The following is a 57539-nucleotide window of genomic DNA, read 5'->3' on the forward strand; positions in this document are numbered from 1 at the left end:
GCTGCTGGCGCGTTCGCCCGGCATTATCGGCGCGATTACCGGCCGTGCGATCTATGAAGGCACCCTGGATGTCGCCGAAGCGCAAGCCTTCTGCGACTCCTACAAGGCCTAAAACGTAGGATGGGTTAGTCGCATAGCGGCGATACCCATCACCAACCACCAGATTGATGGGTATCGCTGCGCTCGACGGAACACCGCGCGACCCATTCGACGAGAGCACTGCTATGGCACTGGCTAAACGCATTATCCCCTGCCTCGACGTGGACAACGGCCGCGTGGTCAAGGGCGTGCAGTTCGAGAACATCCGCGACGCCGGTGATCCGGTGGAAATCGCCCGCCGTTACGACGAGCAGGGCGCAGATGAGATTACCTTTCTCGATATCACCGCCAGCGTCGATGGCCGCGACACCACGCTGCACACTGTCGAGCGCATGGCCAGTCAGGTATTTATTCCGCTGACCGTTGGTGGCGGCGTGCGTACTGTGCAGGACATCCGCAACCTGCTGAATGCCGGCGCAGACAAAGTCTCGATCAACACTGCCGCAGTGTTTACCCCGGAGTTTGTCGGCGAGGCTGCTTCGCGCTTCGGCTCGCAGTGCATCGTCGTCGCCATCGATGCGAAGAAAGTCTCGAAACCGGGTGAAACCCCGCGTTGGGAAATCTTCACCCACGGCGGTCGCAAGCCCACCGGCCTGGATGCGGTGCTCTGGGCGAAAAAGATGGAAGACCTCGGTGCCGGCGAAATCCTGCTGACCAGCATGGATCAGGACGGCGTGAAGAGCGGCTACGACCTTGGCGTAACCCGTGCGATCAGCGAAATGGTCGGTATCCCGGTGATTGCCTCCGGTGGCGTCGGTAATCTGCAGCACTTGGCCGACGGCATTATCGAAGGCAAGGCTGCCGCCGTACTGGCGGCGAGTATCTTCCACTTCGGTGAGTACACCGTGCCGGAAGCCAAGGCCTATATGGCCGCTCGCGGCATCGTAGTGCGCTAAACCCCGCTGGTCGGCAGCCCTGCCGGCCACTGCTGCGGGCGAGTCGACAGCAAAATGTCGACTGGCCCGCTAAAATCAGAATGTTTGCGTTCGGGTCGATGCTTTGGGCATCCCTGTGAACGCTCCTCTTTCTAATAAATGGTTTTTCCATACACGGAGTTCTTATGTCCGCTATCCGGCTATTCACCGCGGTTTGGCTGTTGTGTGCCGTCAGTCTGGCCCGTGCGGAGCCTCTGGTTCTGCTTACTGAAAACCTGCCGCCGTTCAGCATGGCAGCCAATGGTGGCAACTTTGCCAAAGATGCTGATGTACAGGGCATCAGCAGCGACACGGTGCGGGCGCTGTGCAGCAAGGCGCAGCTTGAGTGCCAGATGATCCTGCGCTTCCCGTGGGATCGTCAGTACAAGCAGGCATTAGAGAACAAAGGGTATGGGGTGTTTTCCACGATTCGTACGCCGGATCGTGAATCGTTGTTCAAGTGGGTTGGGCCGATTGCCGTGAGCGACTGGGTGTTGCTGGCCAAGGCTGATAGCAGCATTACGTTGAACAGCCTGGATCAGGCCGGTGCCTACAAAATCGGCGGTTATCGCAATGATGCGATTTCACAGTTTCTGATCGACCGTGGCGTGACGGTACAAACCAGCCTGCAGGACAAGGAAAACCTCAACAAGCTGGAGAAGGGCGTGATCGACCTGTGGGCCACCGATGAAGTCGGCGGGCGCTACATGGCTAAGCAGTCGCCACTGGGTGCGCTCAAGGTGGTACATCGCTTTAACAGTGCTGACCTCTACTTGGCGCTGAATAAAGAGACACCCGATGATGTGGTGCAGAAGTTGCAAAAAGCGTTGGACGATATGCGCGCTCAAGGTGGATTGACCGCTATCAAAGACGGTTATCTTTAACCCGCTGCTGTCGATCCCCTCGGCAAACCTGGGCTGGGCTTAGCCGGACGTGCTGGGTATGCTTGCATGCTCAGCCCAACTATCGATGTGAGACATCATGTTTAAACACTTACTAGCCGCCCTTGCCGGCACAGTTATGGTGCTTGCGGGCAGTGCTCGGGCCGAAATTGACCCGAACTACCGCATGGTTCTACTGACCGAGAATTTCCCGCCTTACAACATGGCGATCAACGGCAAGAACTTCGCTCAGGAAGACAATATTGACGGCATTGCCGTGGACATCATCCGTGAGATGTTCAAACGTGCCGGCATCCAATACAACATGACTCTGCGTTTCCCTTGGGATCGCATCTACAAGCTGGCGCTGGAAAAGCCTGGCTATGGCGTGTTTGTTGCGGCGCGTTTGCCGGAGCGTGAGGCGCTGTTCAAGTGGGTTGGCCCGATTGGTCCGGATGACTGGGTGCTGCTCGGCAAGGCCGATAGCAGTATTACGCTGAACAGCCTGGACGACGCCAAACAGTACAAGGTTGGCGCTTACAAGGGCGACGCGATTGCCGAGCACTTGGTGGAAAAAGGTCTGGAGCCGATTACCGCTCTGCGCGACACGGAAAACGCCAAGAAACTGATGGCCGGTCAGATTGATCTGTGGGCTACCGGCGACCCCGCCGGTCGCTACCTGGCCAAGCAGGAAGGCATCTCCGGGCTGAAAACCATTCTGCGTTTCGATAGTGCAGAGTTGTATCTGGCGCTGAATAAAGAAGTGCCGGATGAAGTTGTGCAGAAGCTGCAAGCCGAGCTGGACAAGATGCGCAGCGAAGGTTTTGTCGACGATATTCTGAACAACTACCTGTAATACGCAAAACCAGTGGGCCGGTCACAAACCGGCCCGCGGCCATGGATGGTTGACGCCACGTACCATACGTCGCCGGGCACCCGCCCGAGCAAGGATGCCGCTAGCCATAATCACAATTCATGCGAGCGGAATGACCTATGTTGAAAACCCTGAAAGCCAGCCTGTTGTTCGGGCTTGTTCTGAGTGCCTGTGCTGCCCGTGCAGAGCTTCCAGCCGATTACAAAGTGGTGTTGCTGACCGAGAACTTCCCGCCGTTCAACATGGCGGTGGATGACAAGAACTTTGCCCGTGATGACGGTATCGACGGCATCAGTGCCGAGATTGTCCGTGCGATGTTCAAGCGTGCCGGCATCAACTACACGCTGACCCTGCGCTTCCCTTGGGACCGCTTGTACCGCCTGACCCTGGACAAACCCAACTACGGCCTGTTCTCCACCACGTTCACTGCTGAACGTCAGCCTCTGTTCAAGTGGGTGGGGCCATTGGCTAAAACCGGTTGGGTACTGCTGGCGGCTCCAGGTAATAACGTCAGTGTCGCTAGCCTCAAAGATGCAGCGCAGTATCAAATTGGTGCCTACAAAAATGACGCGGTTAGCCAGCATCTGGAAAGCCAGGGGCTGAGTCCGGTCAATGCGCTGCGTGATCAGGAGAACATCAAGAAGCTGCTCAGCGGCAAGATCGACCTGTGGGCTACCACTGATCCCGTGGGACGCTACCTGGCCAAGCAGGAAGGTGTCAGCGGCCTGAATACCGCGCTGCGCTTTAACGAGGCTGAGCTGTACCTGGCGCTTAACAAGGACACCCCGGATGAGGTGGTGCAGCGTCTGCAGAAAGCATTGGATGAACTGCGCGCCGAAGGCTTTATTGATGAGATGACCAATAACTACCTGTAGTCTCAGGCGTTATTAAAAAGCCCGACCTTGATTACTCAAGGTCGGGCTTTTTTAGTGCTGTGCCTCTACAGCTGAAGCCTAGTCGCCGCGGGTGACGCTCAGGCCCTTGAGCAGGTTGAGGGCTTGGCTGAGCTGGTAGTCGTCATCCTGTGGGCGTGCCGGTGCGCTGGTCTTGCCTTTGCTTGGCTTATCGGCGCCGCCGTTGCCATTGCCCAGGTGACCTTGCAGGTCGGCTTCCTTGATGGTTTCGTCGCCCTGTTCGCGGGTCAGCTTGGCGCGCGCCACTTCGATGTCCGGCACGATGCCTTGAGCCTGAATCGAGCGGCCGTTAGGCGTGAAGTACAACGCCGTGGTGAGCTTAAGGGCGCGATCATTGTTCAGTGGCAGCACGGTCTGTACCGAGCCCTTGCCGAAGCTATCAGTACCCATCAGCACGCCACGCTTGTGATCCTGCAGGGCGCCAGCGACGATTTCGGAGGCCGAGGCGCTGCCGCCGTTGATCAGCACGACCAGGGGCACGCCTTCGCTGGCGTCGGCCGGGTCGGCATTGAAGCGCAGTTCGGAGTTGGCGATGCGTCCTTCGGTGTAGACGATCAGGCCTTTCTTGAGGAAGTGATCGGTGACTTCCACGGCTGCCTGCAGCACGCCGCCAGGGTTGTTACGCAAGTCGAGCACCAGACCGCGCAGCTTCTTGCCGTTTTCCTTGCGCAGTTTGGCCAGGGCCTTGCCGACTTCTTCGCCGCTGTTGACCTGGAACTGGGTGATGCGTATGTAGCCGTAGCCATCGTCAAGCAGCTGGCTCTTCACGCTCCTGACCTTGATCACGGCGCGTGTCAGTTCAACATCGAAGGGCTTGCCGCCTTCACGCACCAAGGTCAGTTCGATGTCACTGCCAGCTTTGCCGCGCATCTTCTCCACGGCTTCCATCAGCGATAGGCCCTTGGTTGGCTGGCCGTCGATCTTCACGATCAGGTCGCCTGGCTGGATGCCGGCCGCAGAGGCAGGGGTGTCATCAATCGGCGAGACCACCTTGAGGAAGCCATCCTCGGTGCCGAGCTCAATGCCCAGTCCGCCGAATTCGCCGCTGGTGCTCTCCTGCAAGTCGCGGAAGGCTTCCGGCTCCAGGTAGGCCGAGTGCGGGTCAAGGTTGCTGAGCATGCCCTTGATCGCGTTTTCCAGCAGGGTCTTGTCGCTGACCGGCTCGACATAGGCGGACTTGATGCGATCCATCACCTCGGCAAAGGTGCGCAGGTCGTCCAGCGGCAGTGGCGCGCTGTCGTTGGCGGTGGCCGGTGCTTCGGCTGGCGCGGCAAAGGCGGCAGTGCTACCTAGCAGGGTAACGGCCAGCGCGAGGGCGGTGAGGCGGAACAGATGCGGCATGTCGAACTTACTCCTGTCCTGAATCGGTAATCGCAACACTTATCCTTGTGCGCGGCACCATTGAGCGGGGTCGATCGGGCGGCCCTGCTGGCGAATTGCGAAATACAGTGCTGAGGTTTCCTGGCCACCGCTGTTGCCAACGGTGGCGATGGCTTCGCCAGCTTTGACCACATCCCCGGCGTCTTTGAGCAGGCTCTGGTTATGCCCGTAGAGGCTCAGGTAGCCGTTGCCATGGTCGAGAATGACCAGAAGCCCGGCTCCACGCAACCAGTCGGCAAACACCACGCGCCCGCCATGCACGGCATGCACCTGGCTGCCAGCGGAAGCGCCGATCAGCACACCGTCCCATTTGGTGCGAGCATCGCCGCCGCGGGGGGTGCCGTAGCGGGCCACTAGGCGACCATTGACCGGCCAGGGCAGTTTGCCGCGCGCTTTGGCAAATGGGCCGCCGAAGCTGGCGCCAGAACTTACCAGTGGACCTGTCGGTACGGAATTAGTGCTGTTGCGCGATTGTTCACGTTCGGCGAGCAGGGCTTGTTGGCGCGCGGCTTCAGCTTCACGGGCCTGGCGGGCAAGGGTTTCTTCGATGGTTTTCAGCACGCGGGCCAGGTTGGCTTGTTCCTGCTGGCGGGCCTTGAGCTTCTGGTCGCGCGCCGAGAATTCCTTGTTCAGCTTGGTCAGGGCCAACTGACGCTCCTTTCGTACGCTGGCGAGCTGTTCGCGGCGACCATCCAGGGCACTTTTCTGCTCCAGTAACTGGTTCTGCTGGTTGGCGATGTCCATTTCGACATTGGCCAGCTGGCGCAGGGTTTCATTGAAGGTCGCAAGTTGTTCCATGCGCGCTTCGCTGAGGTAGTCGTAGTAGGTCAGGGTGCGTGAGAACTTTTCTGGGTTCTGCTGGTTGAGGAGCAGCTTGACGTACTCCTGGCGCCCGCTCTGGTAAGCGGCGCGGGCCTGGATGCCGATCAGGCGTTGCTGTTCAAGGCGCGCGCCCTCAAGTTTTTTTTTCTCGGTACCGAGGCGCTGGATTTCCTCTTCGCTTTTTTTCAGGTCCTGCTGCAGGCCTTTGACCTGCTTCTCCAGCTGGCCCATCTCGCTTTCGGTTTTCTTCAGGTCTTTCTGCACGCCGGATTTTTCCTGCTGCAGCTTTTCCAGCAGTTGCTTCAGCTCGGCGACATCGGCGCGCGCGGCATCCAGTTGCTTCTGCGCATCGCTCTTCTCGTCGGCGATCGCAGGCGTCAGCAGGAGGGTCAGGAAAATAAGGGCGAGGGCACGAAACATGGGGCGGGCAGCACCTGAATTAAGAACGCGCCTAGTATGCCTAAAAAATGGCCGGGAGCCATGGTTAACGTCACGTTGCGACGGCCCGCAGGCCAGGCATTGCACCTGGCTGCGGGCAGTTGCTTAGTTCAGCTCAACGATGCTGGTGCCGGTCATTTCCGTGGGTACTGGCAAACCCATCAGAGTCAGCAGGGTCGGGGCTACGTCGGCCAGTACACCGCCTGAACGGATTGTCGCCGGGCGTTTGCCAACGTAGATAAAGGGCACGGGCTCGCAGGTATGTGCGGTGTGCGCCTGGCCGGTGCTTTCATCCGCCATCTGCTCGACGTTGCCGTGATCGGCGGTGATCAGCGCTTCGCCGCCGACTTTATCCAGCGCGGCGACGATGCGGCCGACGCAGCCGTCCAGGCATTCCACGGCGGCCACGGCAGCGGAAAACACGCCGGTGTGGCCGACCATGTCGCCGTTGGCGTAGTTGACGACGATCACGTCATAACGCTGGTTTTCGATGGCATCGACGATCTTGTCGGTGACTTCCGGTGCGCTCATCTGCGGCTGCAGGTCATAGGTGGCGACGTTCGGTGACGGGATCAGGATGCGCTCTTCACCGGCGAAGGGTTCTTCACGGCCGCCGGAGAAGAAGAAGGTGACGTGGGCATATTTTTCGGTTTCGGCGATGCGCAGTTGGGTCTTGCCGTTATTCGCCAGGTATTCGCCGAGCACGTTGGTCAGGGCTTCCGGCTTGTAGGCGCTGGGCGTCGGGATGCTTGCGGCGTACTGGGTGAGCATGACGAAGCCGGCCAGTTGCGGCACGCGCGTGCGCTCGAACTCTTTGAAGCCCGGCTCGACAAAGGCGCGGGTCAGTTCGCGTGCGCGGTCGGCGCGGAAGTTCATAAAGACTACGGCGTCGCCGTCTTCCATCCGCACGGGCTCGCCAATGGTGGTGGCTTTGACGAATTCATCGCTTTCGCCACGCTCGTAGGCAGCATTCAGGCCTTCCACGGCAGTAGCTGCGTTGAACTGGCCGTTACCGTCGACCAGCAACCCGTAGGCCTGCTCGACGCGGTCCCAGCGGTTGTCGCGATCCATCGCGAAATAACGGCCGCTGAGGCTGGCGATGCGGCCCTTGCCGAGTTTGGCGAAGGTGGCGTCAAGCAGTTCAATGGACGACTGTGCGCTTTTCGGTGGGGTGTCACGGCCGTCGAGGAAGGCGTGCAGGTAGATTTTTTCGGCACCGCGCTGAGCGGCGAGTTCGGCCATGGCCACCAGATGGTCCTGGTGGCTGTGCACGCCACCATCGGAGAGCAGCCCGAGGATATGCACGGCTTTGCCAGCGCTGACGGCTTTATCGACGGCAGTGGTGATGGTTGGGTTGGTGAAGAACTCGCCATCGCGAATGGCTTTGGTTACTCGGGTGAAGTCTTGATACACCACGCGGCCGGCACCGAGGTTCATGTGGCCGACCTCGGAATTGCCCATTTGCCCGTCTGGCAGGCCGACATCCATGCCTGAACCCGAGATCAGGCCGTGGGGCTGGGTGGCGCGCAGGTGGTCGTAGACCGGCGTGTTGGCGGCCATGATGGCGTTGGATTCGGGGCTGTCACTGTGGCCGAAGCCATCGAGGATGATCAGTACCAGGGGTTTGGGCGTGGCGCTCATAAAGCTGGTTCGCTCTGGGTCGATGGGCGGGAAACAAGGCTGGGCATTTTACGGCCAAGTGTGGAAAACGTCACCGCTGGGCGGGGTTTGGCCGACCTGTGCGGCTGTGTATACTGGCCGACATTTTACCGCCCCGGAACCGCACAATGCTTGCCAACTTGATTGAATTTGCCACTACCCACTATGTCCTGAGCGGTTTGTTCGCAACTCTGCTCGCGCTGCTGATCTTTACCGAAGCGCGTAAGGGCGGACAGAGCCTGAGCAGCCGCGAGCTGACTGCGCTGGTTAACAGCGAGCAAGGCGTGGTGTTGGATATTCGCGGGCAGAAGGACTTCTCCGCAGGGCATATCGTCGGCGCGCTGAATATCCCCTTTGAGAAACTCGCCAGCCGCATGGTTGAGCTGGAGAAGCATAAGGCCAAGACCCTTATCGTGGTCGACGCCATGGGCCAGCACAGCGGCGCCGTCTGCCGTGACCTGAAAAAGGCTGGCTTCACTGCGGCCAAGCTGTCTGGCGGTGTCGCCAGCTGGCGCGGTGACAATCTACCGCTGGTGAAATGAGATGCAGCCTGTCGTCATCTATTCCAGCGACTGGTGCCCGTACTGCATCCGCGCCAAGCAACTGCTGACTCATAAAGGCGTGGCCTTTAACGAGATCAAGGTTGATGGTAAGCCGGATGTGCGGGCAGAAATGACCCGCAAGGCGCGGCAGACTTCGGTGCCGCAGATCTGGATCGGCGACACCCATGTGGGTGGTTGCGATGACCTTTATGCTTTGGAGCGCGCCGGCAAGCTCGACGCGCTGCTCAAGGCTTAATTTCCTGTTTACCCGTACCTAACGACAAGAAGGCTTTGCCATGACAGAACAAGCTAGCAACGGCGCCGCTCAGGGCGAACAAAACCCGCAATTCTCCCTGCAGCGTATCTATGTACGTGACCTGTCCTTCGAAGCGCCGAAGAGCCCAGAAATCTTCCGTCAGGAGTGGGCCCCTAGCGTCGCCATGGACCTCAACACCCGTCAGAAAGCGCTGGATGGCGACTTTCACGAAGTGGTGCTGACCCTCTCGGTGACCGTGAAGACGGGCGAAGAAACCGCCTTTATCGCTGAAGTGCAGCAGGCCGGTATCTTCCTGATCAAAGGTCTGGACGCGGCTTCCATGAGCCACACCCTGGGCGCGTTCTGCCCGAATATCCTCTTCCCCTATGCCCGCGAAACCCTGGACAGCCTGGTTGTGCGTGGCTCGTTCCCGGCGCTGATGCTGGCCCCGGTGAACTTCGACGCCCTCTACGCTCAGGAGCTGCAGCGTATGCAGCAGGCTGGCGAAGCGGCAACCGCGCACTAAGGTTTGCGGCTGGAACAAAAAACGCCCTACGGGGCGTTTTTTATTGGCTCTGTTCAGCAGTCAGTGGCGCTACTGGGCGTTGGCAAACCCCTGTTGGCGCCAGGCTTCATAGACCGCCACGGCGACGGTGTTGGACAGGTTCAGGCTGCGGCAGCCTTCGCGCATCGGCAGGCGTAGGCGCTGTTCGGGCGGTAGGCTGTCGCGAATTTCCTGCGGCAGGCCGCGGCTTTCTGGCCCGAACAGAAAGGCATCGCCCGGTTGATAGCTGACTTGGTGGAACGCCTGCGAGCCCTTGGTGGTAAAGGCAAACACGCGCGGTTGGCCGATGCTCGCCAGGCAGCTGTCGAGGTCGGTGTGGCGCTGCAGGGTGGCGTATTCGTGGTAATCCAGCCCGGCGCGGCGCAGGCGTTTGTCATCCAGTTCGAAGCCCAGCGGCTCGATCAGGTGCAGGTGGCAGCCGCTGTTGGCACAGAGCCTGATAATGTTGCCGGTATTGGGCGGTATTTCCGGTTGAAAAAGGATGACGTGAAACATGCGCGGCTCCGAGCTTGAAGACGAGCAGCATTCTACAGACCCGCGCCCCCGTCCGTGGGTGCGGGTGATCGCTTCATTGGCGGTGTTTGGTTTTCTGATTGGTTTGATGATTGGCCGGCTGCTGCAGCCTGACCCGCTGTGGCTTGACCGCGTGGAGGTGACTGAACAAGGCCTTGAATTGTGGTTCAACGTCGAGCCGGTGCCGCGCGCGGAACATGCCGGTGGCGTGTTTATCCTGCGCCTGCAGAGTTTTGGTCGTCAGCAACACGGTCAGTTGCAAGTACAAGGAAAATTGGCCAATTGGCGTTTGCAGCGTGAGAGAAGGGATTTGCTACTGAGAGTGGTGGCGGCCCGTCCGTTGCGCGGCGAGTGGCGCGCTGATGAGGTGGACGGGCGTTGGCGGCTGATGGTCAGCCTGGTGGAGCAATAAAAGAGGGGAATCCCCGGCCTGCCTGTACCAAGGTCCCCAAAACTGGGATTGCTTGAGTCTATGCAGGCTGTGTGCCAGTTTTATTACGTTGGCTGCAGGGCCTGTAAATGCTGGGCTTCGGACATTTTAATGGGGGCAGGTGAGCGTGATTGGGTGGCATTCGGTGAACCGTCGCTGTGCACGTGTTCGATGCCGGTGCATTGCTCTGGCGCACTTTCGTCTATAGGTCTTTGGGTGGGCCGGCGGGACTAAGCCAATGCGCTTTGTGTTATACAGTTTGCCTGTCGGGGTGGCCTTTTGATGTCATTCATCTGCCGCGGCGTTGATCGGTACGCAGAGAGCCATGGAACATTGATCAGGCTCAGGGTCGGGTCTGAACATCTAGTCTACAGTGCGTGACAGGCTTGATTGCCTGCACTGCAACGGGTGAGGGATTGTGCAGTTGGCGTGGTTTACGAAAAAAAAGATAAAAGCCGCCAATGGTTTGCTGGGTATCGAAACCAGCCCTGAAGGTATTGCGCTGGCCCGTGTGCTGCGTGAACCTGGCCAGCCAGCGCGTCTGTTGGAATGTCAGTTCCATGAGGCTGCGAGTGCCGAGCAGCCGGCGCTGCTCAAACGCCTGGTGCATGAGCTGGGCTTTGCCGGCATGTCGGTCAACCTGCTATTGCACCCTGCTACTTACCAGATGCTGTTGCTCGACAGCCCTGATGTGCCAGCTGCCGAGCTGCGCGACGCTATGCGCTGGCGGATCAAGGAGCTGATCGCCGAGCCACTCGACAGCGTTGTCGTTGATGCTTTCAACTTGCCTGAAGATGCCTACCGTGGACGGTCGCGCATGGCCTACTGCGCTGTCCTGAACAAGGCGCGGATGCATGCCTGGAGCGACATGTGTGACGAGGCCGGATTGTGCCTGGCCAGTATCGATGTCACCGAAATGGCGTTCCGCAACCTTGGCCTGTTGGCTGGCAGCGAGGGCATGAGCCTGGCACTGCTGCGTTTGCGCTCCAGCGAAGGGCTGATCGCCGTACAGCATGGCGCTGACCTGTATATGGCGCGGCGCATCGAGCAGGGTTTGGAGCATGCGGATCAAGACTTCTCTGCCATGACCCTGGAGATCCAACGCTCCCTCGATTACTACGAAAGTCAGCTCGGCAAGGGCTACATCAACCGGCTGCTGCTGTTACCGATGAAGCGCAATGGCGCTGCAGCCCTGCAGGCACTGTCCAGCGGCCTTGCGGTCAAGCTGCAGGCGCTGGATCTGCGTGAGCTGTTTCCGGGTCAGGCCAGCGCCGAGCTGTCCGAGCAGGAGCAGGCCTACTGCATGGGCGCCGTAGGTGCAGCCCTGCGGCAGGAGGCTGGCTGATGCAGAACCTCAATCTGTTTCAGATCGAGCGCACGCAACAGCGTGGGCCGCACCGGTCGCAGATGCTGCTGGGGCTGGGCATTTTGTTGCTGCTGTGTCTGGTGCATGCCGGCTGGCAGGCTTGGCAGCTGCATCAGGGCGCGCAACTTTTGTTGGATAAACAGACGCAAGCGCAACAGGAAGAAGCCCAGCTGGAAGCGCTGCGCGGCAATTTCGTCGAGCCGCAGCTGGATGAGCGGTTACCTGAAGAGCTGACGGCTCGCGAACGCGATAACCGAGAATTGCAGCGCCTGATCGCCTACCTGCAGCTGCTCGGCAGTCAGCGTAGTGCGGGCTTTGTTGCCCCGCTGACGGCCCTGACGGAGCAACATCCGCAGACTGGCCTGTGGCTGAGTGGCATCAGTCTGAGCGAGGGTGGTCGGCAGATACGCCTGCAGGGGAGCAGTCAGGATCAGGAGCTGCTGCCGCAGTACTTGCAGCGTCTAGGGCAGAGCACGGTTTTCAGTGGTCGTGAGTTCGCCCGCTTCGACGTGCAGCGTGACGACGATGATCAGCTACTGCACTTCGACCTCTCTTCCCAGCTGAAGGATCAGGAGGCTGGTAATGAATAACTGGCTGCAGCGCTGGCACGGCATGGCCACGCGTGAGCGCTGGCTGGCCTATGGCGTCGGCCTGGGACTGCTCGGCATGCTGTATGTACTGTTGATTAGTGACCCGCTGAGCCTGCGTTTGAAGCAGCAACAGAGCAACGTGCAGCAGGCCGAGGAGCGCCGAGTTGTGGCTGTAAGCGCGCAGCAGGAATTGCAACGGCGCATCGCGGCGGATCCCAACCTGCAATACCGCAGTGCCTTGCTGGCGGCAGCCGCCAGCCGTGAGGCGTTGATTCAGCAGATTGATCAGCACACCGCCGAGCTGGTCACCCCACAGAAAATGCAGACGGTGCTGCAGGAGTTGCTGCGCAAGCAACCGCAGCTGCGTGTACTGGGCATGAGCAGTTTCACTGAGCCGGTGCAGCTGGCGCCCACCGAACCCGCTGCTGCGCCAGCGCCGGTGGACACAGCGCCGCACGCGGCAGCGGTGACGCTCTATCGGCATGGGCTGGAGCTGCAGCTGGAAGGTGGTTATTTCGACCTGCTCAACTACCTGCAGGCGGTACAGGCCAGCGGCTGGCAGCTGAACTGGGAGACTCTGGATTATCAGGTTGGTGAGGCGGGGCCGAGCAAGGCCAGTATCCGCCTGAAACTCTATACCTTGAGTCGACATGCGGGGTGGGTCGGTGTCTAGATTTCTGTTTCTTTGCCTGCTGATTAGTGGTGCCGCGCTGGCTAACCCTGGCGTCGATCCAACACAGCCGCCGCGCGACCTGTTGCCTGCCGCCGCAGCCAGTGGCGACAGCCCGCTGATATTGCAAGCCATCGTGCGTGGCGCCCAGGGCAGCCGCGCAGTGATTGGTGGACAGAACCTGCGAGTCGGCGAGCGCTATGCCGATGCTCGGGTGCTGGCCATCCATGCACAGTCCGTATTGATTGAACGCCAGGGCCAGCAACAGTTGCTGCGTCTGGCTGAACCCGTTATGCAACCGAGCCGATGATGCCCATGATCAGATTTTTGCCCAGTGTCGGCCTCTTGAGCCTGAGTTTTCTGCTTGTGGCCTGCCAGACCTTCAAGGATGGCGACGCGCAACTCTACGAGCAAAGCAGCAAGTTGCTGGACGACAGCCTCAAGCAGGCCCAGGCCGCGCCCAAAGTGATGCCGCCACTGGCCGTGCAGGCGGCGCTGATCCCGCCGTTGGGCAGTGGTTTCAGCAGCGGCCCGCGCTTTGATGTGGCGGCCAAGGACATGCCGGCGCGCGAGTTCTTCCTAAGTCTGATGGACGGCGCCGGGCAGAACCTGGTGGTGCACCCAGATGTGAGCGGCACCATCACCTTCAGCCTGCGCCGGGTCACCCTTGATGAAGTGCTGGCAGCCGTGCGCGACAGTTATGGCTATGACTTCCGCCGCACCAGCTATGGCTACCAGATTCTGCCTAATCAGGTGATTACCCGCAGTTACGACATCAACTACCTCAACCTGCAGCGCATCGGTCAGACCGATACACGGGTCAGCTCCGGGCAGGTGGAAAGCACCAATAACAACAACTCGGGCAGCGGCGCCAGCAACAGCGCCAACACCAGCGGCAACAGCAACACTGTGACCACCCTGAATGCCAGCCAGGTCAGTACCTCCAGCAATGTCGACTTCTGGAATGAAGTGCGCCAAGTGGTGGAAATGATCGTGGCCGGCGACAGCAACAGCAGCGTGATGATCAACCCGCAGGCCAGCCTGCTGGTGGTGCGCGCGCACAGCGCCGCCCAGGAGAACGTCGCGCGCTTTCTTGAACAGGCTCAGCTCAACCTGCAGCGTCAGGTGATTCTGGAAACCAAGATCCTCGAAGTGCAGCTCTCCGATGGCTTCCAGGCCGGGATCAGCTGGGATCAGCTTGGCGGCGATGTCAGCAGTAGCCTGGGCGGCGCCGCGCTGAGTGGCCCGACCGGGATCGATGGGGTATTTGGCATTGCCCTGACTCTGGGCGACTTCACCGGCTTGATCGAGCTGCTGGAAACTCAGGGTGAGGTGCGCGTGTTGTCTAGCCCGCGTATCTCTACGCTGAACAATCAGAAAGCGGTGATCAAGGTCGGGACGGACGAGTTCTTTGTCACCAACGTCTCATCCACCGGCTCCACGGCCACCGTGGGCGGGGTTACCGAGCCGACTCAGGACATCACCCTGACGCCGTTCTTCTCCGGCATCTCCCTCGACGTCACGCCGCAGATCGATCAGAACGACACCGTTACCCTGCATGTGCGGCCGACCGTCAGCCGTGTGCGTGACCAGAACAAGACCATCACCCTGGGCGAAGACAATGTCTTCAACCTGCCGCTGGCGTTGTCCACCACGCGCCAATCGGACTCCATCGTGCGCGCGCGCAGTGGCCAGGTGGTAGTGATTGGCGGCTTGCTGCAGAACAACAATGAGAACACCGATGCCAGCATTCCCTGGGCCAGCACCCTGCCGATTGTCGGCAACCTGTTCAAGCAACAGCGCAAGGCGCTGCAGCAGAGCGAGCTGGTGATTCTCATGCGGCCGCAGGTGGTCAGTGATGAGGTCTGGCTGAACGAGTTGCGCAAGAGTGCGCAAACCTTCAAGGAGCTGAGATAGGCCGATGTATGAAGCCTTCTTTGGTCTGCACGAAAAACCCTTCGCGCTGAGCCCGAATACCGGTTTTCTGGTGCAGCTGGCGCCCTATCAGGCGTGCCTCAACTTGCTGCGCGTGGCACTCGGTGAAGGCGAAGGCTTTATCAAGGTCACCGGCGAGGTGGGCACCGGTAAGACCCTGTTGTGTCGCACCTTGCTCAATGAGCTGGACGCTGAGCGCTTTCAGCTGGCCTACCTGCCTAATCCGGGTATGAGCCCGACGGGCTTGCGCCAGGCCTTGGCGCGTGAACTGGGCATTGAAGGTGTTGAAGAGCTGGATACCCAGGCGGTGCTCGAGGCATTGCATCGGCGGCTGATTGAGCTGGCCGCCGCAGGCAAAAGCACGGTGTTGCTGATTGATGAGGCCCAGGCACTGCCCACCGCCACCCTCGAAGCGTTGCGTCTGCTGACCAACCTCGAAACCGAGCGGGCCAAGCTGCTGCAGGTGGTGCTGTTTGGCCAGCCGGAGCTTGATGTAACCCTGGGCCGCCCGGAGTTCCGTCAGCTGCGTCAGCGCATTACCTTTTCCTATCAACTGCGTGCGCTGGATGTAAAAGACACCAGCCGATACCTCAATGAGCGCCTGGCGGTGGCTGGCTACCGTGGCGAGCCGCTGTTTGAAATATCGGCGGTGCGCCGTTTGGTGCAGGGTAGTGGTGGCATTCCTCGGCTGTTGAATATCCTCGCGCACAAGGCGTTGATGGCGGCGTTTGGTGAGGGCGTGCGCCAGGTGCGTGTCAGTCATGTCAAGCGCGCACAGCTGGACACTGAAGGGGCGCAACCCTTCCTGCAGCGTCGTTCGCCCTGGGTGGGCTGGGGTATGGCGGCAGGTGTGCTGTCGGTGGTTCTACTTGGCGTCTGGCCCTGGCTGGAGCAATGGCGGGAGTGGCTGCCATGAGCCTGGTCAATGACATGCTGCGCGATCTGGAAACCCGCCGCGCCGCGCCGAACGAGCGTTTGCAGCTGGATGGTCTGTACGCGGTGGATGAGCGCGCTGCTGCCTTGCGTGATCGTTATGCGCGTCTGCGCCATATCGCGATGCTGCTGGTTGCGGTGATTCTGCTCGGCGCACTGATCGCGATGGCGTATCCCCGAGTATTTAAAGGCACGCCTGAGCAGACGGTTGCCACGCTGGCCGTCGAGATGCCCGTGGCATTGCCCGCGGTACACATTCTCGATGTGCTGCCGCAGCACGATGCCCGCGGCTTGGTACTGCAGCTATTGCTGGATCGCAGCGTGGCTTACCAGCGTAACGAGGAAAGTGGGGCTGTCACGCTGCGCTTGAAGGACACCCAGCTGCCTGGCGACATACAGCAGGGGCGTGTGCAGCGTGATGGCCGCAGCCTGTCCTGGCGGGTGGAAAACAAAGAGGCGGATGTTCAGGTACTGCTGGTTGGCCTTGGCGACAGCCTGGATGTACGTGACCGCCTGGAAGTTGCCGGTGATCGCTGGATGCTCTGGGTCGAGGTGCCGCTGAATGCGCCTGTCGCTGTGGACGATACCCCCCTGGCGCTGGAAAGCCTACCTCCTGCTGAAGCCGCGCCCGCACAGGTCGAAGCGCCCATGCCGGCCTGGGTCAGCGCACCGCTGCCGGCTTCTGTGCCTGCCGCTGCGTCGCCGGCCACTCAGCCCGTTGCCCCTGCTATAACGCCGCAGGTGAAGATTGCCGCGCATCAGCCTGATGACCTGACCCTGGCGCGGCAGGCCCTGCAGGATGGCGACAACGCCCGCGCCATCAGCCTGCTGGAAGCCCTGCAGAAAACCCGCAGCCATGATCCGCAAGTGCTGCGCTGGCTGGCCCGTGCTTATCTGGCTGCTGGCGATCAGCAGCGTCTGCTCGACTGGCTCCCTGGGCAGCTTGCGCACGTGCCGGATGACAGCGAACTGCGCCTGTTGCTGGCGCGTGCGCAGCTACAGGCCGGCGATACCCGTGGCGCCGTGACGACCCTGGAACAGAGTCCACCACGCCTGGAGCAGGAACCCAATTACTTTGCTCTGCTGGCGGCCAGCTATCAGCAGACCGGGCAATGGCAGCACAGCGCCGAGTTGTATCGACGCATGCTGGCCCAGCGCCCCAACCAGGCGACCTGGCAGTTGGGCTTGGCGATTGCCCTGGAGCAGCTTGAACAACCGGCCGAAGCTGGCCGCCACTATCGTCTGGCCCTCTTGGGCTCGGACCTGGACGACAGCACTCGACGCTTCGTCAGTGAACGCGCCAAGGCGCTTGGAGGCCTTTGATGAGTCAGGATGATGTTCGCCAGCGCAAGGTGCGCCTCGGTGATCTGCTGATCCAGGCCGGCCTGATCAGCGATGCGCAGTTGCAACTGGCCTTGCAGGACCAGAAGCGTACCGGTTCCAAACTGGGGCGCACGGTGGTCGATATGGGCTTCGTCGATGAGGTGCGTCTGCTCAGCGCCTTGTCCGAGCAGATGAAGATTCCGTTTATCGACCTCAAGCATTTCAAGTTCGATCAGGAGTTGGTGCAAAAACTGCCGGAGGCCATGGCCCGGCGGTTCCGCGCGCTGGTGCTGTCACGCGAAGGCGATGGCCTGCTGGTGGGCATGTCCGACCCCCTCGATCTGTTTGCTCTGGACGAGATGGACCGCATCCTCAAGGTTCGCGTGCGTCCGGCGGTGGTCCGTGAGGCCGAGCTGCTGGCGACGCTGGATACGGTGTACCGGCGCACCAGTGAAATTGCCTCGATTGCCGGTGAGCTGGAAGGTGAACTCAAGGACAGCGACTTCGACCTGTCCAAGCTCGGTGCTGACAGCAACACCGAAGCCCCGGTTGTGCGTCTGCTGCAAACCCTGTTTGAAGATGCCGTGCAGATGAAGGCGTCCGACATCCACATCGAACCCGACGAAGGCGTGGTACGCATTCGTCAGCGCATCGACGGCGTGCTCAGCGAGCAGGTAATGAAAGAGGCGCGCGTGGCTTCTGCCCTGGTGATGCGCCTGAAGATCATGTCCGGGCTGGATATTTCCGAAAAGCGCCTGCCCCAGGATGGCCGTTTCAATATCAGGGTCAAGGGCCACAACATCGATGTGCGGGTCTCGACCATGCCCGTGCAGTACGGCGAGTCGGTGGTGATGCGTCTGCTTGATCAAACCGGCGGGGTGTCCACCCTGGAAGCCAGCGGCATGCCGCCCGACATGCTGGTGCGCTTTCGCCGCCTGCTGCAACGTCCGTTTGGCCTGGTGCTGGTGACCGGGCCGACGGGTTCGGGTAAGACCACCACGCTGTATGCCGGGCTGTCGGAGCTGAACAGCCCAGAGAAAAAGATCATCACCGTGGAAGACCCGGTGGAATACCGCCTGCCACGCATCAACCAGGTGCAGGTCAACGCCAAGATCGACCTGAGCTTTGCCCGCGTGCTGCGCGCCGCGTTGCGTCAGGATCCAGACATCGTGCTGATAGGTGAGATGCGTGACCAGGAAACCGCCGAAATCGGCCTGCGAGCGGCACTCACCGGTCACCTGGTGCTGTCGACCCTGCACACCAACGACGCCCTAACCTCGGCCATGCGCCTGATCGACATGGGGGCTGAACCCTTTCTCGTCGCCACTTCGCTGAATGCCGTATTGGCCCAGCGCCTGGTACGCCGGGTATGCGAAAACTGCATGCAGGATCACACCCCGGATGCCCGCCAACTGGTCTGGCTGGAAAGCCTCTACAAGGCTCCGCTGCTCGGGCGCAGCTTCAAGCGTGGCGCCGGGTGTCACCAGTGCCATAACACCGGTTATGCCGGCCGGGTGGGTGTCTACGAGCTGCTGGAAATGGACGACGGCATGGTCGCCGCCCTGCGCCGCAATGACCCGCAAGGCTTTGCCGAGGCCGCGCAGGCCAGCGCCAATTACCGCCCACTGGCCGCTTGCGCGCTGGATTACGCCTTGGCCGGGGTCACCAGCGTGGATGAAGTGCTGAAAGTCTGCGCCACCCTGACCGATGAAGGGGTGGCCTGATGGCGAGCATATGGCGCCAGGAGGCAGGGCGGTGAGCCTGTATCGCTTTACCGGTCGTGATGCCCAGGGCGGCAAAATCATCGGCAGCCGCGAGGCCGGTTCTGCTGACAGCCTGGCCAGTGAATTGTTGGCCGAACGCATTACCCCGCTGACCATCGAGGAGCAGGCGCAGAGCAACGACAGTGACGTGTTCGCTCAGCTCAAGGAGCGCCTGCGGCGCAAGCATGTTGACCTGGAAGAGCTGATTATCTTCTGCCGGCAGATGTACAGCCTGAGCAAAGCCGGTGTGCCGATCATCCGTGCGATTGGTGGTCTGGCCGAATCCAGCCGCAACCTTTACCTGCGCGAAGTGCTGCAGGCGGTACGCAGTGATCTGGAGGGCGGGCAGGGCATGGCCGTGGCGCTTAACGCCCATCCCAAGGTGTTCAACACCCTGTTTGTCAGCATGATCAGCGTCGGGGAAAACACCGGTCAGCTCGATCAGGCCTTTCGCCAGTTGTCGGTGTATCTGGAACTGGAGCGCGAAACCCGCAAGCGCATCAAGCAGGCCACCCGTTACCCGCTGTTCGTGCTTTCGGCCATGGCGGTGGCGCTGGTGGTGATCAACCTGTTCGTAATTCCCGCCTTCTCCAAGGTCTTTGCCCAGTTCAAGGCTGAGCTGCCCTGGGCCACGCAGATCCTGATCGGCACGTCGCAGTTCTTTCAGGATTTCTGGTGGCTGCTGGCGCTGCTGTTCGGTGGCAGTCTGTATGGTTTTTTCAAATGGATCGAGACTGATGCCGGTGCCCTGAAGTGGGACCAGATCAAACTACGCCTGCCGATTGTCGGCGGCATCTTCGAGCGGATTGCCCTGGCGCGTTTCACCCGCACCTTCGCGATGATGTACCGCGCGGGTGTGCCCTTGCTGCAGACCCTGTCGATCAACAGTGCCAGCGTGGGCAACCGCTATATCGGCCAGGCGATTCTGGCCATGCGTGAAGGCATTGAACGCGGTGAAGCCCTGACCCGCACCGCGTCTGCCAGCGGGCTGTTTACCCCGCTGGTGTTGCAGATGATGGCCGTTGGTGAGGAAACCGGCGCGCTCGACGACCTGTTTGTCGAGGTGGCGGATTTCTATGAGCAGGAAGTGGATTACGACCTCAAGCAACTGGCCGATGCCATTGAACCTATTCTGATTGTGGCCATGGGCATCATGGTGCTGGTGCTGGCGCTGGGTGTGTTTTTGCCCATGTGGGAACTGGCCTCGGCCGCCAAGGGTGGCGGTTGAAGGGCGAATACCAGCTGGCGAGCCGGATGCGCTTGGCGCGTCGGCTCGGTTGGGCGGCTACCGGCCTGATGCTGGCGGCTGTGGTGCTGGCGCTGGCCTGGCAGATCGCCCAGGTCAGCGAGCGGCGTGCGCAACAAGCCACCCGTGAGCACCTGGCCAGCAGCCTGGCGAGCCTCACGGCTGAGCAGCTGGCGCAGGACCGTTTGCTGACGCGCGGCATGTTGGTCGGTAATCCGTTCCTGTTGCTGCGCTGGCAACAGGACAACTACTGCGGCGAGCTGGCGCGTGGTGAAACGCCCACCCGTGGCTGCTGGTACTGGTTGGCTGAGCCCGGTTGGGTGCTGTACCGCTGGCGCTTCAGTGACGGATGGGCAAAAGACTCGACCGAGCTGCAGGCCTACCGGGTGCAGGCGGTTCCTCAGGCTACAGCGACAGGTGCACACTGGCGGGGCAGAGGTCTGGCCCTTGAACTTCAGGCAGTACCCCAGGCGCAAATTGCCGCGCAGGGGTTGATTGAGTAGGAGAGCGCCATGCAACACAACCGGGGTTTCACCCTGATCGAATTGGTGGTGGTCATCGTCATCCTCGGCGTGCTCGCTGCGGTGGCCTTGCCACGTTTTATCAACGTCACCAAGGATGCCCACGAAGCCGCCGTACGCGGTGCCGGCGGGGCGCTGGCCTCGGCCGTGCTGCTGGTGCGCGCGCAGTGGGAAGTCAATCGTGGCAATGGCGATGACACTACGCCCAACACCGATGTGGTCGGCTTTGGTGACGGCACGGTGGATGTAAATGCCCAGGGTTGGCCGGTCGGCACCGCCGACGTCCTCAACTGCGTGCAGGTGTGGAATGCCATCCTGCAAGGCTCGGCACCGCGCGTCGGCACGGCCTCGACCCCGGCCAACCCGGTGGATTACATCGCCTCAGCCGCCGGCGCGGTCTGCACCTACACCTACCAGCTGGATGACCTCAACGACAGCATCGTCTATGACTCCAGCAACGGCACCGTGACCACCAACTTTGATCGCACCACCCCTTAACCCCCTTTACTGCAATGAGGAAGTACCGATGAAGAAGCAACAAAGCGGTTTTACCCTGATCGAGCTGATTATGGTGATTGTGATCCTGGGCATTCTGGCGGCGTTTGCGTTGCCGAGATTTGCGGATTTGGGGTCTGATGCCCGAATTGCAACTCTTAATGGCGCCCTTGGTGCTGTGCGTTCAGCCTCAGCCATTTCCCACTCTGCATCACTAGCGCAGCCCACTGCTGCTCCAGGTGCTGGTGCAGGTGCTTGCTTAGCACTTGGTAGTGCCGCATGCGTTGATCTTGAAGGGCTCGCCATTACTATGGCAAATGGGTATCCAACTGCAGATGCAGCGGGCATTTTTGCGGCATCTCAGCTTAGTGCCGAATTTGATACCACCGGTGGTGGAGCTGCTGCTCTGGCGATTCGGCTCAGAGGTGCGCCAACGCCAGCTGACTGCTCGTTTACCTACACGGCTGCCCCAGCCAACGGGGCTCCAGTGATTGGTAATCCGGTAACAACAGGCTGCTAAGCCCATATGCGCGGCTTTACCCTGGTCGAGCTGCTGATGGTCATCGTGATCATCGGTATCCTCGCGGCTGTGGTGGGACCGCGCTTTTTTGATCGGCAGGTGTTCGATGAGCGCCTGTATTACGAGGAAGTGCTAGCCGCCGTTCGCTACGGGCAGAAGCTGGCAGTGGCTAGCGGCTGTCTGACTCAGGTCAGCCTGGGTGCTGCGGGCTACAGCGTGCGGCAGGCTGCAAGCTGCAGCAGTGGTGCCTATAGCCTGGATGTGCCAGGGCCGGATGGGCAAAGACCTTTTGCCAACAGCCAGGTACCCAGCGGCGTGAACTTGAATCCGAGTAATTTTCCTGTGGTTTTCGATTCCCTCGGTCGGCCTGTGGCAGGAGGTGCCAGCGTGGCTATCGGGTCGTTCAGCCTGGTGGTGAGCGCGGAAACCGGGATGGTGCAATGAAGCTGCAGCGCGGCATGACCCTGGTCGAGCTGGTGATCACCATTGTGGTCATCGGCATCACCGCCGCTGCACTGTACAGCGCCATGGCAGCGATTACCGGCCGTTCGGCCGATCCATTGCTGCGTCAGCAGAGCCTTTCGATAGCCGAAGCCTATCTCGAGGAAATCTTGCTGCAGGCCTATCTCGATCCTTCCAGTGGAACGGTCTGCCCGTCGGCGCCGGCGAGCCGTATCCAGTTCGACAATGTCTGTGATTACGCCGGCCTCGACGATGCCGGGGCGCGCAATGCTCAGGGTAATGCCATCGCAGCGTTAGTCGGTTATCGGGTGCAGGTCGCGATTACGCCACGGGCACTTGACGGGCTGGCCGCCAGCGATGTGCTGCATGTTGAGGTCAGTGTCCGTGATCCGGGCGGCCAGGTTTTGCGCCTGGATGGCTACAGGGCACGTTACTGATGAGCCGGTTGAAGCGAGGCATTGGGCGCTGGCGGAGTGCGCCGAGAGCGCTTGGTCGCTTGCATCGCAGCGGCGGTTTTACCCTGGTCGAACTGGTTATGGTTATCGCCCTGGCCGGCGTGGTGGCGGTGATGATCAGCACGGTGCTGTCCAACCCGCTCAGTAGTTTTGTCGACCAGAGTCGCCGCGCCGAGTTGGTCGACCAGGCTGCGGGAGCACTCAATCGCATGAGTCGGGATGTGCGCCTGGCTGTGCCCAACTCGTTACGCGTCAGCGCCGATGGCCAAGCCATGGAGCTGCTTTTAATCCATAGCGCAGCACGCTATCGGCCCAACCGCATCGGTGTAGAGGCCTTGCGCTTTAGCAGCGAAGCAGCCGGGAGCTGCGCCAGTACCACCGAGGGCGGGCTGTGCAATAGCGTGCAGGTACTGGATGCCGATCTTGACCCGAGTGGTGCGCGCTGGCTGGTTTTGTACAACACGGGGGCCGAATCGGGGGGTAATCCGGTTCCGGGCAGCAATGTGTGGGCGGCTGCTAATCCGGGAGTTATTACGCCTACCGGGGTGACCTTCGGTTTGGTGGCTTCGCCACCTGCCGGGGAGCGGCATATCAGCCTGGGTAGTCTGCCGGCTGGCGGCTTCAACTTTGCCTTTGCCTCACCTCAGCGGCGCCTGTATCTGGCCGAAACGGTGGTGGGTTACCGCTGCCAGGGTGGGCAGCTGCTGCGTTACAGCTATAACCAGTTACTTTCAAGCATCCCCAACGTGCCGCCCGCTGGCGCCAACCCGCAGCCGGTTGCTGCCCGAGTCGATTGCGCGGCCAGCCGTTTTGAGTACCAGACCGGCAGCACCCAACGCGCCGGGCTGCTGACCCTGAGTCTGAGCATCAGTCAGGACGGGGAAAACCTTCAACTGCTACAACAGGTGCATGTCGATAATGCGCCCTGATCCCTTGCTCATGCGCGCCAGCCGTGGCTTTGGCCTGGTGGCTGCGATGTTTGTGATGATCATCGTCAGTCTGGTGGTCATCGCCATGTCACGCCTGGCCTCGGTGCAGCACGGCAGTAATGCGCTGGCCATTCAGCAGGCTCGGGCCTACCAGGCGGCCAGGGCGGGCCTGGAGTGGGGGATCAGTCAGTCGGTCAATGCCGGCCTTTGTGCGTCAGGTTCGCCCAGTCTGGCTGGTAGTGGGTTGAGTGAATTCACGGTGGGTGTGGTCTGCGTTGCAAGTAATTACACCGACGCAGATGGCACGCCTATTCAGATCTTCCGTTTTACCGCCACCGCGCAAAATGGCATTCCTGGCGAACGACCGGATTATGCTTTCCGACAACTGATCGCGACGGTGGAGCGATGAAACCGATGTTGCTCAGAATCCTGACGCTACTGGTGCTGCTTCCGCTGCCTGCGCTGGCTGCGACCTATACCTTCAATACCAGTGGAGGCACAGTTGTCAGCGGCTCACCGTCCATATGCTCCGGTGCCTGGAGCCGTTCGGGCACAACCTTTACCTGCAATGGCACCCTGACAACGGCGGCCAATGATGTGCTGACAGTGTCTACGGCCACGAACATTGAGGTGGTGGCTCAGGCTGTCAGCCTGACGGCAACCACGGCTGGCGCAGGTGACCGTGCAATCAACCTGCGCGCCAGTTCCAATCAGTTCTCGGCCGCTAATTCGGTGGTCAATGGCACAGTCACTGCCAATACGGGCAGTATTTCCTTGAGTGGCGGTCGTGTCAGCGGTCTGGTGCTCAGTGGCTGCTGCACGGTTACCACTAATGGCACGGACCTGCTCGGTGGTGCGCGATCCAATTCATCGGGTATCAGCATCACTGGCGGCACCATCCAGGGCGATTTTTTCGCAGCCAACAACTCGGCAACCTTCACCGGTGTGGACATGCTTTCCGGTACGGTGAGTGGCGCCAGCACGGTGACCTTTACCAACAGCACCGTGGGGCGTCCCAGCGTATATGTGACAGTCAATTCCGTCAGTGGCGCCATTACCCTCAATAACACCACTGCTTATGGCAGTTTTACGGCGCCTGGTTATTCGACCGTAAACGTCAATAATGCAAGTTCTGTCACGGGCAGTTGTTTACCCAACTCAACACCTGGTAATGCATGCCAGGCTGGGCCATTGCTCAGTTGGTCGCTGGATGAACTGAACTGGTCGGGTGCCGCAGGGGAGGTGTTGGATGCTTCCGGCAATGATCTGCCCGGCACAGTATTCAATGGTGCTGTCACCGGCAATACCACGCCGGCCCTGCCGACCGTGAATGCCCAGGGCACCTGCCGCTACGGCAGTTTCAACACCGCTTCCAGCCAGTATGTGCAACGTGCGCACAGTGGGCTGCTGACGCTGCAGGACACCTTCAGCATCGGTATTTGGGTCCGGCCGCGAACCCTGCCAGCTTCGGGATTGATGAGCATTCTGTCCAAGGATGAAAACTATGAGTTTCACCTAAACCCGAATGGCACCGTCAACTGGTGGTGGCAGACCACAGGGCCCAGTGCCACCCGCGAGTTCAATAGCACTACGGCGCTAACACCAGGGCAGTGGAGTCATGTGCTGATTCGCCATGCTCCGGGCGACCAACGCATCTATATCAACGGCAATCTGGCAGGCCAAGCCAGCTTTACTGGCACGCCACTGGCCAATACCGACCCTCTACAGTTGGGGGCAGACCAAAGTACGGCCGGGCGTTACTTCAACGGTGAGCTGGATGAGCTGCGCATTTATAACAGTGCCTTGTCGTCGGCGGCTATTTCGGCGCTGGTAGCCGAGCGGCATCCGTGCGAGCTGGCGCTGCAATGCTTCAGTGACGATTTTGGGCGTGCCGGCTTGGGCGATGACTGGGCCGTGGCTAGCCGAGGCAGTACAGCCTTTACGCCGGTTATCAACGGCGGTCGCATGCGTTTGACCAGTAACCAGGGCAATGTGGCCACCTCATCCACCCTGCAGCGCTTGTTCCCGGCTGCCGGTAACTTTATCCAGGTTCAGTTCCGGCATTACGCCTACAACGGCAGCGGCGCGGATGGGGTGGCGGTGGTTCTCTCGGATGCGACCATTACCCCGCAACCCGGTGCCTTTGGCGGGCCGCTGGGCTATGGCACCAAAGGGACTGCTGCTACCACGGGCTTTGCGGGTGGCTGGCTGGGAGTCGGGGTTGATGAGTATGGCAACTTCTCCACTGAGGGTGGCCCGGGTGGCCCGGGGCGGCGTCTCGACTCGGTTGCGGTGCGTGGTTCCGGCTCAGGCACAACAGGTTATCGCTATATCGCCGGCACCCCTGCCAACCTCAGCCCGGGAATCGATAGCGCCGGCAGTACCACGCCTGCGCCCGGTCACCTTTACCGCATTACTGTGGATGGGCGGTTTACCGGCGCGGCGCGGCTGACGGTTGAGCGCGATAGCGGCGCCGGATTCGTTGTGCTGCCCAACCTGGATAGCATCAATGTGCTGACGGCGGCCGGGCAGGCGTCGCTGCCGGAAGATCTCTATCTGTCGCTGACCGGCTCTACTGGCGGTTCGACCAATATCCACGAGTTGGACGACCTGCAGGTCTGTGCAATCAATATCAAGCCGATTGCCGAGCAGGTCGATCACTTCGACTTCACCTATACCTCTCCAGGGCTGACCTGCAGTCCGCAGCAGGTGATTGTGCGAGCCTGCTTGAACAGTGATTGTTCGCAGCTCTATAGCGACCCTGTCAGCCTGACGTTGGCCCCTACCACAGGCTGGACTGCGCAGGCGCCGGCAAGTCTGAGTAACGGTAACTTGCTCAGTTTCTCTGGCGGCAGCGCCGTATTGCAGTTGCGGGGCAATACGGTAGGGGCGCGCACGCTCGGCGTTACAGCCTCGCAGCCGACAGCTAAGCCCAACAGTCAAACCACGTGCAGCACGGCAAATTGCCAAATCATTTTTGCGGACAGCGGCTTTCTGTTTGATGTGCCCAATCTGCTGGCCAATAAAGAGTCGGCGGATATCCAACTGCGCGCGGTGCGAAAGGACAACAGTACGCAGCTTTGCGTGCCCGCCTTCGAAGCCGGTACACGGCGTGTACAGTTCTGGTCTGGCTACAGCGACCCAGTTACGGGCACGCGGCCGGTCCAGGTCAATGGCACTGATGTGGCAGGCAGCACACCGGGCACCGGGCTTGACCTGACCTTCGGTCCGGGTGCACAGGCCACTGTGCGTGTGCGTTATACCGATGCCGGCATGATGACTCTCAACGCCAGGTACGCGCCGACGACGGGCGAAGAAGCGGGGTTGGTCATGACCGGAGTCGATCAGTTCGTCAGCAAACCCTATGGCTTGTTACTGCAGACCGATGGCGTGTGCAGCAGCGCAGATATCAGTTGCCCGGTGTTCCCCGGTGGTGTGCGTGCGGGTGACCCGTTCCAGTTGCGTATTGCTGCCGTGGGCTGGCAAAGCGATGGCGAACCACTTACCGCTGAGGCGTTGGTGGATAACTTGGTGACGCCCAATTTCCGCCTCGGCAATATCGCCCTGAGCAGCGCAGTAGTCGCCCCATCTGGCGCTGACAATGGCAGTGTGAGCCCGCCAGCGTATAGCCATGTGCTGGGGCCGCGGACTGATGTCGGCGCTGCGGTGTCCGAGGTGGGGGTATTTCGCTTGAGTGCTGCGCCGCAGGCTAGCTATTTCGGTGAAGCGGTCAGTGGTGGCAGCAGTGAGCTGACCGGACGCTTTATCCCGGCCTACCTGCAAGCTGTGGGCACTGCCAGCCTGACACCCAGTTGTGGCAGTTTCAGCTATCAGGGCCAGCCGATGAGCTTTGCCCCAAACCGTGAGCCGGTGCTGACCATCAGCGGGCGCAATCGCCAGGGTGGGGTTACCCGCAACTATGATCGGGAGGTGTTCTGGCGCCTTAATCCTCCGACCAGTGGGGTTTACAGTTCGACTCTAGGCAATGCCCTGGATACGCGCTTGCAGGTGCTGGACAGTGAGTCGGTGTCGGTGTCGGTTGCCGGTGCGGATAATGGCGATGGACTGCGAGAGTATCGCTACAGCGGTGAGCGTCTGAGTTATGTGCCGGCGATAGCGCCTGAGGCGATCGATCTACCCTTTATGGCGCGGCTCAATCAACGTTTCAGTGCCGCCAGCCTGAGCGACGCCGACGGTGCCTGCCATGGTGGTGGCACAGGCTGTACTGACTTTGCCTACGACTTTACCGACGAACCGGGTAGTGAAGTGCGTCTGGGCCGCCTGCATATCGGCAATGCCCATGGCTCCGAGTTACAGGCGCTCAGCCTGCCGGTCAACGTACAAAGTTGGCAGAACACTGCTGCGGGCAATGCTTTTATGAGCGAAGGACTGGACAACTGCAGCGCAGCCCAGCTCGGTGCAGCGACCCTGACAGACCATAGTGGCAACTTGGCAGTGGGTGACACTACTGCCAGCTTGAGTGGGCCGCTGGCGGGTGTGGGGGTGCTCAACCTGACTGCACCGGGTGCTGGCAACGATGGTTCGGTTCGGGCCAGTTTTCTGCCGGCACTGCCTCCGACCTGGCTCTACTACGATTGGCAGGGCAATGGCCGGGAAATGGCCAGAGGCCTAGCCACCTTCGGCATTTACCAGGGTTCACCGCCACTGATCTTTCGCCGCGAGTTGTATCGCTGAAACAGCAGGGCCGCCTGCGCGGCGGCTAAGGTCACTGGCGTTTTGCTCCCCTATCCCTAACCCTCTCCCCAGAGGGGCGAGGGGACTGGGCGCATCCAGCTCAGGCTAAGTGAACAGCAGGGCCGCCTGTGCGGCGGCCCTGTTTTGTTAGCCCTGAGGGTGGCGAGGCGTCAGTCGTCGCTGTCCTCGTCATCGGCGCTTTCGATGTTCATGCCCAGTTCCTTGATCTTGCGCGTCAGGGTGTTGCGGCCCCAGCCCAGCAGCATGGCGGCGTCGCGGCGGCGGCCGGCGGTGTGCTTGAGGGCGGTTTCGATCATGATCCGCTCGAAGGCCGGCACAGCGGTATCCAGCAGGCTGGACTGGCCGCGACCCAGAGCCTGGTCGGCCCACTGGCGCAGCGCCTGTTCCCAGTTGCTGACCGGCGCGCTTTCCTGCGGCTGGCTGAGCAGTTCCGGCGGCAGGTCGTCGACATGCACCTCACGGCCCGAAGCCATCACGGTGATCCAACGGCAGGTATTCTCCAGCTGGCGCACGTTGCCCGGCCACGGCAGCTGCTGCAGGTAGTCTTCGGTTTCGCTTTTCAGCAGCTTGGGCTCGACCGCCAGCTCCAGGGCGGCGCGGCTCAGGAAGTGCCGAGCTAACGTGGGGATGTCTTCGCGGCGATCCGACAGGCGTGGAATATGGATGCGGATCACGTTGAGGCGGTGGAACAGGTCTTCGCGGAACTTGCCGGCCTGTACCAGGCTTTCCAGGTTCTGGTGGGTGGCGGCGATGATGCGCACGTCCACTTTGACCGGGGTGTGGCCACCAACCCGGTAAAACTCACCGTCGGCCAGCACGCGCAGCAGACGGGTCTGGGTGTCGGCCGGCATATCGCCGATTTCATCGAGAAACAGCGTGCCGCCGTCGGCCTGCTCGAAACGGCCACGGCGCTGGTTGGCCGCACCGGTAAAGGCGCCTTTTTCGTGGCCGAACAGCTCGGACTCCATCAGGTCCTTGGGAATCGCCGCCATATTCAGCGCGATAAACGGTGAGGCAGCCCGCGGGCTGTGACGGTGCAGGGCGTGGGCGACCAGCTCCTTGCCGGTGCCGGATTCGCCGTTGATCAGTACGGTGATATTGGAGTGCGAGAGACGGCCGATGGCGCGGAACACCTCCTGCATGGCCGGCGCTTCGCCAATGATCTCCGGCGTACGTGGCTGCTCGACCGGCACGGCCAGACTCTGCTGCTCCTGCGCATGCATATTGGCGCGCTTGACCAGCGACACCGCTTCGTCGACATCGAATGGCTTGGGCAGGTACTCGAACGCGCCGCCCTGGTAGGACGCAACGGCGCTGTCCAGGTCGGAATGAGCGGTCATGATGATCACCGGCAGGCGCGGGTACAGCTCGCGGATGCGCGCCAGCAAATCCAGACCGCTGGCACCCGGCATACGAATATCGGAAATGATCACATCGGGTTGCTGACGGCTCAGGCGGCTGAGCACGCCATCGGCGCTGTCGAAGCTCTGGGTGGTCATGCCTTCCTGTTGCAGGGCTTTTTCCAGGACCCAGCGGATGGAGCGGTCGTCATCGACAATCCAGACGGTTTCACTGCGACTCATGACGAAGTTACTCCTTGTTCCAGCGGCAGGAAGATCGAGAACACGGTGTGGCCAGGATGGCTCTCGCACTCGATCAAGCCTTGGTGCTGACTGATGATGTTCTGGGTAATGGCCAGGCCCAGGCCGGTGCCGTCGGCACGCCCGCTGACCATGGGGTAGAAGATGGTTTCCTGCAGCTCGGGTGGAATGCCGGGGCCGTTGTCGATGATTTCGATCTTGGTCACCAGGCGATGACGGCAATGGCCAATGGTGAATTGGCGCAGGGCGCGGGTACGCAGGGTGATGCGGCCCAGGCGCAGATCGTTCTGCCCGGACAGCGCCTGCATGGCGTTGCGCACGATATTCAGCACCGCCTGGATCATCTGTTCGCGGTCGATCAGCACATCCGGAATGCTTGGGTCGTAATCGCGCACCAAAATGATGCTGCCCTGGCTTTCCGCTTCCACCAGACTGCCGACGCGTTCGAGCACTTCATGCACGTTGGTCAGCGCCAGGGATGGCAGCTTGTTCGAACCGAGCATACGGTCGACCAGGTTACGCAGGCGGTCGGCCTCCTCAATGATCACGTTGGTGTAATCCTTGAGGCTTTCCTCGGGCAGCTCGCGGGCGAGCAGCTGCGCGGCGCCGCGGATGCCGCCGAGTGGGTTCTTGATCTCGTGAGCCAGGCCGCGCACCAGCATTTTGGTGGTTTCCTGTTTGGACAGCTGCGCCTCTTCCTTGGTGATACGCAGCAGGCGGTCACGCGGATGCACTTCCAGCAGCAGCAGGGTTTCGCCCTTGCTGAGCACCGGTGTCACCGCATAGTCGACAGTCAGGGTCTGGCCGCTGACCGACGTTACCACCGCTTCGCGCTTGTTGAACGGGTGGGCCTGTTGGACGGCCTGGCGCAAGGCGCTCAGCGCTTCACTGGATTCGGTAAACAGCTCGCTGATGAATTGCCCGTGACTGCGTTGGCCACTGACGGCCAGGAGCATCTCCGCTGCCGGGTTCATGTACTCAAGACGCAGGTCGTCGTTGAGCAGCAGCGTGGCAGTGGTCAGGTTGTCCAGCAGCAGGCGGTGCAGTGCGTCGTTGATGATCATATGGGATGTCAGCAGACCCTTGGGTTCCGGCAATGCAGCTGGAAAATGCAAGAAGCAAACCAAAGCCCCGAAAAGAAGCGTGTTTGGCCGTGAGATGCCGGGAATTAGCTGCTTTTCAGCGCAGCCGGGTCGCGTGCGGCGACCCAAAACAGGGAGAGTATAGAAATGCCGGGCAATATGCGCACTGCTTTGGTGCGTGATGCCGGTTTAGATAAATGGAACGAAGGGAATGTCTTTCTTTTCTGGTGGTTTGTCCTTGAGCGGGCACTCCGGGCGTACGCCGTAATCGGCCTTCTTGCAGGGATTGACCATGCGCTTCTGCGCCAGGGAAATGCGCAGCATGTGGAACGGCTGAGTAGGGGTGCGTTCGATGATACGACCCTGCTGGTCGATGATTTCCACCGCCAGTTGGTGGGTGCCGCGGTCGATATTCTCCAGCGGGAATACCGGGCTAGTGCCCACTTCGCCAACCTGTACACCGTCCAGCAGCAGGCGATAACTGTGCTGGGGAAAAAGTTTTGGTTCGCTGTTGACGCTGACAATCAGGTTGCCGGCGCTGTCACGGATGGTCGCATCGGGCTGTGGCACCAGAATCCGCAGCAGGCTGTAGCGCTGGCTGGGTTCGGGTGGCGCTTCAATTACGGGCACCGTTTGCGTCTGAATGGTTGGCATCGAGTTGCTGGGTGCCAGCTCGACGCGTTCGGCATCGCCCGAGCGGGGCTTGTCGGTGAAGACGCGATTCCCTTCGGCGTCTATATAGGTGTAGACCTGCGCGAAGGCAGGCAGAGCGAGCAGCATCAGGCCGCAGAACAGCAGATTGCGCATAGTCAGGGGGCTGGCTTGGGTTTTGGTGGAGGTGGTCGCAGGGCCGGGCTGCTGGTATTGACCCGCTGCACGGTAAAAGTGGCAGTGGCGCTTTGCTGGATCGATTGCTCGCCACTGAGCACTTCCACAGCCAGGCTGTGCTCGCCACGGTCGGCATTGCTTATCTGCAGGCGCGGTACGTTGCTCGGCTGGCCGTGTGGCTTGCCGTCGAGTAGCAGGCGCAGGCGATGGTTGTTGGCCAGGCGCGGCTGAATGTCCACGCCAACGCTGAAGGTGCCGTTGTTCGCGCGCATGGCCTCATCGTCGGGGATGCCGGTCAGCTGCAATGTGCTGTACGGCGCTGCGCTGTCGACTGAATCGGGGGTGGTTGCTGCGGGCAGGCTGGGTACTGGCATCGACACACTATTGGTTTTCGGCAGTTCGACATTCTGCGTCGCCTGGCCTTCCGGTGGCTGGTCGGTGAATACCGTGTTGCCATTGGCGTCGGTGTATTTGTAGATCTGCGCACTGGCCGGCAGCGCCAGGCCCAGCAGCAGGCAGATAAGTAGAGGGCGCATGCCTGACTCTCCCTAGTAATGTGCCCCTAAGACTTGCACTGGTGAGGCGCTCTGGCAAGCGTGTTGATGGCTGGGCGTGTACCAGCGCAGAAAACTGCGGGGTGAAAGGTGGCTTGTGCCAGGCGCCAGACGCAAAAAGGCCACCCGAAGGTGGCCTCTTGTCTTGCGTGCGGGATTAGACGCTGTAGTACAGGTCGTATTCCAGCGGGTGTACGAAGGTGCGTACTTTGATTTCTTCTTCGGACTTCAGCTCGATGTAGGCATCGATGAAGTCGTCGGAGAACACGCCGCCTTTGGTCAGGAACGCACGGCCCTTGTCCAGCTCTTCCAGGGCTTCTTTCAGGCTGCCGCACACTTGTGGGATCAGCTTGCCTTCTTCTGGCGGCAGGTCGTACAGGTTCTTGTCGGCAGCATCGCCAGGGTGGATCTTGTTCTGGATACCGTCGATACCGGCCATCAGCAGTGCAGCGAAGGCCAGGTATGGGTTGGCAGCCGGATCCGGGAAGCGTGCTTCGATACGGCGAGCTTTCGGGCTGGAAACGTATGGAATACGGATCGAAGCCGAACGGTTACGCGCCGAGTAAGCCAGCATTACCGGAGCTTCGAAACCTGGGACCAGACGCTTGTAGGAGTTGGTCGACGGGTTGGTGAAGCCGTTCAGGGCCTTACCGTGCTTGATGATGCCGCCGATGAAGTACAGAGCGGTATCGGACAGGCCGGCATAGCCTTCGCCGGAGAAGGTGTTCTTGCCATCTTTGGAGATGGACATGTGTACGTGCATACCCGAACCGTTGTCACCGTACAGTGGCTTCGGCATGAAGGTCGCGGTTTTGCCATAGGCATCGGCCACGTTGTGTACGCAGTACTTCAGGGTCTGAACTTCGTCAGCCTTGGCCACCAGGGTGTTGAACTTCACACCGATTTCGTTCTGGCCGGCAGTCGCCACTTCGTGGTGGTGAACTTCGATGACCAGGCCCATTTCTTCCATGGCATTACACATGGCAGTACGGATTTCGTGGTCGTGGTCGCACGGCGGAACTGGGAAGTAGCCACCTTTAACGGCTGGGCGATGGCCCTTGTTGCCGCCTTCGATGTCAGCGTCGGTGTTCCAGGAGCCTTGTTCGGAGTAGATCTTGAACATGGAGCCGGAGATGTCGGACTTGAACTTCACTTCGTCGAAGATGAAGAACTCAGGCTCTGGGCCGACGAATACGGTGTCGCCGATGCCGGTGGTTTTCAGGAACTCTTCAGCGCGCTTGGCGATCGAGCGTGGGTCACGGTCGTAGCCCTGCATGGTGCTTGGCTCGATGATGTCGCACACGATGATCAGGGTTGGTTCTTCGGTGAACGGATCCAGTACGGCGGTTTCGTCAACCGGCAGCAGGATCATGTCGGAGGCTTCGATGCCTTTCCAGCCGTGGATGGAGGAGCCGTCGAACATTTTGCCGACTTCGAAGAATTCGTCGTCCAGCGCATCGCGTGCCGGCATGGTCACGTGGTGCTGTTTGCCCTTGGTGTCGGTGAAGCGCAGGTCAACCCACTTCACGTCGTGTTCTTTAATAAGTTGAATCGACTTCGACATGCTGTCCTCCAGGTGGATAAGGCTCGAATTGTGAGCCCTCAATAGTACGGTACGGCCGCGGCATACTCCGCCAGGGCATCCTGCCTCACAAGGGAGCAAATTGCATGCCAGTGCACAGGAATGGGTGTAAGCCCTGAAACTCAGGGCTGGCGGGGGCTGCGTGGCGCTGCTCGGGAAATATTTGCACTGTTATGGGGCGCTTCATTTGTGGCTCGCTCTTAAATGGTGCGCGTTTTAAGCGGGTGAGGATTTTTGATCAAAGCGTGAGCAATTTCCGCTATAATCCGCGCCCCTGTTTTTTCGCGGCCTCGGCACCCCCTGTTTTCATGAAACTGATCGTTAAAGTCTTCCCGGAAATCACCATTAAAAGTCGGCCGGTGCGTAAGCACTTTATCCGGCAGCTGGCGAAGAACATTCGTTCGGTATTGCGTGAGTTCGATCCACAGCTGCAGGTCAGCGGTGTGTGGGACAACCTGGAAGTCGAAACCCAGATCAGTGAGCCGAAAACCCTGCAGGCGATGATCGAGCGCTTGAGTTGCACGCCGGGCATCACCCATTTCCTGCAAGTCGATGAATACCCATTGGGTGATTTCGACGATGTGCTGGAGAAGTGCAAGCTGCACTTCGCCGATCAGCTGCCAGGAAAGATCTTCGCAGTGCGCTGCAAGCGTGCCGGCAAACACTCGTTCAGCTCCATGGATGTCGAGCGCTATGTCGGCAGCCAGTTGCGCCAGCAGTGCGGTGCGGCCGGCATCTCGCTGAAAGATCCCGACGTTATTGTGCGTATGGAAATCCGCGACCAGCGCTTATTCGTTATTCACCACCAGCACGAAGGCCTGGGCGGTTATCCGCTGGGCTCGCTGGAGCAGACCCTGGTGCTGATGAGCGGCGGTTTCGACTCTACCGTCGCCGCCTACCAGATGATGCGCCGCGGTCTGGTCACTCACTTCTGCTTCTTTAATCTAGGTGGCCGCGCCCACGAGCTGGGCGTGATGGAAGTGGCGCATTACCTCTGGCAGAAATTCGGCAGCTCGCAGCGCGTACTGTTTATCAGCGTGCCGTTTGAGGAAGTGCTGGGCGAGATTCTCGGCAAGGTCGACAACAGCCAGATGGGCGTCATCCTCAAGCGCATGATGCTGCGTGCCTCCACGCGCATGGCCGAGCGCCTGCAGATTGATGCGCTGGTCACCGGTGAGGCGATTTCTCAGGTGTCGAGCCAGACCCTGCCGAACCTCGCGGTGATCGACTCGGCCACCGATATGCTGGTGCTGCGTCCGCTGCTCGCCAGTCATAAGCAGGACATCATCGACACCGCCACGCGCATCGGCACCGCCGAGTTCGCCAAGCACATGCCGGAATACTGCGGGGTGATTTCGGTCAACCCGACCACCAAGGCGAAGAAGCTGCGCATTGAGCACGAGGAAAGCCAGTTCGACATGGCCATTCTCGAGCGCGCCCTGGAACGTGCGACCTTGCTGCCGATCGATAAAGTGATCGACGAGCTGGGCAAGGACGTGCAGATCGAGGAAGTCAGCGAAGCGCTGGCCAGCCATGTGATCATCGATATTCGTCACCCCGATGCTGCCGAGGACGAGCCGCTCGCCCTGCCCGGCGTCGAGGTCATGGCGCTGCCCTTCTATGCCCTGAACAGCAAGTTCAAAGAGCTGGATGAGGCGCGCCAGTACCTGTTGTATTGCGATAAAGGTGTGATGAGTCGTTTGCACGCCCACCACTTGCTGAGTGAGGGGCATGCCAATGTGCGCGTTTATCGTCCGGCATAAAACGCCCGGGTTGAATGGCGGCAGTATCCGCCATCGCCCTCCCGACCTACAGGCGGCGTGATTAACACGCTCGCGCCGCCTGGCAGAAATCGCAATTAGTTAATACTCGCCGCCTAGACTTAGCGGCACACCGAATCCTCTGATCGAGATACACACGTGATCGAAAATCTACGCAACATCGCCATCATTGCCCACGTTGACCATGGTAAGACCACCCTGGTAGACAAACTCCTGCGTCAGTCCGGCACCCTGGAACGTAACGAGCTCAACGACGAGCGCGTGATGGACAGCAACGACCAGGAAAAAGAGCGCGGCATTACCATTCTCGCCAAGAACACCGCGATCAACTGGAACGGCTACCACATCAACATCGTGGATACCCCCGGCCACGCCGACTTCGGTGGTGAAGTTGAGCGCGTAATGTCGATGGTTGACTCCGTGCTGCTGCTGGTTGACGCCCAAGACGGCCCGATGCCGCAAACCCGTTTCGTGACCAAGAAGGCCTTCGAAGCTGGCCTGCGTCCAATCGTGGTAATCAACAAGGTTGACCGTCCAGGCGCGCGTCCAGACTGGGTTCTGGACCAGATTTTCGACCTGTTCGACAACCTCGGTGCCACCGAAGAGCAGCTGGACTTCAAAGTCGTCTACGCCTCGGCCCTGAACGGCATCGCCGGTCTGGATCACACCGACATGGCTGAAGACATGACCCCGCTGTACCAGTCCATCGTTGACAACGTGCCGTCCCCGGCTGTTGACGTTGATGGTCCGTTCCAGATGCAAATCTCCGCACTGGACTACAACAGCTTCCTCGGCATCATCGGCGTTGGCCGTATCGCCCGTGGTCGCGTCAAGCCGAACACTCCAGTGATCGCCATCGACGCCGACGGCAAGAAGCGCAACGGTCGTATCCTCAAGCTGATGGGTCACCACGGCTTGCACCGCATTGACGTTGAAGAAGCAACCGCCGGTGACATCGTTTGCGTCAGCGGCATGGACCAGCTGTTCATCTCCGACACCCTGTGCGACATCAACCACGTTGAAGCGATGAAGCCGCTGACCGTTGACGAGCCAACCGTCTCCATGACCTTCCAGGTCAACGACTCGCCGTTCTGCGGTAAAGAAGGCAAGTTCGTTACCAGCCGCAACATCAAAGAGCGTCTGGACAAAGAGCTGCTGTACAACGTGGCCCTGCGTGTTGAAGAAGGCGACAGCGCCGACAAGTTCAAAGTCTCCGGCCGTGGTGAGCTGCACCTCTCGGTACTGATCGAAACCATGCGTCGCGAAGGCTTCGAAATGGGTGTAGGTCGTCCAGAAGTGATCATCCGCGTTGTGGATGGCGTGAAGCAGGAACCGTTCGAAAACGTCACCATCGACACCCCGGAAGAATCCCAGGGCAAGGTCATGGAAGAGATGGGCCTGCGTAAGGGCGACCTGACCAACATGGTGCCGGATGGCAAAGGCCGTGTTCGTCTGGAATACAACATCCCTGCTCGCGGTCTGATCGGCTTCCGTAACCAGTTCCTGACCCTGACCAACGGTGCTGGCATCCTGACCTCGATCTTCGATCGCTACGACACCATGAAGTCCGGTGACATGTCCGGTCGTCAGAACGGTGTTCTGGTATCGGTAGAAACTGGCAAGGCACTGACCTACTCCCTGGAAACCCTGCAGGCGCGCGGCAAGCTGTTCGTTGAGCACGGCCAGGAAATCTACAACGGTCAGATCGTCGGCCTGAACAGCCGCGACAACGACATGGGCGTAAACCCAACCAAAGGCAAGAAGCTCGACAACATGCGTGCTTCCGGCAAAGACGAAACCATCGCCCTGGTTCCACCTGTCCGCTTCACCCTGGAGCAGGCGCTGGAATTCATCCAGGACGACGAGCTGTGCGAAGTTACGCCGAAGTCGATTCGTCTGCGTAAGAAGATCCTCGACGAAGGCGAGCGCACCCGCGCTGCCAAAAAAGCCAAGAACTGATAACAGTTCTAGCTAACTGAAAAGCCCCCGCCGGCGCGAGCCTGCGGGGGCTTTTTTATTGGGCTGTCGTCGCGTGCGGCCACTTTTGGGTAATCCCTGTGCGACGATTAAATAATGCTCTCAACGATTTTTATGTCTGGCATTTAGCTGTGCTGCTTCTCAATCGTGGGCGCCTTGTGTAAGGTTCGCCGCGACAGCAACCGGCGGTCAGAAGTTCAGGATGAACGGCTGGTTCTGTGAGGTGGGTCACGTGCTGTGCGGGTGATGGCAACTCGCCATGTGTTCTAATGCGCGCCGCATTTTCCTCTGTTAATTCGCTATTCAAAGGATTGAAGGCATGTCCCTTCGTAGTAAACCTTTATGGCCTGCCATCCCTGGCGGTCACCCTGCGGGCCATCGCTGTGCAACGTTAAAAATGGCTTCCGGCCATTTTTTGGCCGTTTGGCTGATGTGTATCCTTTTTCCCGCTGTATCGCTGGCGCAAACGCCAGGTGATCGGGACCTTATCCGCGAGCGTCAGGAGCGTCTGCTGCAAGAGCAGGAGCGCCGCCTGGATGAGTTGCGCCAATTGCCTGGCAAGGTCGAGCAACTACCCGCGCAACCAGTTGCTGAAGACGAACGCTGCTTTGCCATCGAGCAGATCAATCTGGTCGGCACCACGCTGCTCAGTCCAGCTGATCAGGCCGCTATTCTCAAACCTTACAGCGGCCAATGCTTGGGCGTTGGTCAGCTCAATCAGCTGCTTAAGGACATCACCAATCACTACCTCGGTCGTGGTTATGTCACCACGCGCGCCTACCTGCCGCAGCAAGACCTGGCCAGCGGTACGCTGCAGGTCACGGTAGTCGAGGGCCAACTGGAAGGCTTGAACAGCTCGGAGTTGGCCTCTGATCGTGAGCTGGCCATGAGCTTTCCTGGTGCAACCGAGCGCGTGCTGAATTTGCGCGAGTTGGAGCAACTGGTCGAGCAGCTCAACCGTTTGCCGTCGCGTCAGGCACAGCTGGAACTGGTGCCTGGTGAGCAGGTTGGTGGTAGCCGTGTGCAGCTGCAAGGTCAGCGCAGCAAGCCGTGGCGCGTCAGCCTGGCGCGGCATAACGATGGCCAGTTGAGTACCGGTGAGCAGCAGTGGGGGCTGGGTTTGGATTGGGATAGCCCGTTGGGTCTAGCCGACCAGCTGAGCCTACGTGCCGGTCGCGATGCCGTCAGCGACAGTTACCGCCATTCGCATAACCAGAGCCTCAACTACAGCCTGCCGTATGGCTGGTGGACCTTCAATTACAGCTACAGCCAGAGCTACTACCGCACCGAAAGCGAAGCCAACGGTTTTGCCTTTGATCAGGATGGCGAGAGCAAAACCCACGCTTTGCGTGCTGAACGTGTTCTGCACCGCGACAGCCTGAGCAAAACCGCCGCCAGCCTGGGCGTCAGTCACCTGCGCAGCAACAACTTTATCCTCGGCAACCTGATCGATGTCTCCAGCCAGCGTCTGTCCGAAGCACAGTTGGGCTTTAACCATGGCCGACGTATTGGCAATGCCTTCGTCAACGCCGACCTCGGCTGGCAACACGGCACCGGCGCATTTGATGCGCAGCGCAGCGGCAGCCCACAAAGCGGTCAGCCGGTGGCGCGGTACAACAAATACAGCCTGACCCTGAGCTACCTGCAACCGTTTCAGCTGTGGGGCGAGTCGTTCAGCTTCGACAGCCTGGCCAACGGTCAGCGCAGTGAAGATGTGCTGTACAGCCCGCAACGCATCAGCGTCGGCGGCCTGAGTTCGGTGCGCGGTTTCAAGGAACAATCGCTGTCCGGCGACAGCGGCGCCTACTGGCGCAACCAAGTGCGCTGGCGCAAGGCGGTGAGTTGGCAACCGCTGCAGCCCTTTGTCAGTGAGTACGGCGTGGCATTCGCCTACGACATGGGTGTGATCAGCGGCGGGCGTTACAACCCGGACCAGCACGGTCGCCTCTCCGGCAATGCCATCGAGCTGAGTGCCCGTGGCCAGCACATGGCCGCTTCGGTGACCTTCGCCCGTTCACTGGAGCGCCCGGACGCCATCGAGCGTCAGGAGCATCCGGTGTACTTCCGGGTCGACCTGTTCTTCTGATTTTTCTGATTTCTGCTTTATAGCCCTACGGGTTGGAGTTATTACATGGACGTTCGCACGCCATTTTTCCAAAACATTGCCTGTGTCCTGATCGGGGTACTGTTCCTTAACCCGATTGTTTCTACGGCGGCCGAACTGGCGCTGGATGCCCAGGCCGGCAGCAATGCTGCGGTAACCCAGGCCGCCAATGGCGTGTCCATGGTCAATATCGCCACACCCAATGGCAGTGGCCTGTCGCACAACAAATTCACCGACTTCAACGTCAATCAGCAGGGCCTGATTCTCAACAACAGCGCCCAGGCAGTGGTGCAGACGCAGTTGGGCGGTTATGTAATGGGTAACCCCAACCTCACGGGCGGGGCGGCGAACGTCATCCTCAATGAGGTCAACGGCGGCAGCCCCAGTCAGCTCAGGGGCTACACCGAAGTGGCCGGCAAGTCCGCTGCGGTCATCGTTGCCAACCCGCATGGCATCAGCTGCGATGGCTGCGGCTTTATCAATACCCCGCGCGTGACCCTTAGCACCGGCAAACCAGTGGTAGAAGGCGGGCGTCTGGATCGCTTTGATGTCGAGGGCGGGCAGATCAGCATCGAAGGCGATGGCCTCAATGCGCGCAATGTCAGCCAGTTTGACCTGATCACCCGCAGTGCGCAGATCAACGCCGAGCTGCATGCCAACCAACTGAATGTGATTACCGGGCGTAACGATGTTGACGCCGCCAACCTCAGTGCCACCGCCAAAGCCGATGATGGCAGCGCCAAACCGCAACTGGCCATCGACAGCTCAGCGCTGGGGGGCATGTACGCCGGGGCTATTCGCCTGGTCGGTACCGAAGCCGGTGTAGGCGTAAAACTGGCCGGTGATATGGCCGCCAGTGCCGGCGATATTCAGATCGACGCCAATGGTCAGCTGAGCATGGCGCGCACTGCTGCTAGCCGTGACTTGCAGCTCAAGGCCGAGAATATCGAACTGAATGCGGACACCTTCGCTGGGCGCAATGCCGTTGTAGACGCCAGTGGCCAGACGCTGGTCAAAGAAAGCCTGGCAGCCACCCAGCAGCTAACCGTTAACGGTGGCGAACTGCTCAACCAGGGCGTGGTAGAGGCGGGCGTACGTGCCGATGGCAGCCTGAACAACACGGCCACCCTTAGCCTGCAAACCAGCACGGTGAAAAACCACGGCTCCATCACCTCCCACGGCAGCCTGAACAGTGATGTGCAGACCCTGGATAACCGCACCGGCAAGCTGCTCAGCGCCGGTGACGCAACGCTCAACGCGCAGACACTGGACAACCAGGGCGGGCGTATCGTTGCGCAGAAAAACCTCGACCTGAGCGGTAACCAGCTGAACAATCAGGGCGGTGAAGTCCTGGCCCAGCAAGCGATCAAGGTCACGGCGGCCAACCTGGATAACCAGGACGGCACCGTGGCCGGTGATGCGCTTGACCTACAACTCAGCGCGAACCTGAATAACCAGAATGGGCTGGTTGAATCCGCCAGCGATCTGCAACTGGCGGTCAATACCCTGAGCAACAACGGCGGCAAACTGCGCGCCCTGGGTGGCGAGGGCGAAAGCCGGTTTGTTCTGGGTGGCCTGCTCAATAACGATGCCGGCCTGGTTGAGGTTGGCAGTGGTGCATTTGCCCTGAGCAGCGTGGGCTTGAGCAACCTCGGCGGTACTGTGCGCCACACTGGCAATCAGGGCTTTAACCTTGATCTGGGTGACATCGGCCTCGCTGGTGGTAGTTTCAGCACGGCAGGCGAATTGACCCTGCAGGCCGATGCCTGGAGCAACAGCAGCCAGTTGCAGGCCGAGCGCTTAACCTTGGCTATTGGCGAGTTCACTCAGACTGCCAGCGGTAAATTGTTGTCCCGCCAGAGCATCGTGGCGACGGGAGATAACTGGATCAACCACGGCAGTATCGAGACCGACGGCGAGCTTGAACTTGATCTGGCTGGTAGCTACAGCGGTAACGGTTCTCTGTTGAGCCAAGGAGACCTGATTTTCACTGCCGCTAGTGCCAGCATGGGCGCTGCAGCCAAAGTACGCAGTGGTGGCCGGGCGGATTTCAGTCTGGGTTCGAGCTTCGAAAACCGTGGAGTGATCAGTGCGGCAGAGGCGCTGCTGCTGAGTGCAAGCAGCCTCAATAACTTCGGCACATTGGGGGCAGGCGCAGCATTGCTGGTGCAAGCCAACAGCATGCGCAATGAAGGTGGTCTGCTGTTCAGTGGTAGCCAGATGCAGCTACGTGGCGATAGCTTGGTTAATCAGCGCGGTGACCTGTACAGCGTCGGTAACTTCAGTTTTGCTGCCCTTGCACCGAGCGATCAAGCCGCGCGTTTCAGCAACGTATCCGGCACGCTGGAAAGCGAAGCTGATGTCAGCATCCAAGCCAAGTTGATCGAAAACATCCGCGAAAGCCTGGATATCGTCACCCGCAAGGTAGCTGTGCAATTTTATGATCGCGACTGTACCGATTGCAGCGGCGACAAGGAAAACGTGCGTTATCGCCTCCGGGAAATCGAGCGCACCGAAGGGCTCAATGTCAGCCCACAAAGCAGCCTACTTGCGGGCGGCAATCTGCTGCTAAGCAGTGATGACCTGGCCAACCACTCCAGCCTGATTTCAGCCAATGGCAATGTACAGATCGACACCACGCGCTTCGATAACAAGGGCGCGCAGACTGGCGAATACCTGATCACTCGTCGGGCTACTAGTGAGCGTGAGAAGTCGACAGGTTTTATCGTCGATGCCGTCAATGACTTCAATGCGCAGAATTGGCCAAACGCCAGTGCCAACGTTAATGCGCAACTCAACCATATTCTCAGTAAGTATCTGCCCAGCCATACAGGTCCAAGCGTCACGTTTACCCCCGATGCTGTACAGGCCTATGCCGCCATCATTCAGGCCGGTGGTGATGTCCAGATCAACGCCCCTGAGCAGCTAAACAGTGGCGTCATTCGCCCCTCATTTAGCTATGTCGCGGGCGGTAGCCGTGACCCAGGCACCAGTGCGCCTGGTACCTCGATCGCTACCGTCGTTACCCTCAATACGCAGCTGCCGCCTGATCTTGCTCAGCAGGCCGTTGACCCTTTGGCTTTGCCGGGCTTTAACCTGCCGCAAGGGCAGAATGGTCTGTTCCAGATCAACACTCAGGTGGGCCATCGCTACCTGATCGAGACCAACCCAGTCTTCGCCAGCCTGAAGAATTTTCTCAATTCCGATTACATGCTGGGCAACCTGGGCTACGACCCGCAGACCGCCCAGAAGCGTCTGGGTGATGGCTTTTACGAGCAGCGCCTGATTCGTGAAGCCGTGGTTGCTCGTACCGGTCAGCGCTACCTGGCCGGCCTGGACAGTGACGAGGCGCAGTTCCGTTACCTGATGGACAATGCCATCGCCAGTAAAGAGGCCCTTAATCTCAGCCTGGGCGTTAGCCTGACTGCCGAGCAAGTGGCGGCACTGACCCACGATCTGGTGTGGATGGAAGAGCGCGAAGTGGCCGGGCAGAAAGTGCTGGTGCCGGTACTTTATCTGGCACAAGCCGAAGGCCGTTTGGCGCCCAATGGTGCCCTTATCCAAGGGCGCGATGTTGCGTTGATCTCCGGCGGCAACCTCACTAACCAGGGCGCCCTACGCGCCAGCAACAACCTCAGCGTCACGGCCAGCACTATCAGCAACAGCGGATTGATGCAGGCCAGCGAGCGCCTGTCGCTGCTGGCTACCGATAGCATTCGCAACGCCCAGGGTGGGATTATCGCGGGTAAGGATGTCACGGCGATTGCCCTGACTGGCGATATCGTCAACGAGCGTACCGTCACCCGTCACGAATCAGGCAAGCGCGGCTATCAGCACCAGCAGGACTTCGTTGACAGCGCCGCGCGTATCGAAGCCAGTGGCGAGCTGAGCCTGAGCGCCGGTCGCGATATCCAGAATATCGGCAGTGCGCTCAAGAGCGGTGGCGATATGCAGCTGGATGCCGGGCGTGATCTGGTGATTGCTTCGGCGCAGGAGCACGACCTGACCACCCGCAAAGACCGCAAAGGCAATAGCCGCCGCGAGCAGATCACCCAGTACGGCAGTGAAGTCGAAGCTGGAGGCAATATTGAGCTGAGTGCCGAGCGCGACCTGGCAGTGATCGCCAGCCGTGTAAGCGCTGGAGAAGACCTGGTCGCAGCCGCAGGCGGTGATGTACTGATTGCTGCGGCCGCCAATGAAGACCACGACGAGTCGCACCGCAAAAGCGGCGGCAAGAAGGTCGACAAGGTAGAAAGTCATGTTAGTCAGCAAGCCGCCGAGTTGACCGCAGGTGGCAATTTGAAGGTACTGGCGGGTAACGATCTGACGGCGGTGGCCAGCAAACTCAAAGCGGGTGACGAAGCCTACCTGTATGCCGGCAACCAGCTGTCACTGCTGGCCGCGCAAAACAGCGACTACTCGTTGTACGACATGAGCAAAAAAGGTGGCTGGGGTAGTAAGGCCACCCAGCGCGACGAAGTGACCACGATCCGCAATGTTGGCACCAGCATTACTGCGGGTGGTGATTTGACCCTGGTTAGCGAAGGCGACCAACTTTATCAGCGTGCCCGCCTGGAAAGCGGTAATGACCTGACCCTGGACAGCGGTGGCAGCATCACCTTTGAGGCGGTGAAGGATCTGGATCAGGAGAGTCATGAGAAGAGCAAAAACAGCTGGGCTTGGACGTCTGCCGAGGGTAAGGGCACGACCGATGAGACCTTGCTGCAAAGCCAGTTGATCGCGAAGGGGGAGCTCGTTATCCAGGCCGTTGATGGCTTGAATATCGATATCAAGCAGGTCAATAAACAGAGCATTGACCAGACTATTAATGCGATGGTTGCCGCTGATCCGGAGCTGGCTTGGTTGACGGAGATGGAGCAGCGCGGTGATGTGGACTGGCGCCAGGTGAAGGAGGTGCATGATTCCTTCAAGTACAGCCATTCGGGATTGGGCGGCGCGGCGATGATCATCATTGCGATCATCGTGACGTACCTGACGGCGGGGGCTGCAAGCGGCGCGATAGGTTCTATGGCGGGTGCCGGGGCAGGCAGTGGCTCGGCCATGGCGGCTGCCGGCTCTTCGGCTATGGTCAGTGCGGGTACTGCTGTAGGTACCGCCAGTGCTGGTTGGGCCAACGTCGCTTTAACCGCCGTTGCCACTTCGGCAGCCAGCAATGCGGCTATTAGCACCATCAACAACCGGGGTAACTTGGGTGCGGTGGTCAAGGATGTGACCTCCAGCGACAACCTCAAAGGCTACGCCACCTCGGCCATAACCGCAGGCGTTACCGCTGGCGTGCTGGACAGTGCCTTTGGCGTAACCGGCGACAACGTCAACAAGGTCACCAAGGGCTTCGACCTGAGCAAGCCCAGTGAACTGGCCAAATTTGGTACTTACCTTGGTGCACAGGGCGCGGTTCATGCGGTGACCCAGACCGCCGTTCAAGGCGGCAGCCTTGGCGATAACCTGCAAAGCGCGCTGACCGGCCAGGTGCAGCACCTACTGCAGGCTGGTGTTTTCAATGCGGTGGGTGATTTTGCCGGCGGCAGGTGGGTGGAAGGCGTCGACTGGGCGGACGGCAGCCCGGAAAAGATCGCCCTGCATGCTGTGGTGGGTGGGTTGCTCAGCGAAGCGACCGGTGGTGACTTCAAGACCGGCGCATTGACTGCTGGTGCCAACGAGTTGCTGATCGAACAACTGTCGGGTGTGATCAAGGGCGACAAAGGTCTGGAACTGGTAGTCTCGCAAATCATCGGTGTAGCGGCGGCCACGGCGACCGGTGGCGACCCGGCCAAGGCGGCGGAGCTGGCGAAGAATGCGACGGCGTATAACAGGCAGTTGCATCCAGATGAAGTCAAGCTGATCCGCAAACAGGCTGATGATCTGGCCAAAGAAGCCGGGATTAGCCCAGCCGAAGCAGAGCGCCGCCTTGCAGAAGCAATGGCCTTCTATGTGGATAAAGACTGGCAGGAAAAGATATCTTCCAGTGGAGTCGTCTTTGATGAGGCAACTCTGAAGCATCTGGGTATGGCGCTAGCACCGCTTGCCACTCGATACGCACCACAGGATCGAGGCGATGTGCCGGTCCAAGTGGAGGGTAAAACCTACAGTGCGACAGAAACGCTTAAGCTTTTGCAGAATTACCAGCTGCATCATGCGGATTTCTATTTGTCGCTGGTCAATGCGGAGTATCTGCTAACGGCTGATCGCGAAGGTTGGGAGCAGAAGGAGTTCTATGAGCGTAACCTTAACTATCGGCAATGGAACGGGCTCGCTGATCTATCTGGTGCGCTGGAAGGCACTGGTGCCGCAGTTGGCAATGCAGTGCAGAATACTTATGAGCTAGGCCGTGATGTTGTAACCAGTCCAATATCGACCAGTGAGCGAATTGTCTTGGGACTACTGCAAAGCGCTGCCAATCCTCAAGAAGTATGGACGGCATTCAGCCAGGCAAAAGCCGATGCAGAGGCCCAGAGCTATCTATACCGTTTGCAGGGCAATCCCGAGGCAGCAGCACGGGTCGAGATGACATGGTCGACCGAGTTTGCTTTGAGTTTTGCCGCCACTAGTCGAGCAGGACAGATTGGTAAGGTCGATACAGGTCCCAAACCCGTAGAAACTACGAAGCCAGATACCTTTCCGAAACCGGAAAACTGGAAACCGTCGCCGCCTGAAAAAGTCAGCAGCATTGAAGAGCTTTTCGGGCAAACGCTTGAAAGTATCAAACTGTCACACCTTCCCAATTGGAAGACCGGCTCGCTCAAAAACGACGGCGAGCTGGGTGAGCAACTGGCCTTGCAAACACTCAACGAGAAAACCGGCCTCAATTTCAAACCTCTTCAAAACGGTAGCAACCACGGTTGCGATGGCTGCGCGGTGGCGATCAATGGCGATACGATTACCGTAGTTGTGATGGATGCGAAGTCCTCGGTGAATGGGGTGGGTGGGGCAAAAGCTCCTCTGGGGGATCCGGGGACGCGATTGGAAGGGTGGCTGCGTAATAAATCAATTGCCGACTCTGATCCTGCTTTACGGGATGCTTTGCAAGCGGCGTTGGATTCAGGAAAAGCCAAGGTTCAAGGTGTAACAGTCAAAGTCGGTGTTCCCGCCCCCGGCAAAACAGGTGTAGCAGAATTTAAGGTGGAACCATGGGTCAAGAAGTAATTCAGTGCGAGCGTTCGGGCGTAAACCCGAAATGGCCCTCCTACAAAAGTGTGCTGGGGCGTATAGCCAAGGGGCCACACGTCTCAGATGAATACGAATTGAATGGCATCCGTGAATATGTTGAGCGCGGAGATGCATTTGCGAAGCCATCAATGCCTGTGCCGAATAGTGACAACGTTACGCGTAGTAGCTCCGAATGGATGGCCGTCACACGAGCCCACAAAGTATTGGCAACCGCCCCCGATAATCCGCAATGGCTTCTGGAATTGGCCCATTGGCTGCGCTACTACCAAGTAGGAATTTGGCAGTTGTTCTTCTGGGCGGGCCAGTTCGACATTATTGCCAAAGCGGCAGGCAATGATCGACGCCGCCAAAACTACAGCATCCAAACCGCCACCAATATGATGGCGGCCATGGCGATCTTGGGCTGGAAGGATGCCGTCATCCACCAAGGCTATCTCACCCATGCGGCGCTCAACCGTGGGCATCAGTTGGTGCTTGAGTACGAAGATCAGCACCGCCGCGCCCAAGCCTTTATGCTGCGCGTGTTTGCCGACTGGGTGGGCGATGTCTCGCATCAATGGACGGCCTACGCCTACGATGAACCCATCTACGAAGCCTTGCTGGCCAACTGGCGCACCCCCAACCCCAACGACCTGATGCCCTGCCTGCTGGCCGCGTGTGACCGCCACACGTGGCAAACCGGCAAAGAGAGCCAGAAAAACTCCTATGACTTCAACCAGGACTGGCACTTGGAGCGCGTGCCGGTGGAAATCCTCTACATCCTGCGGCTGCGACAGTGGGAGGGTTTAGCCAATCCGCAGAAGATCGATCACCCGCTGATGGCTGCGCCGTTTGACCAATTGCCGTCCGAGCAGCCAATGCCTGAGTTAGATGCGTTGATGCAAGGTGTGCTTAAGCGCGCACGGGAAGACTGGCCGCAATATGACCAAGTGCTGTCGCTGGCAGCATTGAAGAGCTGAAGAAAAAGGGCGGTTGTAGGAACTGAGCACAACACGGTTACAAGTGCGGAGCTAATGGGGCGGAGTGAATAAACCTTGATCAGCTAATTGGGTTGTTGAATAAGAGAAAAGGAGAAAGATTTATTTTCCACCTGAAGTCGACTGCAATGCAGTTGGGGTGCTCAATAAGATATTTAAACTCTGGTCAGTCGGTGGTTAAAAATAAATTATTCCGACCCCTTTAACTTTAGCCCTATTGTTAATCGCTATTTTTTGTTGGCTTCTTAAGTCAAGGATCGTGTTGAGTGTTTATGAAAAAATTAGCTGCTTTGGTTTTGGCTTTTGGTCTGCAAGGGTGTGTCAAAGACATACCGCCGATGACTGATACGTCTAATGCGGCCAAGATTGTTTATACGAAAATATCTTTTGCTCCAGGTGAAAGACAATCGTTGTGGGTTTTTGATAACGCTCGATTTGAAAAAAGCGCAGGCATGGGGCGGCTAATAGAACATGGGAATTTTGCGAGGCAGTCGGCGTCGGTATATGTTCCGGCAGGCGCACGAAAGTATTTTAAAGCCACTTATCTTCTTGCGCTGTCGGCGGCATACGGCGGCTATCCTTCAGTTTCTCAATGCTCTGCAGGCATCAGTTTTATCCCTGAGGTTAATAGAAAAAAAGGGGACAGATTTATTTTCTCTGATCGTAGCTAGTCTAAAAGCTCCACGGATGGAGGGTTACTTATGCCTAGGATGGGCCGAGTCGTTTTACCGAACTACCCGCATCATGTTGTGCAGCGTGGTCATAACCGGCAGGTGGTATTTGCCGTTGCCGAAAATTATCAGCGCTATCTCGCCGACCTTCGCGAACTCAAAGATGTATTTGGCGTAAAGGTTTACGCCTACTGCTTGATGACCAATCATGTTCATCTGTTGCTGGCACCTGGTGAATCGGTCGCTGGGCTGGGGCAGTTGATGAAGGCGCTGGCGGCGCGTGCGACGCGATATCGCAATCGACTGGAGGGGCGCTCCGGCACCCTGTGGGAAAGTCGTTACAAGTCCAGCGTGGTGCAGTCGGATGCCTACCTGCTGGCCTGTTGCCGTTACATCGAGTTGAACCCGGTACGTGCGCGTATGGTGGTCGATGCGGCGGATTATCCTTGGTCAAGCTATCGAGTTCGGTTAGGTGATGTGCCAGATAGTCATTGGTTGGATGCTGATCCTTGCTTTGTTGCTTTGTTGCTTTGTTGCTTTGTTGCTTTGTTGCTTTAGGTGATACCGCCATTGAGCGGCGTCATCGGTATGAGGCGTTTATACGCCAAGCGATTCCCGCTAATGAGCTCATATTGATCCGCGCTGCTTTACAGCGTGGCCAGTTGACTGGGACGAGCCGTTTCGTGGACGAAGTAGAGCGAATTGTTGGCTTACGGATAGAAGAGCGAGGGCGGGGGCGACCAAGGAGCCATCCGGTACAATGAAACAGTCCCTTTTCAGGCCAACTTTTAAGTCTGAATTTTAAATATAACTCGAGGTTGTTTATGTTAGTGCGTTTTCTACTGGTCGCTGTGCTGGTTTCGTTAGTCGGTTGCTCTACGGTTAAACCAAAAGAGTTGGCTGGCGCTGATGCGGGTCAGCTTCAGGGCAAGACATTGGGCTATTCGCGCTATAGCGAGTTGCCAGATTTTATTGCACAAACACCGGTTAATGTGCAGTTTGGTTTGTTGGGTGTGGCGACAGCGATATCCAATGGCAACAGCATGATTCGTGATAACAAGATTGAAGATCCTGCGTTGAATATGGCCAAGCAGCTAGCGGATGAACTGGCTGCTGCACAAAAAATGACGGTGGCTCATGCCGCTGCTGCAGTTGAGTCTGCTGACCTAGATAAGGTCATCGCAGCATATCCGCAGGCTGACTATATTCTGGATATGCGTACCAGTGGGTGGAGCAGCATTTACTACGTATCCGATTTTAATAACTACAAAGTGGCTTACAGCGTGCACGCGCGGTTGATAGATCGCAAGGCGAAAACGGTGCTGGCTGAGAAGGCCTGTTCGTATACACCGATCTATGAAGACACCAACAAAGCGCCGTCTTATCGTGAGCTTAAGCAAGGTACTGGGCTTCGCTCTCAGCTGTCTCAGTCGGTTGATTACTGCTTGGCTGATGTCCGTAAAATTATGGGTTTGGATTTGCCAGCAGCACTCGCTAAAACTCCGTAGTAAGTAAGCTAATTATTAGTTCAGTGTGCGTGGCAGGCCATTTAATAATGGCTCGTTGCGGCCTGTGTTTTTCATTGGTTTGAGGTCTTATATGCTTTCTCGTTTTTTGTTTATTTCTCTGGCCGCTGCATGCCTTGCGGGTTGTGCTTTCGGTAGTAAAGTCGATTATTCCCAGATATATCCGCAAGTAGGCGCTAAGCCGGCCAAGATTATTGAGGTGGCAGTAGTAGATGAGCGGGCTTACGTCTTGAATGGCAGCAAGACCGCCAACTATGTAGGGCTGATTCGCGGCAGCTATTACATTCCCTATGACGTTAAGACCCGTAGCGGTGAGTCCCTAGCGCAGGATCTGCAGCAATCCATCATCGGTGGGATCAAGCAGGCTGGTGGCACAGCTGAGGCTGTGGCCTCACCAAGTGCACAGGCTTCCAGTACTGGCCGACAGCTGCTGACTGTGCGAATCAAAGAGTGGAAGAGCGAAGCTTTTATGGGAACGGTGCTGACCTACGTTCTGGCAGTCGATGTGTACGATGAGGCTGGCCAGCGTCTGGCGTCGTCGCCTGTTTCAGGCTCAGAGGGTGTCGGCGACTATACGGTGACGGGAAAGTCCATCTTGACGCGCCTGCTGGCCGCCGAGAGTGTGGCCTCAGCGCTGTCCGGTTCGGTTGCGGCTGTTGACGTGCCTGCGGCTGAGCTACCTGCTGCTCAGCGTGCGCCGCTACCGTTGTTCGCTCCACGTGGCGTGGGTGACGGTGTTTTCTGACCGGTGTGAAAACAAGCAGTCGTGCCCACGCGTTCACGACTGCGTTCTAGTTATCGATGTTCAATTTTCAATTGCTTGAACGTCGCGCCGCCTGCTTCGGTTTCGTAGCCGCTGTTTTCCAGGGTGTAGATGCCGGCTTTGAAATACAGCTGGTGGCTTTTCCATGCCGTGTTGAGCTTTCCCTGCCAGCGTTTGATCGCTCCGCCGGGCTCTATCAAGCCGATGGTCAGGGTGCCGTTTTTGGCCAGGTGCACTTCGTAGCTGAAGTCCTGGTTCAGCCTGACCTTGCTGGAAAGTGCGATCTTTTGTGAGTCGCTATCGGTGGGTTTGCCGCGAAAGGCGATCACCACATTGCCGTAGCCTGTTTGCGGCACATATTGGTAGCCCAGCATCAGGGGGGCGCAGAGCTCTGTTTGGTGTGTATCTGGGAGAAGGCGACCAGGCCGGTTGAGGGCACCTGGGTAATCCTGGCTGTGGCGCTGAGAATGTTGGTGGCGGTGGTGTAGGTCCAGTTACGCAACGTGCCATTGGCGAAGGTTTCGCGCATTTCGCTACGCGGGAACTCAGAGTTGGGCGTGGTCGTGCCGTTGACCGGCGCCCAGAAGCTGATCGTGCCGTCTTTCGATTGGAAGTAGTGATCCTGATAACCGCCAGCCAGCGCGGGTGTCTCAATAGTGGTCGCAGGCACGCCGACAGGGATGGTCAGGTTCCAGGTGGTGAGGTCGATCATGGTGGCTACTCCGATGGCAGAACGGCAGTCGGGGCACCTGGCATTTCCAATTACATACAGCTCCATTAGCGACGTTTGTCGCGATACCTGTCGGGTGCTTGGGCCGAGAGTATCGAGGTGTTGATCGCTCGGTAATTACCGCTCGCCATTGTTTTGTCGCCGTATTTTTGGCGGATTTTTGAGGGGCTCGTTGCGAAATCTATCTACCAGCTGTTGCGTAACGGTTTTCCCGTTTCACGCTGTGATGGGCTGTGCGATGCACTGGGTTTGTATCGGTGAGGGCATATTGCAAGGATGTGCGCGAGGTCTCGAACTGATAGCCGTTACACGTCTTTTGTCAGCCAAACGTTCCCATGCGAAACCCAATAGGCATCGGTATGCATCGTCGGGCTTCCTTCGCTTTTCTCCTCCGCTGAGGCTTTCTGCCGCGCAATACGCGATTGCTACAAAGCCAAACAAATCTGCCACTTTCTTCTTTTGCAATTCACTGCGGTGCATTTACTAAACGTTGCGGCACGTTTTTTTTACAAATATTTCAACCTAACTATTAGCGCAAATAGTTTTAGTTATACCTCGTCTTATTTCTTGCTAGTTAACTTCTGTTGTCTACTCTCCCGGTGCCTGTGTTGTGTTTGGAGATACGAGCGCTGCATAAGTTTTCATGTGTGCCTGCGTGCGTAGTTGGATGCATGGGTGTGGTGGTTTTTCTGGGGTGACATTGGGCTATTACCATCGAGGGATAAGGTGATGAAGGGGCGCACTTGTATAGCTTCTAACTTTGTAATTTTTTCCTGCTTGGGCTTGGGCGCAATAAATAATACAGGCGTTATTGCCAGTGAAATAAATCACCCGGCCTTTAATTATTCAGCGCAAGAGATACAGCGCTTGCTGCCAGCGAGCGGCGATGTGCTTTTTAGCAACGAGCTGTTTCTGTATGGGCGAGATGCCGAGGCGTTTGACCTTGCTGGTTATCTCGCGGTGCATGCGCCTCTGCTACGTGACAAGCAGGAGCTGATCGCCCACTGGAGTGGTTACTACAGTATCAATCCCAAGGTCGTACTGGCGCTTATGGAGCTCAAGAGCGGGCTGATGTCTGCGCCCAGTCAGGAGAAGTTGCAGGCACCTTTTGCAGAGTTGTCCAAAGCGAGTGGTTTTACCGGGCAGTTGCGCGATGTCTTGCAGCAGCTATCGCAACGGTTCTACGGCTTTGAGGCTTACCAGCGTAGGCAGGTACGCGCTGGCACTCAGCGATCAAGCGAGGATGCGGGGGCGCTGAATGGCGCCAGTGCAGCGCTGTTAGGGGGGCTGCAGGACGCCAATAGTGAGCCTGTGGTGCTCAAGAAAACGCCGTCGCTGCAGGCCTTTACGCAACAGTTTGCCCAGCTGTTTAGTACGCCTCCTGAACAGTTACGCAACGCTGAATCGAGTCGAGAAATGGCGCTAGCGGCTAATGCTCTGCCGCCGACCAACATGCTGCAATTACCCTGGTATCAGGGTTATTCCTGGAAATCAAACGGCGCACATTCCCACACCGGGTCGGGTTCGCCGTACTCGTCTATCGACGTGTCCTATGACTGGCCGGGATGGGGTGCGTCGACTTACAGCGTGGCGGCTGCGCATGGTGGCCGCGTCAGCGTATTGTCCCGTTGTCAGGTAAGGGTAACCAATGACAATGGTTGGGCGACCAATTATTACCATATGGATAATATTCGGGTGAGTAATGGAGAAACCATCACGGCTAATACAAAACTAGGAAACTATGCCAGTAACCGCAATACCGCACTTTGCGAAGGTGGCAGTTCAACGGGGCCGCACTTGCATTTTTCACTTTTATACAACGGTCGCTATGTTTCATTGCAGGGCGTGAATTTAGGTGCAATGCGTATTTCAGTGGGCGCCTACAATTACGATGATCAATGCAATCGTTTCAACTTCTACAACTTAAACACGCAGCGCTACCAGTGTGCGTGGAGTGCTCTGTATAACGCTGGGCCGCTGAATTAGCCGTATTGGGCGGCATGCCTTTAGGCGGCAGCCAAGAATTAAGGGAAGCGTGATTGGAAAGCCCCCGCCAACATAAGGTGGCGGGGGCTTTTTATGGGTTGTGATTTTATGTTTGCGATGGCTTAGATCCCGCTTTTGACCTTGCTCCAGATGCGCGTGCGTACGCGGTCGATCTTCAGGGGCATGGCTTCCAGGGCGTAGAGGTTGGCCATCGCGTCCTGCGGCGGGTAGACCGTGGCATCGGCTTTCAGCTTGGGGTCGACCAGGCTGTCGGCGGCGCTGTTGCCGTTAGCGTATTGCACGTGGTTGGTGATCTGCGCGATCACCTGGGGTTGCAGCAGGTAGTTCATGAATGCGTAGGCGGCCTGCTCGTTGTTGCTGTCGGCGGGCATGGTGACCATGTCGAACCAGATCGGCGTGCCTTCCTTGGGGATCACGTAGTTGATGCTGATGCCGTTGTTCGCCTCAGTGGCGCGGTTACCGGCCTGCATGATGTCGCCGGAAAAGCCCACGGCCATGCAGATATCGCCATTGGCCAGGTCGCCGACGTACTTGGACGAATGGAAATAGCGCACGTTCTGGCGCATCTCCAGCAGCAGGGCTTCGGCCTTTTGGTAGTCCTCAAGGTTCTGGCTGTGGTGCGGCAGCCCCAGGTAATGCAGGGCAATCGGTAGCAGCTCCGGGCCGTTGTCGAGAATCGCCACACCGCACTGGCTGAGCTTGGCCAGGTATTCGGGCTTGAAGATCAGGTCCCAGGAGTCGAGCGGCACGTCCTCACCGAGCACTTCACGCACCTTGGCCACGTTGTAGCCGATGCCGGTGCTGCCCCACAGGTAGGGAAAGCCGTACTGGTTGCCGGGGTCGTTGGTTTCCAGGGCTTTCATCAGGATCGGGTTGAGGTTGTTCCAGCCGGGCAGGCGGTTTTTGTCGAGTTTCTTCAGTGCGCCGCCCTGAATCTGCCGGGCCATGTAGTGGTTGGACGGGAACACCACGTCATAGCCCGAGCGCCCTGCCATCAGTTTGGCGTCGAGGGTTTCATTGCTGTCGTACACATCGTAGTGGCTGCTGATGCCACTGCTTTGCTCGAATTGCTTGAGGGTGTCGGGGGCGATGTAGTCCGTCCAGTTGTAGATGCGCACGGTTTCCGCGGCCTGGCTGATGCTGCTGAGCAGCAGCAGGGGAAGCAGTTTTTTCAGCATGGGAATACCTCATCGTTTTTATCGGTGTTGTCGAAGCGGCAGTTGAATGGGGTGGAGCAGGGCCTGCGCTGGGCCCGGTTACTTGAGGAGAACGAAGCTCTTGCGCACGGTTTCCGTGATGTCCCACACGCCGAAGGTGTTGGCTGGCAGCAACAGGGCGTCGCCAGCTTGGATCTGCATGGGCTCGCCGCCATCCGGGGTGAAGGTGCAGCGCCCGGCGATAAAGTGGCAAAACTCCTGCTGGGCGATCTGCCGGCGCCAACGCCCGGGTGTGCATTCCCAGATACCGGCGGCGACGCCGTCCGCATGCTCGATTCCCTGGCTGCTGGTGATCGCCACGGGCTCGCCGAGCGGCACGGCCACCGGCGTGGCATCGCTCAGGGGCAGGTGGGCGGTGTTCTTGAAGTGTTCGATGCTCATGAAACTCTCCGTTAACGCATGAATTTTTCCATGGTGCCGGCCAGGCTGCTGGCCAGCTGGCGCCGCCAGGGCGCGCTGTCTGGGTTGGCCAGTACGCGGTCCTCATGCACAAAGCTCTGGATGATCGCGTTGTAGCCGAGCCAGCGCAGCGGTTCCGGCTCCCAGCGCGGCAGGCGGTTGATCGGCTGGTCGCCGAGCACCCAGGGCTGGCGGGTTAGCTCGCTCTGCTGGTCGAGAATCAGGTCGGCCAGAGTGCGCCCGCCGAGGTTGCTGGCGCCCACGCCTTCGCCGCCATAACCGCCGGATAAGGCGATGCCGTTGCTGCGGTCCACCAGCATGTGCGGGCGAAAGCGCCGCGCCATGCCCAGGTTGCCGCCCCAGGCATGGGTGATGCGTACCTGCTTGAGCTGCGGGAACAGCTCGCCAAACAGATAGCGGCGCAGGTCGCGCTCGTCCTCGCTGAGGTTGAAATCGGTGCGCAGGCGGCCACCAAAGCGGTAACCACCACGGGCGCCGAATACCAAACGGTCGTCGGTGCTGCGCTGGCCGTAGGTCACCTGGCGGCTGTTCTCGCTGAAGGCCTGACCGCGCTCCAGGCCAATGTCGGCCCAAACTTCCTTGGGCAGTGGCTCGGTGGCCACCAGCAGGCTCTGTACCGGCAGCTGATGGTTGCCTAGCGGCGGCAGGCTGGCGGCGTAACCTTCCACGGCCGGGACTATCCAGTCAGCGCGTACGCTGCCAGTGGCGGTGCGCACCAGGCCGGTTTGCCAGTCGGTCACCCGGCTCTGTTCATACAGCTCGACGCCCATGGCGGTAACGCAGCGCGCCAGGCCGCGCACCAGCTTGGCGGGTTGAATGGTGGCGCAGTGCGGGGTGTAGATGGCGCCAAAGGCGTTGGCCAGCTGTAGCTGTTTGCCCAGGTCGAAGGGCGTCAGCCAGCGGTAGTCGTTTTCATCCAGACCTAGGTCGCGTAGCTCGGCCAGGTGCTGGCGCAGGCTGGTCAGCTGCTCGGGGTAGCGCGCGGCGCAATACAGCACGCCGGCTTTGCGGTAATCGCAGGCGATCTGTTCACGCTGTAGCACGCTGGAGACTTCATCGGGAATGCCGTGCAGCAGGGCATAGGCGCTTTGGCGTGCGGCGCTGGGTTGGTCGGCGAGCAGGTTGTCCTGGCCGAGCAGGTTGCCCATCAGCCAGCCGCCGTTACGCCCGGAAGCGCCGAAGCCGGCAATCTCGCCTTCGAGGATGACGATGCGCAGGTGTGGCGCCTGGCGCTTGAGGTAATAGGCGGTCCACAGGCCGGTGTAGCCGGCGCCGATGATGGCCACATCGGCGTGCAGGTCTTCGGTCAGCGCGGGGCGGGCGGTCAGCGGTTCGGTCAGCTGATCCATCCACAGGCTGAGGGAGCGCCATGGGCTCATCGTCGATCTCCGGCAGTCAATCACTATGCGATGCGCAGAGACTAGGAGGTCGATCAGGGCTTGTCTTGTGTGCGTGCCCGCAAGGAAATTTGTTTGAGGTAGGCCTTGGGCGACAAGCCGGTGTGCCGGCGGAAGCAGCTGTAGAAGGCTGAGAGCGAATTGAAGCCGGCGGCGAAGGCCAGGTCATCGATACGCTGCAGGTCGTTGCCGGCTTCCAGCCCCGCCAGCAGGTGCTGCAGGCGCTTCTGGTTGATATAGCGGTAGAAGCTCTGGCCGAGCACCTGGTTGAGCAGGTGGGAGATCTGGTTGCGGCTGTAACCGGTGGCTGCGGCGACCTGCGGCAGACTGAGTTGCGGGTCGAGGTAAGCCTGGGCGCGCTGCATGTAGTCTTCCAGGTCCTGCGCGAGCAGGCCCAGCTGGCGGGCGCTGAGGCCGAGGCGACTAAGGGCTGGGCGGGAATCACTGGCGGCGGATAGCTCGCGCTCTTCGCGCATCAGCGTGGCGTATTCATGGATGCGCCAGATCAGCCCGTCGCGCACGGTAATCGCCTCGCCGGTGCGAAACGCCAGCAAGCCGCCACTGCCGTGCAGGCTGATGCGGTACTGGATAAACGCGGTATGACCGTCGATGCGGATGCGGTCGGTGTGTTCTAGGGCTTCACCGGGCTGGCGCGGCAGGTTGTTGCGCACATACTCGCGCAGCTCGGCAAAGCCCATGCAGCGCTGCTGAAAGAAATCGTGGTACTGGATATCCGGGTGATACAGCGCCATCACCGCGTCGAGGTCGCGGTCTTTCCAGCTGTAGTGATAGCGCATCACCGTGGCGCGGGTGCGCTCGGTCTGTTGGGCGTCATCGGGGAAGTCGGCGTTGTGCATGCCTGCCAGCTTGCCCGAGGCGTCGCGGCAGCTCAATGCTGTTGCTTAGCTCTTCGGCTTGTAGGC

General features: G+C 59.4%; 51 protein-coding genes and 1 pseudogene (2 of these 52 cut by a window edge). 36 read left to right on the forward strand and 16 right to left on the reverse strand.

Annotated features, from left to right (window positions below):
• The 5 genes from hisA to RHP75_RS01640 all read left to right on the forward strand — a co-directional run.
• On the forward strand, window positions 1-112 hold the 3' portion of the coding sequence (gene hisA, locus RHP75_RS01620; RefSeq protein ID WP_311090174.1) for a 1-(5-phosphoribosyl)-5-[(5-phosphoribosylamino)methylideneamino]imidazole-4-carboxamide isomerase. It extends 626 nt beyond the left edge of the window; 112 of the gene's 738 nt are visible here — the last part of the coding sequence; the start codon falls outside the window, past its left edge; it ends in the stop codon at window positions 110-112.
• 112 nt (window positions 113-224) lie between these two features.
• A complete protein-coding gene (hisF, locus tag RHP75_RS01625) occupies window positions 225-995 on the forward strand; it encodes an imidazole glycerol phosphate synthase subunit HisF (protein WP_090379512.1) in 771 nt (256 codons plus the stop codon).
• A 164-nt stretch (window positions 996-1159) separates the two neighbouring features.
• Window positions 1160-1897, forward strand: coding sequence for an ABC transporter substrate-binding protein (locus RHP75_RS01630; RefSeq protein WP_311090175.1), 738 nt, complete (start codon window positions 1160-1162; stop codon window positions 1895-1897).
• Between the two features lie 97 nt (window positions 1898-1994).
• On the forward strand, window positions 1995-2750 hold the full coding sequence (locus tag RHP75_RS01635; RefSeq protein WP_090254752.1) for an ABC transporter substrate-binding protein: 756 nt from the start codon (window positions 1995-1997) through the stop codon (window positions 2748-2750).
• Between the two features lie 137 nt (window positions 2751-2887).
• Window positions 2888-3643 carry an ABC transporter substrate-binding protein gene (locus tag RHP75_RS01640; RefSeq protein WP_160089766.1) on the forward strand — a complete coding sequence of 252 codons (756 nt, stop codon included), beginning with the start codon at window positions 2888-2890 and terminating at the stop codon, window positions 3641-3643.
• 78 nt (window positions 3644-3721) lie between these two features.
• On the opposite strand, the gene RHP75_RS01645 is transcribed toward RHP75_RS01640, so the two are convergent.
• From RHP75_RS01645 to gpmI, 3 genes are all read right to left on the reverse strand, one after another.
• The gene (locus RHP75_RS01645) at window positions 3722-5023 is read right to left on the reverse strand and encodes a S41 family peptidase (RefSeq protein WP_311090176.1); all 1302 of its coding nucleotides are present in this window, start codon (window positions 5021-5023) and stop codon (window positions 3722-3724) included.
• Between the two features lie 39 nt (window positions 5024-5062).
• Entirely contained in the window at window positions 5063-6304 is a 1242-nt protein-coding gene (locus RHP75_RS01650) for a murein hydrolase activator EnvC (RefSeq protein ID WP_311090177.1), read from the reverse strand.
• Between the two features lie 123 nt (window positions 6305-6427).
• Window positions 6428-7963 carry a 2,3-bisphosphoglycerate-independent phosphoglycerate mutase gene (gpmI, locus tag RHP75_RS01655; RefSeq protein ID WP_311090178.1) on the reverse strand — a complete coding sequence of 512 codons (1536 nt, stop codon included), beginning with the start codon at window positions 7961-7963 and terminating at the stop codon, window positions 6428-6430.
• Between the two features lie 146 nt (window positions 7964-8109).
• On the opposite strand from gpmI, the gene RHP75_RS01660 reads away from it, so the two are divergent.
• From RHP75_RS01660 to secB, 3 genes are read left to right on the forward strand one after another with little or no spacing between them, the layout of a single operon-like run.
• Window positions 8110-8523 (forward strand): rhodanese-like domain-containing protein, encoded by a 414-nt coding sequence (locus RHP75_RS01660; RefSeq protein WP_311090179.1) that lies wholly within the window; start codon window positions 8110-8112, stop codon window positions 8521-8523.
• 1 nt (window position 8524) lies between these two features.
• Window positions 8525-8779 (forward strand): glutaredoxin 3, encoded by a 255-nt coding sequence (gene grxC / locus RHP75_RS01665; protein ID WP_090254765.1) that lies wholly within the window; start codon window positions 8525-8527, stop codon window positions 8777-8779.
• Window positions 8780-8819: 40 nt separating this feature from the next.
• On the forward strand, window positions 8820-9305 hold the full coding sequence (gene secB, locus RHP75_RS01670; RefSeq protein WP_090254767.1) for a protein-export chaperone SecB: 486 nt from the start codon (window positions 8820-8822) through the stop codon (window positions 9303-9305).
• A 69-nt stretch (window positions 9306-9374) separates the two neighbouring features.
• On the opposite strand, the gene trmL is transcribed toward secB, so the two are convergent.
• Window positions 9375-9839, reverse strand: coding sequence for a tRNA (uridine(34)/cytosine(34)/5-carboxymethylaminomethyluridine(34)-2'-O)-methyltransferase TrmL (gene trmL / locus RHP75_RS01675; RefSeq protein WP_311090180.1), 465 nt, complete (start codon window positions 9837-9839; stop codon window positions 9375-9377).
• On the opposite strand from trmL, the gene RHP75_RS01680 reads away from it, so the two are divergent.
• The 18 genes from RHP75_RS01680 to RHP75_RS01765 all read left to right on the forward strand — a co-directional run bounded on the left by RHP75_RS01680 (window position 9838) and on the right by RHP75_RS01765 (window position 28190).
• Window positions 9838-10269: a hypothetical protein gene (locus RHP75_RS01680; RefSeq protein ID WP_311090181.1), complete on the forward strand. Its 432-nt coding sequence runs from the start codon at window positions 9838-9840 to the stop codon at window positions 10267-10269. The genes trmL and RHP75_RS01680 overlap by 2 nt on opposite strands.
• Before the next feature lie 436 nt (window positions 10270-10705).
• A complete protein-coding gene (locus tag RHP75_RS01685) occupies window positions 10706-11632 on the forward strand; it encodes an MSHA biogenesis protein MshI (RefSeq protein ID WP_409079698.1) in 927 nt (308 codons plus the stop codon).
• A complete protein-coding gene (locus RHP75_RS01690; RefSeq protein WP_311090183.1) occupies window positions 11632-12243 on the forward strand; it encodes a PilN domain-containing protein in 612 nt (203 codons plus the stop codon). The genes RHP75_RS01685 and RHP75_RS01690 overlap by 1 nt, the downstream gene beginning before the upstream one ends.
• A complete protein-coding gene (locus tag RHP75_RS01695; RefSeq protein ID WP_311090184.1) occupies window positions 12236-12916 on the forward strand; it encodes a type II secretion system protein GspM in 681 nt (226 codons plus the stop codon). Before RHP75_RS01690 ends, RHP75_RS01695 begins: the two co-directional genes overlap by 8 nt.
• The gene (locus tag RHP75_RS01700) at window positions 12909-13223 is read left to right on the forward strand and encodes a Type II secretory pathway component (RefSeq protein ID WP_311090185.1); all 315 of its coding nucleotides are present in this window, start codon (window positions 12909-12911) and stop codon (window positions 13221-13223) included. The genes RHP75_RS01695 and RHP75_RS01700 overlap by 8 nt, the downstream gene beginning before the upstream one ends.
• Window positions 13224-13228: 5 nt before the next feature.
• Window positions 13229-14830 (forward strand): secretin N-terminal domain-containing protein, encoded by a 1602-nt coding sequence (locus tag RHP75_RS01705; protein WP_311090186.1) that lies wholly within the window; start codon window positions 13229-13231, stop codon window positions 14828-14830.
• Between the two features lie 4 nt (window positions 14831-14834).
• Window positions 14835-15764, forward strand: coding sequence for an AAA family ATPase (locus RHP75_RS01710; RefSeq protein ID WP_311090187.1), 930 nt, complete (start codon window positions 14835-14837; stop codon window positions 15762-15764).
• Window positions 15761-17104 (forward strand): tetratricopeptide repeat protein, encoded by a 1344-nt coding sequence (locus RHP75_RS01715; protein WP_311090188.1) that lies wholly within the window; start codon window positions 15761-15763, stop codon window positions 17102-17104. The genes RHP75_RS01710 and RHP75_RS01715 overlap by 4 nt, the downstream gene beginning before the upstream one ends.
• On the forward strand, window positions 17104-18828 hold the full coding sequence (locus RHP75_RS01720) for a GspE/PulE family protein (RefSeq protein WP_311090189.1): 1725 nt from the start codon (window positions 17104-17106) through the stop codon (window positions 18826-18828). The genes RHP75_RS01715 and RHP75_RS01720 overlap by 1 nt, the downstream gene beginning before the upstream one ends.
• A 31-nt stretch (window positions 18829-18859) precedes the next feature.
• Window positions 18860-20095, forward strand: coding sequence for a type II secretion system F family protein (locus RHP75_RS01725; RefSeq protein ID WP_311090190.1), 1236 nt, complete (start codon window positions 18860-18862; stop codon window positions 20093-20095).
• Between the two features lie 26 nt (window positions 20096-20121).
• A complete protein-coding gene (locus tag RHP75_RS01730) occupies window positions 20122-20616 on the forward strand; it encodes a hypothetical protein (RefSeq protein WP_311090191.1) in 495 nt (164 codons plus the stop codon).
• Window positions 20617-20625: 9 nt separating this feature from the next.
• A complete protein-coding gene (locus RHP75_RS01735; RefSeq protein WP_311090192.1) occupies window positions 20626-21132 on the forward strand; it encodes a prepilin-type N-terminal cleavage/methylation domain-containing protein in 507 nt (168 codons plus the stop codon).
• A gap of 28 nt (window positions 21133-21160) precedes the next feature.
• Window positions 21161-21649 (forward strand): type II secretion system protein, encoded by a 489-nt coding sequence (locus tag RHP75_RS01740; protein WP_311090193.1) that lies wholly within the window; start codon window positions 21161-21163, stop codon window positions 21647-21649.
• A gap of 6 nt (window positions 21650-21655) precedes the next feature.
• Window positions 21656-22093, forward strand: a complete 438-nt coding sequence (locus tag RHP75_RS01745; protein ID WP_311090194.1) for a prepilin-type N-terminal cleavage/methylation domain-containing protein — start codon at window positions 21656-21658, stop codon at window positions 22091-22093.
• Window positions 22090-22548 carry a type II secretion system protein gene (locus RHP75_RS01750; protein ID WP_311090195.1) on the forward strand — a complete coding sequence of 153 codons (459 nt, stop codon included), beginning with the start codon at window positions 22090-22092 and terminating at the stop codon, window positions 22546-22548. Before RHP75_RS01745 ends, RHP75_RS01750 begins: the two co-directional genes overlap by 4 nt.
• 59 nt (window positions 22549-22607) lie before the next feature.
• Window positions 22608-23495: a type II secretion system protein gene (locus RHP75_RS01755; protein WP_311090196.1), complete on the forward strand. Its 888-nt coding sequence runs from the start codon at window positions 22608-22610 to the stop codon at window positions 23493-23495.
• Window positions 23485-23904: a hypothetical protein gene (locus RHP75_RS01760; protein ID WP_311090197.1), complete on the forward strand. Its 420-nt coding sequence runs from the start codon at window positions 23485-23487 to the stop codon at window positions 23902-23904. The genes RHP75_RS01755 and RHP75_RS01760 overlap by 11 nt, the downstream gene beginning before the upstream one ends.
• A 5-nt stretch (window positions 23905-23909) precedes the next feature.
• Complete coding sequence (locus RHP75_RS01765) at window positions 23910-28190, forward strand: DUF6701 domain-containing protein (protein WP_311090198.1); 4281 nt, start codon at window positions 23910-23912, stop codon at window positions 28188-28190.
• A 170-nt stretch (window positions 28191-28360) separates the two neighbouring features.
• Here RHP75_RS01765 and ntrC read toward each other — a convergent pair whose 3' ends face one another.
• The 5 genes from ntrC to glnA all read right to left on the reverse strand — a co-directional run bounded on the left by ntrC (window position 28361) and on the right by glnA (window position 33840).
• Window positions 28361-29794 (reverse strand): nitrogen regulation protein NR(I), encoded by a 1434-nt coding sequence (gene ntrC, locus RHP75_RS01770; RefSeq protein WP_311090199.1) that lies wholly within the window; start codon window positions 29792-29794, stop codon window positions 28361-28363.
• Complete coding sequence (gene glnL / locus RHP75_RS01775; protein ID WP_409079699.1) at window positions 29791-30876, reverse strand: nitrogen regulation protein NR(II); 1086 nt, start codon at window positions 30874-30876, stop codon at window positions 29791-29793. The genes ntrC and glnL overlap by 4 nt, the downstream gene beginning before the upstream one ends.
• A 207-nt stretch (window positions 30877-31083) precedes the next feature.
• On the reverse strand, window positions 31084-31701 hold the full coding sequence (locus RHP75_RS01780) for a DUF4124 domain-containing protein (protein ID WP_311090200.1): 618 nt from the start codon (window positions 31699-31701) through the stop codon (window positions 31084-31086).
• 2 nt (window positions 31702-31703) lie between these two features.
• Window positions 31704-32258: a DUF4124 domain-containing protein gene (locus RHP75_RS01785; protein ID WP_311090201.1), complete on the reverse strand. Its 555-nt coding sequence runs from the start codon at window positions 32256-32258 to the stop codon at window positions 31704-31706.
• A gap of 175 nt (window positions 32259-32433) precedes the next feature.
• Window positions 32434-33840 (reverse strand): glutamate--ammonia ligase, encoded by a 1407-nt coding sequence (gene glnA, locus RHP75_RS01790; protein WP_090254820.1) that lies wholly within the window; start codon window positions 33838-33840, stop codon window positions 32434-32436.
• A gap of 326 nt (window positions 33841-34166) precedes the next feature.
• Between glnA and thiI the strand changes: the two genes are divergently transcribed.
• The 9 genes and pseudogenes from thiI to RHP75_RS01835 all read left to right on the forward strand — a co-directional run bounded on the left by thiI (window position 34167) and on the right by RHP75_RS01835 (window position 50827).
• Window positions 34167-35621, forward strand: a complete 1455-nt coding sequence (thiI, locus tag RHP75_RS01795; RefSeq protein WP_311090202.1) for a tRNA uracil 4-sulfurtransferase ThiI — start codon at window positions 34167-34169, stop codon at window positions 35619-35621.
• Window positions 35622-35777: 156 nt separating this feature from the next.
• The gene (typA, locus tag RHP75_RS01800) at window positions 35778-37598 is read left to right on the forward strand and encodes a translational GTPase TypA (RefSeq protein ID WP_311090203.1); all 1821 of its coding nucleotides are present in this window, start codon (window positions 35778-35780) and stop codon (window positions 37596-37598) included.
• A 448-nt stretch (window positions 37599-38046) separates the two neighbouring features.
• Window positions 38047-39702 carry a ShlB/FhaC/HecB family hemolysin secretion/activation protein gene (locus tag RHP75_RS01805; RefSeq protein ID WP_311090204.1) on the forward strand — a complete coding sequence of 552 codons (1656 nt, stop codon included), beginning with the start codon at window positions 38047-38049 and terminating at the stop codon, window positions 39700-39702.
• A gap of 45 nt (window positions 39703-39747) precedes the next feature.
• Window positions 39748-46884, forward strand: a complete 7137-nt coding sequence (locus RHP75_RS01810) for a DUF637 domain-containing protein (RefSeq protein WP_311090205.1) — start codon at window positions 39748-39750, stop codon at window positions 46882-46884.
• Window positions 46885-47192: 308 nt separating this feature from the next.
• A complete protein-coding gene (locus RHP75_RS01815; RefSeq protein WP_311091848.1) occupies window positions 47193-47867 on the forward strand; it encodes a hypothetical protein in 675 nt (224 codons plus the stop codon).
• 290 nt (window positions 47868-48157) lie between these two features.
• Window positions 48158-48556, forward strand: coding sequence for a hypothetical protein (locus RHP75_RS01820; RefSeq protein WP_311090206.1), 399 nt, complete (start codon window positions 48158-48160; stop codon window positions 48554-48556).
• A 30-nt stretch (window positions 48557-48586) separates the two neighbouring features.
• Window positions 48587-49320, forward strand: a pseudogene (locus tag RHP75_RS01825) (transposase).
• 60 nt (window positions 49321-49380) lie between these two features.
• On the forward strand, window positions 49381-50064 hold the full coding sequence (locus RHP75_RS01830; RefSeq protein ID WP_311090207.1) for a hypothetical protein: 684 nt from the start codon (window positions 49381-49383) through the stop codon (window positions 50062-50064).
• 91 nt (window positions 50065-50155) lie between these two features.
• The gene (locus tag RHP75_RS01835) at window positions 50156-50827 is read left to right on the forward strand and encodes a hypothetical protein (protein WP_311090208.1); all 672 of its coding nucleotides are present in this window, start codon (window positions 50156-50158) and stop codon (window positions 50825-50827) included.
• Window positions 50828-50877: 50 nt separating this feature from the next.
• Here the strand turns inward: RHP75_RS01835 and RHP75_RS01840 are convergent, their stop codons facing one another.
• Both RHP75_RS01840 and RHP75_RS01845 read right to left on the reverse strand, forming a co-directional pair.
• Window positions 50878-51177: a polysaccharide lyase family 7 protein gene (locus RHP75_RS01840; protein ID WP_311090209.1), complete on the reverse strand. Its 300-nt coding sequence runs from the start codon at window positions 51175-51177 to the stop codon at window positions 50878-50880.
• A gap of 41 nt (window positions 51178-51218) precedes the next feature.
• Complete coding sequence (locus tag RHP75_RS01845) at window positions 51219-51557, reverse strand: polysaccharide lyase family 7 protein (RefSeq protein WP_311090210.1); 339 nt, start codon at window positions 51555-51557, stop codon at window positions 51219-51221.
• A gap of 747 nt (window positions 51558-52304) precedes the next feature.
• Here RHP75_RS01845 and RHP75_RS01850 point away from each other — a divergent pair.
• Window positions 52305-53561, forward strand: a complete 1257-nt coding sequence (locus RHP75_RS01850) for a M23 family metallopeptidase (RefSeq protein ID WP_311090211.1) — start codon at window positions 52305-52307, stop codon at window positions 53559-53561.
• Window positions 53562-53683: 122 nt separating this feature from the next.
• On the opposite strand, the gene RHP75_RS01855 is transcribed toward RHP75_RS01850, so the two are convergent.
• From RHP75_RS01855 to RHP75_RS01875, 5 genes are all read right to left on the reverse strand, one after another.
• Window positions 53684-54760, reverse strand: coding sequence for a polyamine ABC transporter substrate-binding protein (locus RHP75_RS01855; RefSeq protein ID WP_311090212.1), 1077 nt, complete (start codon window positions 54758-54760; stop codon window positions 53684-53686).
• Between the two features lie 78 nt (window positions 54761-54838).
• Window positions 54839-55180 (reverse strand): cupin domain-containing protein, encoded by a 342-nt coding sequence (locus tag RHP75_RS01860; protein WP_160089725.1) that lies wholly within the window; start codon window positions 55178-55180, stop codon window positions 54839-54841.
• An 11-nt stretch (window positions 55181-55191) separates the two neighbouring features.
• Window positions 55192-56598: an FAD-binding oxidoreductase gene (locus RHP75_RS01865; RefSeq protein WP_311090213.1), complete on the reverse strand. Its 1407-nt coding sequence runs from the start codon at window positions 56596-56598 to the stop codon at window positions 55192-55194.
• Window positions 56599-56651: 53 nt separating this feature from the next.
• Window positions 56652-57473: a helix-turn-helix domain-containing protein gene (locus RHP75_RS01870; RefSeq protein WP_311090214.1), complete on the reverse strand. Its 822-nt coding sequence runs from the start codon at window positions 57471-57473 to the stop codon at window positions 56652-56654.
• A 45-nt stretch (window positions 57474-57518) separates the two neighbouring features.
• On the reverse strand, window positions 57519-57539 hold the end of the coding sequence (locus tag RHP75_RS01875; protein ID WP_090254835.1) for a YkgJ family cysteine cluster protein. It continues 375 nt past the right edge of the window; the window shows 21 of its 396 coding nt (coding positions 376-396); its start codon lies off the right edge, out of view — the gene reads right to left on this strand; the stop codon is at window positions 57519-57521.

The organism is Pseudomonas sp. SG20056, assembly GCF_031764535.1.
GTDB lineage: Bacteria > Pseudomonadota > Gammaproteobacteria > Pseudomonadales > Pseudomonadaceae > Aquipseudomonas.

What these genes read in the sequence shown, in the direction of transcription:
- hisF (WP_090379512.1), top strand. Translation starts at nt 225, where the DNA reads ATGGCACTGGCTAAACGCATTATCCCCTGCCTCGACGTGGACAACGGC.
- RHP75_RS01630 (WP_311090175.1), top strand. Translation starts at nt 1,160, where the DNA reads ATGTCCGCTATCCGGCTATTCACCGCGGTTTGGCTGTTGTGTGCCGTC.
- RHP75_RS01635 (WP_090254752.1), top strand. Translation starts at nt 1,995, where the DNA reads ATGTTTAAACACTTACTAGCCGCCCTTGCCGGCACAGTTATGGTGCTT.
- RHP75_RS01640 (WP_160089766.1), top strand. Translation starts at nt 2,888, where the DNA reads ATGTTGAAAACCCTGAAAGCCAGCCTGTTGTTCGGGCTTGTTCTGAGT.
- RHP75_RS01645 (WP_311090176.1), bottom strand. Translation starts at nt 5,023, where the DNA reads ATGCCGCATCTGTTCCGCCTCACCGCCCTCGCGCTGGCCGTTACCCTG.
- RHP75_RS01650 (WP_311090177.1), bottom strand. Translation starts at nt 6,304, where the DNA reads ATGTTTCGTGCCCTCGCCCTTATTTTCCTGACCCTCCTGCTGACGCCT.
- gpmI (WP_311090178.1), bottom strand. Translation starts at nt 7,963, where the DNA reads ATGAGCGCCACGCCCAAACCCCTGGTACTGATCATCCTCGATGGCTTC.
- RHP75_RS01660 (WP_311090179.1), top strand. Translation starts at nt 8,110, where the DNA reads ATGCTTGCCAACTTGATTGAATTTGCCACTACCCACTATGTCCTGAGC.
- grxC (WP_090254765.1), top strand. Translation starts at nt 8,525, where the DNA reads ATGCAGCCTGTCGTCATCTATTCCAGCGACTGGTGCCCGTACTGCATC.
- secB (WP_090254767.1), top strand. Translation starts at nt 8,820, where the DNA reads ATGACAGAACAAGCTAGCAACGGCGCCGCTCAGGGCGAACAAAACCCG.
- RHP75_RS01680 (WP_311090181.1), top strand. Translation starts at nt 9,838, where the DNA reads ATGCGCGGCTCCGAGCTTGAAGACGAGCAGCATTCTACAGACCCGCGC.
- trmL (WP_311090180.1), bottom strand. Translation starts at nt 9,839, where the DNA reads ATGTTTCACGTCATCCTTTTTCAACCGGAAATACCGCCCAATACCGGC.
- RHP75_RS01690 (WP_311090183.1), top strand. Translation starts at nt 11,632, where the DNA reads ATGCAGAACCTCAATCTGTTTCAGATCGAGCGCACGCAACAGCGTGGG.
- RHP75_RS01695 (WP_311090184.1), top strand. Translation starts at nt 12,236, where the DNA reads ATGAATAACTGGCTGCAGCGCTGGCACGGCATGGCCACGCGTGAGCGC.
- RHP75_RS01705 (WP_311090186.1), top strand. Translation starts at nt 13,229, where the DNA reads ATGATCAGATTTTTGCCCAGTGTCGGCCTCTTGAGCCTGAGTTTTCTG.
- RHP75_RS01710 (WP_311090187.1), top strand. Translation starts at nt 14,835, where the DNA reads ATGTATGAAGCCTTCTTTGGTCTGCACGAAAAACCCTTCGCGCTGAGC.
- RHP75_RS01715 (WP_311090188.1), top strand. Translation starts at nt 15,761, where the DNA reads ATGAGCCTGGTCAATGACATGCTGCGCGATCTGGAAACCCGCCGCGCC.
- RHP75_RS01720 (WP_311090189.1), top strand. Translation starts at nt 17,104, where the DNA reads ATGAGTCAGGATGATGTTCGCCAGCGCAAGGTGCGCCTCGGTGATCTG.
- RHP75_RS01730 (WP_311090191.1), top strand. Translation starts at nt 20,122, where the DNA reads ATGCGCTTGGCGCGTCGGCTCGGTTGGGCGGCTACCGGCCTGATGCTG.
- RHP75_RS01735 (WP_311090192.1), top strand. Translation starts at nt 20,626, where the DNA reads ATGCAACACAACCGGGGTTTCACCCTGATCGAATTGGTGGTGGTCATC.
- RHP75_RS01740 (WP_311090193.1), top strand. Translation starts at nt 21,161, where the DNA reads ATGAAGAAGCAACAAAGCGGTTTTACCCTGATCGAGCTGATTATGGTG.
- RHP75_RS01745 (WP_311090194.1), top strand. Translation starts at nt 21,656, where the DNA reads ATGCGCGGCTTTACCCTGGTCGAGCTGCTGATGGTCATCGTGATCATC.
- RHP75_RS01750 (WP_311090195.1), top strand. Translation starts at nt 22,090, where the DNA reads ATGAAGCTGCAGCGCGGCATGACCCTGGTCGAGCTGGTGATCACCATT.
- RHP75_RS01760 (WP_311090197.1), top strand. Translation starts at nt 23,485, where the DNA reads ATGCGCCCTGATCCCTTGCTCATGCGCGCCAGCCGTGGCTTTGGCCTG.
- RHP75_RS01765 (WP_311090198.1), top strand. Translation starts at nt 23,910, where the DNA reads ATGTTGCTCAGAATCCTGACGCTACTGGTGCTGCTTCCGCTGCCTGCG.
- ntrC (WP_311090199.1), bottom strand. Translation starts at nt 29,794, where the DNA reads ATGAGTCGCAGTGAAACCGTCTGGATTGTCGATGACGACCGCTCCATC.
- glnL (WP_409079699.1), bottom strand. Translation starts at nt 30,876, where the DNA reads ATGATCATCAACGACGCACTGCACCGCCTGCTGCTGGACAACCTGACC.
- RHP75_RS01780 (WP_311090200.1), bottom strand. Translation starts at nt 31,701, where the DNA reads ATGCGCAATCTGCTGTTCTGCGGCCTGATGCTGCTCGCTCTGCCTGCC.
- RHP75_RS01785 (WP_311090201.1), bottom strand. Translation starts at nt 32,258, where the DNA reads ATGCGCCCTCTACTTATCTGCCTGCTGCTGGGCCTGGCGCTGCCGGCC.
- glnA (WP_090254820.1), bottom strand. Translation starts at nt 33,840, where the DNA reads ATGTCGAAGTCGATTCAACTTATTAAAGAACACGACGTGAAGTGGGTT.
- thiI (WP_311090202.1), top strand. Translation starts at nt 34,167, where the DNA reads ATGAAACTGATCGTTAAAGTCTTCCCGGAAATCACCATTAAAAGTCGG.
- RHP75_RS01805 (WP_311090204.1), top strand. Translation starts at nt 38,047, where the DNA reads ATGTGTATCCTTTTTCCCGCTGTATCGCTGGCGCAAACGCCAGGTGAT.
- RHP75_RS01810 (WP_311090205.1), top strand. Translation starts at nt 39,748, where the DNA reads ATGGACGTTCGCACGCCATTTTTCCAAAACATTGCCTGTGTCCTGATC.
- RHP75_RS01820 (WP_311090206.1), top strand. Translation starts at nt 48,158, where the DNA reads ATGAAAAAATTAGCTGCTTTGGTTTTGGCTTTTGGTCTGCAAGGGTGT.
- RHP75_RS01830 (WP_311090207.1), top strand. Translation starts at nt 49,381, where the DNA reads ATGTTAGTGCGTTTTCTACTGGTCGCTGTGCTGGTTTCGTTAGTCGGT.
- RHP75_RS01835 (WP_311090208.1), top strand. Translation starts at nt 50,156, where the DNA reads ATGCTTTCTCGTTTTTTGTTTATTTCTCTGGCCGCTGCATGCCTTGCG.
- RHP75_RS01845 (WP_311090210.1), bottom strand. Translation starts at nt 51,557, where the DNA reads ATGATCGACCTCACCACCTGGAACCTGACCATCCCTGTCGGCGTGCCT.
- RHP75_RS01850 (WP_311090211.1), top strand. Translation starts at nt 52,305, where the DNA reads ATGAAGGGGCGCACTTGTATAGCTTCTAACTTTGTAATTTTTTCCTGC.
- RHP75_RS01855 (WP_311090212.1), bottom strand. Translation starts at nt 54,760, where the DNA reads ATGCTGAAAAAACTGCTTCCCCTGCTGCTGCTCAGCAGCATCAGCCAG.
- RHP75_RS01860 (WP_160089725.1), bottom strand. Translation starts at nt 55,180, where the DNA reads ATGAGCATCGAACACTTCAAGAACACCGCCCACCTGCCCCTGAGCGAT.
- RHP75_RS01865 (WP_311090213.1), bottom strand. Translation starts at nt 56,598, where the DNA reads ATGAGCCCATGGCGCTCCCTCAGCCTGTGGATGGATCAGCTGACCGAA.
- RHP75_RS01870 (WP_311090214.1), bottom strand. Translation starts at nt 57,473, where the DNA reads ATGCACAACGCCGACTTCCCCGATGACGCCCAACAGACCGAGCGCACC.